The following is a 57671-nucleotide window of genomic DNA, read 5'->3' on the forward strand; positions in this document are numbered from 1 at the left end:
TCATTTATAACTTTACTGAGTGGATGGATCTTGCCAATTTTTTCTGGTCTAACGGGCAACGTAATATCAACTGCCTCGTTCTGCAATTTAAAGTTAACTTCTTCTGTTTTTAGTACATTTCCCCTATTCATGATAAGATGATCTATCTTATCACGTAAAGCGTTAATAACTGCGCCTAAATCACGCTTTTTCTCTGCATTTTCTATCTTTTTTAAGTTATCAAAATAAGCTCTAACTACACCCTTTTTTCCCAAATATAATAGCCTAACTTTTTCTAAATCTTGCAAAGAAGAAGCATTCTCAATTTCAGAAACTGCTTTATCTTCAAGTGAAAGTATGTCATCTAATAACTCTTTATTCATCTTAAAATGCTGGCTTAAACTTTCATTATAGTGAAATTTTAAATATCATCAACAATCCGAAAAATTGCCCTATTCTGATTATTAATTTATTGACCGATTAATCTTTTTTATTTACCTTTGTGTTGATGAATTTGCTGTATCAACTATGCACAACAGTAACACTGAAACTAAGAATAAGTATAAAATAGAGGATTTACCTAAGCTCTTTAAGGAAAAATCCAAAAACATAAGTAAAGCATTTTCTAGCGAAACAATTAAGATCAGTACTATTCGCTCGAGAAGTATTGAAAGCAATATACAAAAATTTTCATTTGAGCTAACAGCAACAGATAAAGACACCTTTAATATAAGATTATTTAGAATAAACCCTTTAATTGATTTTTTCAAAATCTGCCTTCCTCAGGAAAAAAATTTTACAGTCAACATGAAAGTGCCGAAAGAAAGCAGTGAATTATATAATAACTACCGTAAAACTAACAGTTATAAAACTGTAGAAGAATTCATAAATAATGCTCCATCTAAAATTCTCTTACAAGGAGTAACAATAACACTACAAACAGATGCTAAAGACATTAACCTGGATAATTTGCACCAAATTGGGTCATTTTTAAACGAAAAGTCAAAACATGCAGAAAAAACTGAAAATGAAGACAAAAAAGAACAGAGTGAAACTAACCAAAAAAATGCACAAAATAGACAAATCGTACCAGTTACAGGCTCATTTGGCTTCGATGTAACAAATAATGGAAAACAAGTTACACGCGCTTCGATAGCAGTTGCTGCAATGCATGAAAACATTTTCTGGTTTAGATCTTTTTTCTGTCTACCCAATCTTTTTAATACGTCACAATTCTTTTCTCAACAATTGCCAAAATTTTCTATACAGAGCAACAATATACTATTTGGTGTCATTCCAGCGCTTGACGCTGGAATCCAGGAAAAAAGAAACATGGATCCAAGTAGTCAAGCTACTCGGATGACAGGGGGTAGTATAGAAAATCCAATACCTCAAGAAGCAGAACAGAATGTAGGTAAAACTACTTCGCACACAGAGTATTTTAAAGCTAATAGAAAAAAATCGAAAAAGCAATCTCAAGAACTACCAGAAGAAGAAAAACAATCTACCATAAAACAAGCACGAAATGATGCTAGAGTAGCTATGATAGATAACCAAATTGAGCACAGGGGGAAAAAACTCGATGAAATATTTATTGAAGTGATGAGTGGATACAAAAATCAAGATCCAGAAACATTTTGCAATATTTTCAGCTCAGTATTCAATATTGTTTACTTTCAAGATAAACAATTACATGAAATATTAGAGTCAGGTGAGATATCAGAAGTATTAGAAATACCACAACCAGCTGGCAAGTCTTTTTTTCCAAAAGAATATTTACAAAAGCAAGTATATAGAAAAAAAGAGCAATTGCTCAAATTAGTTTCAGGTGTTTATATACAACAACCTTCTCCACAACATGAAAATACTCCTCATAAATCTACAAACCCTTTACCAATTAAAGATCTTTCACCAGCAACAAATGAAGCTAAAACTCTACCACCTACTAACATTACACTCAAATCATCATTAAAAACTGTATTTTCCTCAAAAAAGGCTTATTTTTGTCTATTTATAATAGTAGCATCTGCATCAACACTTTGCTTATGGCATTTTCCGTTAGGAAAAGTGTCAATGTTAAAAGGATTAGTGCCACCAGAAAAAAGAGAAAGTATTGGGTTAGCATTGAACATAGGACTACCAATATTAATCGCGCTGTGTATTTTGAATTTAGCTCGCTTTATATATTCTGAATATTCTATAGAATCTGTTAAGCAAGTAAGTGAAAACGATCCCCTTTCTCACGCCTATAGCTAGTGCAGGCTCAGTTTTTCTACGTCATACCGCCGCGGTATCTCTAGATCCCGCTAACAAGCAGCGGGATGACGATTGTCGTTTAGCTACAAACGTTAAGAAATTTACCAAACGGAAAAAAAGGCAAAAGAAGCCCCGTGGTTGGCTAGTTACTTACATTATACTTTCAAGTATGGCGTTTTTTTATTCTAAACACTTAATAACCGCGATTCAGCTGCTTTTAAATGCAACTAATCTAAATTATAAACATTAAGAAATTTACTAAACAGAAAAAAAGGCAAAAGAAACCCTAGGGTAGCTAGTTATTCACTATCCATTTTTTAAGTTGGCGTTTTTTGATGTTTTAAATGCTTTATAAGCGTATTTCAGCTTGTGTAGGTAAAAACCTAGAAATTTGATAAAGACATAAGGTGCACATAGTGCAAAAAATTAAACATGAGACGCCAAATACGTTGAGTTTTTTTGTCATTTAATCTGTACAGAGAAGATAAATAAATAGCTTCAGTTTCATGATAAGGGGGCTGGCGAAGGGTGTCAAGTAAGTTTTTTCGTTTCTCAACGCGCTGCCAAAAACTATGCAAGAAGTCTATTGAAATCGCGTATATCGATCGTTGTAAAATCACACAATTGCTCTGTAGAGCTATGTCCTGTAATAATTACTATACCATTTTGCTCAGAGCGTATTGAGATTAGGTTCAGCACTAATTCACACGTCGCACTATCAAGATTACAAAATGGTTCATCTATCAGCCAAACGTTTGCATTAGAAATCAAGAGGCGGGCAAGCGCAACTCTTCTTCTCCAGCCTGCAGAAAGTTCGCCATATCTAATATTAAGTACAGGCTGTAACTGCAAGCAACAAACAGCTGCCACAATCAATTCCCTAGTATTTCGTATTCCTGCCCAGAATTCTATGTTTTGAGTAACAGTTAAGCTATCCTTGCAGGCATTTTTATGCCCTACGTAGACCATAGAAGGTATATAGGATTTTGGATCATCATATATGTCTTTTCCGCAGTGCCTTATATTGCCTGATACCGGCGGCAAAAGTCCAGATAAACTTCTAATTAAGCTGGTTTTACCACTACCATTTGGACCAGTGATTAGAATCTTTGATTTTGGCTCAGCTTTAAAGCTAAGATGTTTAAATAATACTTTGTTATTACGAGCGCAGGATAAATTTTCACATTCAAGCATGGATTATCTGCCCTTCCCCTTATGTTTACCTTGAGTTGAAGCCTGAGCTTTTACAAACAGCTCCCAAAATCCTTTCTGGCCGCCTTCTCTATGTATCAATTGTGCAAAACGCTGCATTAAACCATTACCCATCATAACCATCTTTGTCCATTTACCTACCGGTTTTGCTATGTCAACTATTTCTGGATCTTCTTTATAAACTTGCACATCTTTTTGTTTCTCGCGTAGCGTTTCTTGTTGTTTCAGCAACTCTTTTTGCTTATTTTTTTGATATAATTCATTGAATTTTCTGTCTTCTTCCCACTCCTCTTTAAAAACTTTTCTAGGAAATATGATTTTTCTAATGCGATTTTTGTATATTTTTCTCAAAAAGAGAAATACTGTAGCTACAGCAAGTAACGTTATGCTATATATTATGATCTGTGCAAGTGGCATTTCCTGTATCTAATTCATTAAAAATACCCTTATTATTATACCATAATTATAGAAATTGTGCAATTTTTTTGCGGGTAAAGACAGTATAAAAGTAATACTGCTCTATTTCGTAAATTGGACAAATACAGCTACAGATCAGGTCTTCCTACGTCATACCGCCGCGGCGCTAACACGTAGCGGAATGACGAGTTTTACGCTTATCAAATTATAGGTAAACCTGAATTACTTTAGCTATACCCGAATGAATGGGCTTGTATGTAGTAAGGTTTATTTCTATACTTTTTAAAGAATTTTGAAGTGAAACAAATATGAACTGCTACAAGACTCACACGTGTGAAGAATTAAGGAAGAACGACGTAGAAAAGGAAGTTACCCTCTCTGGATGGTTATACCGTAAGCGCGACCATGGTAACCTAATCTTTGTTGATTTAAGAGACTTCTATGGAATCACTCAACTAGTATTTAATAATGACAAAGACTTTTTTGATGAGATCTCAAATTTAAAATCAGAAAGTGTAATCACTGTTACAGGGATAGTCAAAGCTAGAACTGAAGATACGATAAACACCTCTATCGCAACCGGGGAAATTGAGGTTGTAGTTAGCAATTTGCACGTTGAATCGGAAGTCGAGTTCCACCGTGATGAAGAAATAGCGAAAGAAGAGAGAAGTATATTAGCGAGCATTGCTGGCGAACAAGAATACCCAGAAAATATGAGATTTAAATATCGGTTTCTTGATTTAAGGCGTGAAAAAGCCCGCAACAATATTATTCTGCGCTCACAAATTATTGCAGAACTCCGCAAGCTCATGATAGAGCAAGGGTTTTTGGAAATTCAGACTCCAATACTTACTGCTTCATCTCCTGAAGGTGCACGTGATTATTTGGTGCCAAGCAGACTAAATCTTGGTAAATTTTATGCATTGCCACAAGCTCCACAGATTTTTAAGCAATTGCTTATGGTTTCAGGGTTTGATAAATATTTTCAAATTGCACCGTGTTTCCGTGACGAAGACGCAAGGGCTGACCGTTCTCCGGGAGAGTTTTATCAGCTAGATCTTGAAATGTCTTTTGTGACTCAAGAAGACATCTTTCAGATTATTGAGTCTACCTTATATAAAGTGTTCGCTAAATTTTCTCGTAAGTCTGTTGATAAAGATTTTCCACGTATTACATATAAAGAGGCAATGCTCAAATATGGTTCTGATAAGCCAGATCTGCGCAATCCACTATTAATCAGCGATGTTACAGAAATTTTCCGTGATTCAGGGTTCAATATTTTCAAAAGCAATATTGAGCGTGGTATGGTAGTGAGAGCCATCCCTGCACCTAAAACAGCAGAGGAACCACGCAGCTTCTTTGATAAAAAAATAGAACATGCGCAAAAAGAATTCGGTGCTAAGGGTCTTGGATATATAACGTTTTATAAAGATGGTACTGCGAAAGGCCCAATTGCTAAATTTCTTGATGACAATAGGCTAAACCACATAAGAGAAATAACGAATGTAAAGCCTGGAGATAGTGTGTTTTTTGCTTCTGACAAAGAGAATGAGGCAGCAACAATTGCAGGAAAAGTGCGCACTCTTTTAGGGTCAGAATTAGGTCTTATAGATGATAATATCTTCAAGTTTTGTTGGATCATTGATTTTCCATATTTTGTGTATGACGATAAAAGCAAAAAAATTGATTTCTTTCATAATCCGTTTTCTATGCCACACGGCGGCTTGAAGGATTTAGAGGAAAAGAATCCACTCGATATCCTTGCTTACCAATATGATCTTGTTTGCAATGGAATAGAGTTGTCAAGTGGAGCAATTCGCAATAACAAACTGGACATCATGTATAAGGCCTTTGCCATTGCAGGTTATAGCCGGAGAGAAGTTGATACAAAATTCGGTGCACTTGTGCGTGCATTCAGATTTGGAGTACCACCTCACGGCGGAATAGCACCAGGGGTTGACAGAATGGTTATGCTGCTTGCTGATGAGCCAAATATTCGTGAAGTAATCTGTTTTCCTATGAACCAGCAAGGTGAAGATGTTCTAATGGGCGCCCCTTCCAAAGTGGACAATAAACATTTACGTGAACTGTTTTTGCAGGTCATTGAATGAAAAATTTTATAGCGAAGCAAATAGCATATTACATTATGGCAAATTGAAAATCATGAATAATATCCAAAAGGCAATACTATCAAGCATAATCTGCAATATGATTATATGGTATGAAGTAACTCTGTTTGGAGTTTTAACGCATATAATAAGCAACGTTTTTTTTCCTTCAGAAAGTAATTATTTAAGCACAATCAAATTTCTCGGTACCTTTGCAGTTGGCTTTGGATTTAGGCCACTTGGTGCATTTATTTTTGGCTACATTGGAGATAAATCTGGTAGAAGGAAAGTTTTACTTACTTCAGTGATATTAGTTTCAATACCATCTACTGTAATTGGAGTTATACCTGGGTATAAAGAAATAGGAATATTTTCTTCTATACTACTTCTATTGTGTAGAATCATGCAAGGAATGGCAGCGGGTGGAGAAACAAGTATCAACTCAGCCTTTTTAATAGAGCATTCAAGCGATAAAAAAAATCTAGGATTTCTAGGAAGCATGAAACCTTTTAGCGGCGCTCTTGGTTCTCTTACATGCTTTGTAATGATAGCTGTTTGCAAAAAGTTTACAGGTGAAAATTATGAAATTTGGGGCTGGAGATTGCCTTTCTATTTCTGTTTCATTATGGGCATAATAGGTTTTTTAACAAGATATATAATGGAAGAGAGCTTAGCATATAAAGTGCACGATCAAAATAAAAGCTTATCTAATTCTCCATTTTTAGAGTTAATCAGGGACTATAAAAAAGCATTTGTGATAGCAATTGGACTTGGTATTGCTCAAAATGCAATCGTTTATTCAGCAATCATGTTTTACAACATATCTGTAAAAGAACTTATTCTCTCAGGCATCAATATTAAAAATGTAGTAAGGATTATAGTTGAAATTACATTTGGAGCGTCTGCAGTGCTGTTTGCAATACTGTCTGATAAAGTTGGAAGAAAAAATGTAATGATTCCTACATTAGTAGCTCTAGCTTGCGCCGGTTTGCCGGCACTTTCGCTATTATCATATGATAACCACTATATTGTAACGCTCACTTTTCTATTGATAAGCGTACCGATAGGTGCATCTTTTGGAATATATAATTCTCTTGTCTGCGAGTTATTTCCAACGAAAGTTAGGTGCACGGGCTTTAGCCTCGCAAATAACATATCTGCAGGAATTTTTGGCGGCCTTTCTCCATCTGTATGCATATGGCTTATAGAAAAAACCGAAACAAAACTTGCAGCAGGCATTTATCTTACTGCCTGCGCATTAATTAGCCTAATATCTGTGCTTCAAATCAAAGCCAAAGACAGAAAAGTTGATTGGTGAAATCGTTTCAGTCGAAAAATAGCGCTTCAATAGACTTTTCAATGTGCTTAGGAATAGGAGCGGTAATAGTGATTTCTTTATTATTTGGTAATTTTAAAGATAAAGAATGTGAATGAAGGTGAATTTTACTTGCTACTCCATCAATAAAAGCTTTTTTACCACCGTATTTACCGTCACCAAGAATAGGGCAATTTATATGAGCTAAATGTGCACGTAACTGATGGGTTCTGCCGGTAATTGGTTGTAATTTTAAATAAGCAACATTGTGTTTGGATTTTGCTATAATTGAAAAATGCGTAATGGCATTTTGAGGTGAATTTTCATCAACAACTACCTTTTCTTGACCAGAAATATATTTTTTCGCCAATGGATAGTCTATTGTTCCACTATCCTTGCTCGGTATGCCAGAAGTCAATGCTAAATAAGTTTTTTTTACTCTTCGTCCTTTAAATTCCTCCATAAGGTATCTTGCAACATTAGCATTGCGTGCGAATATTATCACTCCACTCGTATCTCTATCTAGCCTATGGACAATTTTAAATGTTTCTCCCTCTCTTATTTGGTCAAGCAAATCACTAATACTAATCTTTACTTTTACGCCACCTTGAACGATGACCCCTGCGGGTTTGTTTATAGCTAATATATATTCGTCTTCATATAATATGTTCTCTCTTAGCAGATTCACTAACTTTTCATTATATTTGCGATCAGAATTAGCGTTTTCAATATAATTCAAGTGCTTCAGCGTTATAGTTTGCCCAGAGTTTACTCTGTCACTAGACTTTGCTTTGCAATCATCAACTTTGATTAATCCTTTCCTTAAAGATTTTTCAATTACAGATTGCTTTAGATCAGGAAAGATTCTTCTGATGTACCTATCCAGCCTAACGTTATCGTCTTCTACTGATATGGTTTTTATATTCTCCATTACTTTATTTGGATGTATGCTAATATCAGCTGTTTGCATGACATAAAATAAAGTATAGCACAAGATATAAACTCTTCGGCTACATGTGCTATTTATTTAGTAGATTAAATATGAAGTTTAAAACTCTGCTATTAACTTCCTGTAGAACTAGTGAAAACCAAACTTGCTTAAGACCACTTAATTAGTTATAGTTGTAAGTTTGAGGTACAGTGAAATGACAGCTTTTGTCCCTTTGATCATTTTTTTAATCTTATACCTTGGAAGTGGTGCTTATTTTTCTTTTATCGGAACTGATAATCCACTTCATCAGGTTTCACCAGTAATATGCTTGTTACCAGCACTATTTTTTGCTGTCTCACGTGGTACAAATAAAATTCAACATAACATAGATACTGTTATCAAGGGCATGGGTGACAAAAATACCCTTACTATGTGCTTGATTTTTCTATTTTCCGGAGCATTTTCTGCGGTTACTCAATCAATTGGTAGCGCAGACACTGTTGCTAATTTAATTCTTAATTTCCTTCCAGCACGATTACTACTTCCTGGAGTATTTTTGGCTTCTGCTTTTATTTCAACTGCGATTGGTACATCTATGGGAGTTGTTGCGCTGATGGTACCTATAGCTGTTAATCTGGCAAAAAGTGGAGCTTTTGGTCTTGAAATAGGAACTGCAACTGTAGTAGGTGGTGCTGTATTTGGCGATAACCTTTCGATGATATCTGATACCACCATTGCATCTGTTTCTTCACAGGGAGCTTCAGCAAAAGATAAACTTAAAATGAACTCTAAAGTTGCAATTATTGCCAGCATTATAACACTCACCTATCTGGCAGTAATTTCAAGTAGTACAAAAATTATTTCTATATCAAATTTAGATTATTATTCTATAATAAAAATTATTCCTTACATTTCTTTAATAATCATGGGGCTGCTTGAAGTCACCACTTTAGTAACAATAACTGTAAACATAATTATTGCTGGTGTGCTAGGAATAACTTTTTTTGACTATGCTATCATTCAATTTCCTCATGACGTGTATGACGGTTTCAAAAAAGTAAACGAGATAATGATATTTGCTCTATTTATCGGTGGGTTGAGCCATATAATGTACAAACAAGGTCAAAAAGCGTTGCATAAACTCATCGATGAAAGCAATATCACAAAAACTAAAGCTGAATTTGTGATAGCAGGAATTGCGTCTATGTTTACTACCTTGGTTGCCAATAATACCATTGCTATTTTACTAAGTGGTGGCATTGCAAAAAGACTCGCACAGAAACACGATATTGCACCATACCGCAGTGCATACTTATTAGATGTTTTTGCTTGTGCTACAAAAGGTATCTTACCTTATGGTTCTCAACTATTGCTGGCAGGTAGCATCGCCTTTGTATCACCTGTTTCTTTATTAACACAGGTATATTACTGCTTTATTTTAGCAGCAGTTACAATAGGCGAAATAATCATCAACAGCAGAAAAGAGAAACATCGTGCGGCTGCAACTTAGAGTTTCTCTTTTTTTACCCATAAGGAACGGAATTACTTGACACCCTCCGCCAGCCCCCTTATCATGAAACTGAAGGTATTCAGTTATCTTCATCTGTGCAGATTAAACAGCAAGAAAACAACGTAGTTGGCGTCTTATTTTTAATTTTTTGCACTATGTGCACCTTATGTCTTCACAATATTTCTAGGTTTTTACCTATATAAGCTGAAACGCGCTTATAAGTCGTTTAAGACAGTATAGTACGCCAATTTGCAGGATTAGAGAGTGACAACTAGCTAACACGGGGTTTCTTTTGCCTTTTTTTCTGCTTAGTAAATTTCTTAAACATTTAAACAAAGGTGAGTTGCATTTAAAAGCAGCTAAATTGCAGTGTTTAAGACTTAAAAAAACGCCAATACTGAAAATAGACAATTACTAGGGCTTCTTTTGCCTTTTTTTTCGTTTGGTAAATTTCTTAATGTTTATAGCTAAAAGAGCCCAAGAGAGGTGTCATTCCAGTGCCCCTGTGATGTCATTCCAGTGCTTGACACTGGAATGGCTTTGTTGCATAGCACCTTAAGCAGTGATGGTTTACGACAAATTTATGTAATGATTTCAAATTTAGCCATACCAATATCAGTGAATTTGTTGAGCAAATAGCACTTAATTAGTAATTCTTTTTCACGATTTACTTCAGATTTATTCCTAAAGCTAAATCCAAATACTTGCTTCAACCTTGAGAAAAATCCTTCTATGTAAGATCTCTTTCCATAAATTGCTTCCTTTTTCCACTCTTTTACACCATCTTGTCCATATAATTTTATTAACCTAATAGCAGCATTTCTGTCAGACATATAATCTATTTTTGAATGTTCTGCTGCATCCTTTTTTGGTAGAACTTTTGTCTTTATATCGTATTTCTTACACAATTTATAAAGTTTGTGCCTATCGTATGCCCTATCTGCATATAATGCTTTTATTTTGTGCTGAAAATTAACTTCTTCAAGCAAATCGCAAGCTCCATAGTGGTCAGAGTAGACGCCATTACTGTATCTTGCAGCTATAGCTTTTTTACTATTCACACTTAACATAACATGTAACTTTCTTACTTGCTCGTAGCTTCGGTACTTTCTATCTGCACTGTTTTCCTTACTGTGGCCAGGAGTGTTACTGTAAATGCTGATACTTGTGCTATCTATGATAATTTCAATATTTTCCATGTTGCTTTTATCAACCCTGCAATCATTTATCTTAATATTAAGTTTTTTAAACCTTCTTGATGCTTGTGAATAGCTGATAACTGCCAAATTTTTTCCTATTTGTTGCAGATATCCTTTTATAAACCCCACCGTTTGTCTTAAACCAATTCTAAAAAGATTGACAATTATATGCACCAAAATTACGACTTTATCACTGTAAATATAGTTGCCGCCCTGCATTTTTGGACTATTTTCATACCAATTTTCGATAGCTTCATCGATGTAACGAAAAATATTTCCCCTTTTTTCAAGGAATTTGTTATATTCGTTTTGGTTACTGACTTTCATTTTCTGTGGCATATTTTTTCTTCAACAGTTAAATGGTTATTTATAATGAATTTTGTCAGTAGCCACCAGATTTTTTCGGTTGCTATGCAACAAAGCCCACTGGAATCCAGTTTTCCATATAATCTCATCGAAAACGTTGTAACCACTTTCTATGCTAGTTTGCTTGTAAACAAGCAAACTTTCCTGGATCCCAGTGTCTGGGCACTGGGATGACAGCTAGCCTGACAATCGTCATCCCGCTGCTTGTTAGCTGATGAGATACCGCGGCGGTATGACGGTTCGCGGTGGCATCCTCGTCATCCCGCTACGTGTTAGCGGCTAAGAGATACCGTGACGGTATGACGGTTCGTGACAGTATGACGGTTCACGGCAGTATGACGATAAGCTCGTCATCCCGCTGCTTGTTAGCGGCTAAAAGATACTGCGGCGGTATGACGTAGGACCGCTGTCATCCTGCTTTGTTAGCGGATGAGATACCGCGGCGGTATGACGGTTCGTGGCGGTATGACGTTAGCTATTGTGCTACACCTTTCCCCTTTCCCCTGAAACTAAAATCTATATACTTAACTTTAGGAACTTCAAAATACGATGCGATCTAATATTAGGCAGTTATTTTACTATATAAAGCCTAATCTATCTTATTTCATCATAGCTTTTATTGCAGTTTTATTTTCAGCCTTAACGATCCTCCTCTTTGGCAGAGGCTTAAGCAATATAATTGATTCTGGTACAGAGCACGATTTTACTACCAAACTATTAGTTGCAATACTTATAGTTTTAGCCATTTCTCTCACTGCATTTACTCGGTTATATTTCATTGGCATTGGCAGCGAGAAAGTTATCGCAAGAATCAGATATGACTTATATAGCAGTATCACTGACTTGCAACCAAGTTTCTTTGAGAACACAGGCGTACAAGATGTTATCTCAGCGTTGATTACTGATACCTCTATGCTGCAATCAATAATAAACAGCAGCTTACTAACCATATTACGAAATTTTGTGATTCTGATTGGTAGTGTTGCCATGTTATTATATACAAATATACAACTAACTGCGTATGCAGTCGCAATAATACCTATACTACTCATTATCATGACCTCACTTGGAAAAAAAGTGCGTAGCTATGCACGCTTTGCCCAGGATAAATTAAGTGAGCTTGCGTCATTTAGTGAGGAAAATTTTCGATCTATAGTGACTATCAAATCGTTTGTACTCGAAGAAAATGAAAAAACCCGTTTTAAGGAGTATTTAAACTCAGTATCAAAATCATACGTAAAATTAGTACTCTTGCGTGCTATTCTAGTAACTCTAGTTATCACGTGTGTGATAGGTTCACTAGTTGTTTTGCTCTTTTTTGGTATTAAAGAAGTCTTAAGCAATAATATAACTATTGGAAAACTCTCCTCATTTGTGTTTTATTCAGCGCTCGCAGCAGGAGCTATAAATAATTTGAGCGATAATATCAGTGATTTACAACGAGGTCTTGGAATAGTAGAGCGTTTATTTGAATTTAAAAATATGAAAAGCTCTATAGCAGATCCCGACGATCCTATAAAAATTTGTAGTGTTCAAAAAGGAATTTCGTTTAATGGCGTAACATTTTTTTATGCTGATAAGCCAGCATTAGATAACGTATCATTTTCTATAGAGGCAGGTCAAGCAGTATCAATTGTTGGACCATCTGGCAGTGGTAAAAGCACCATTTTAAAGCTTCTGCTCCGTTTTCATGATCCAAATAAAGGTAGCATTACTATCGATGGGCACAATATTAAGTCAATTGCGCTAAATGACCTCAGATCGTTGTTTGGCTTAGTGCCACAAGATCACATGATATTTTCTTGCTCAATAATGGAAAATATACTATATGGCAAACCGGGTGCTGAATATGAGGAAGTAAGGCAAGCAGCTATCGGTGCTTATGCGATGGAATTTATTGATAAGCTGCCTGATAAATTTGATACATTTGTAGGAAAAAGAGGGTTAAAACTTTCTGAAGGACAAAAACAACGTATTGTAATAGCAAGAGCCATACTCAAAAACCCTCAGGTTTTAATACTGGATGAAGCAACCTCCGCACTTGATTATGAAAGTGAAAACCTCGTGCAAAAAGCATTGAGCAAGTTAATGCAAAACAGAACAACAATCGTAATTACACACAGATTATCAACCGCACTTAAAACTGACAAGATTATAGTAATTAATCATGGAAAAGTAGAAGAAGTAGGAACTCATGACTCTCTAATGAGTAAAGACGGGCTATATGCAAAACTGGCGAAGATACAGTGGAATTGAAAGAAAATTTAAATCATACCGTTAGTTGATATGCTAGATTTATAATCACAATTATTAAATCTTTAATTATTGTGATTTATAATAACATCATAGTATTTTTTTAAGGATTATTATGTTTTCTCATTGCAGTAATTTACCAAAACTACCATTTACGGGTTATAATTTGCCAGCTTTACCAGCACCAGTATCGAACTGTGCACAAGCTTGTGCACCTGCATACGCACCTTGTGCTACTAATTCGTGCCACAATCATTTTAACTCATATCATAACTATTATGACACATGTCATAATCCTTGTGATGAATTTGGGTTTTTTTGCTAGAGGATTGTTTTTAAACAACTCATAAACGCATGTCTAGCTATACATGCTTCCAAGAGCACATGGTTTCCCATGTGCTTCACATTTTGCTTGAAAATATAATAAACAGGTGCTTACTTATTATTCACAGTAACCATATATTACAATTTATTTCAGCAACACGACTAATTTGACTACTGACAGCTTCTTCTTGGAATCTTATCATTATTCTACCATAGTAAAACTTTTAACTCTAATATCTGCTACATTAAAGTCGTATTTTGAAATGTACTGTAAGTTAAGGACTTTGTGTATGCTAATTTTAGTCTTTAAATTATTATTATTTTAACTATTATATACTATAATTATAGTAATTTTTAATTACTAAGGAAACTATTATGAACTACAATCTTTTTTCACAATCATACGCTTCTCCATACACGGCTTACACCTCTGAACCACGAAATTGTGCACACGTGCATCCGTGTATTCCTACACATACAACTTGCACTCCCAAACTATGGAACCACCATCCTTGCTTTGAACCATGCAACCCTACCACCATTAACATACGTATACCACCTTGTCCACAGCCTGAACCTAAACCTGAACCTAAAGAACCAATTGACTTTTCAAAGCTTGCAATACTAATCAACCCAGTTACTGGCGAGATTCTTGATGCCACTACTAAGGAATCTACTGGTAAAAATTTTAAAGAATGTCAAAAAATTATAGAAGAAACTAAAAACGATCTTGAAATTGGCCCAAACAATAAACTCATAGGAGGATGTGATAGCGATGCTTCATGTAAAGCTTGTGTGGATGCAATAAATTCTTCCATATCAGATTCACGTAAAGTAACAGCATTTTTTTCTGAAGAGATGTCAGTACCAGAAGATACTTTTGAAGTTATTTAGGAGCACTACAGAGGTGGGTATTCACTGCACCTCTACTTATTAATTAATTTTTAATAATCATGACTTACCAATGGAGGTATACTATGTTAAAAAATAACCTTTTTTATCCATGTCAACAGGGTAAAAGCTATATACATCACCGACCACTTAGAATATGTGATACTAATAATATGCCGCTGGTAATCAACAAGGATAAGACCGGTGGATGTGATAAGAATGCAATACAGAAGGAGATAGAAGGTAAAATAAAGGAAAATGTTAAGAATGAACTGAAGAAAGATCTTAAGTGTGAAATTGATGATAAGACTAAGGGTGAAATAAAGGAAAACGTTAAGAATGAACTGAAGAAAGACCTTAAGTGTGAAATTGATGATAAGACTAAGGGTGAAATAAAGGAAAATATTAAGAATGAACTGAAGAAAGACCTTAAATGTGAAATTGATGATAAGACTAAGGGTGAAATGAAGGAAAATATTAAGAATGAACTGAAGAAAGACCTTAAATGTGAAATTGATGATAAGACTAAGGGTGAAATGAAGGAAAATATTAAGAATGAACTGAAGAAAGACCTTAAATGTGAAATTGATGATAAGACTAAGGAGGAAATGAAAAATAAAATAAAAGACGAAATAAAGGATGAGATAGATTGTAAATGTGATAAGGATGCAATACAGAAGGAGATAGAGGATAAAATAAAGGACAAGTTGAAAGAATTTATTAAAGATACTGTAATTGAGGAAGTCAAAGGTAATATTGATAAAGAACGTCCTCCTGAAGATGGTATTATTATTATGCCTAAAGTAATCACTCCAGAACACGCTATAATTAACAAATGCGGAGCTTACTCTGGCTATTATAAATACTCTCCTGAGAATCAGGTAGGTCATTATGCTTTTAATACATCAGATATACTAAAGAAACTGTATCCTGAGATGTTTGATAACCCTAAAATTATGGAACACATAAAATCAGATGCAAATGCTCCATATTCAGCACATAATTTTAAGCTTGCTTTTTCAGATGATATTAACTATGCGTGGGGTAGCCCTAGCAACATGTGGTGTAAAAAGTGTACAGAACTTCCCAATGACTCCGTTTGCAAGAGTGACACAGAGACTAAAAGTCTTTGTTATTCTGCAAAGAGCAGTTACGACACTAAAGAATATAGCAAAAACTTCTTTAATGAAGAATGTCCTAACCTTGTTAGTAAACCTATTCAAATGGGATCGGAAGAACAAAATATAATTACGAAGCAGGGTATGCCGCTGTTGCTTGTTAATTACAAAACAGGAAAGATAATAAATAAAGATGGTGAAGAAACTGATCAGCATTATGCTGTATGTCAGCGTTACCTTAAAGATGATGGTAGACCTAAATCGATAGAGGATTGTGGTAATGGTGAAGCCTGCAAGAAGTGCATTAAAACACTGAACGAATCCATTTGGGATGCTGGAGATAAAACGATTATATTAAAAATTCCTGCGTTTAATGACCAGATGCTCAAGTCCGATATGGCAACAAGTGCAACAAGTATATATGAAAATGAGAACAATAACGCTTCTTATTATACTAGCAATAACGACTTAATATAAACCATAACTTTTCTGGGTCTTTCGACCCAGAAAAGGTCGCCTTACACCAAACAAAGAATAGAGATAAGATAAACCTTCAACTAGCCCCACTTATTCGCTATATTGTTGGAGGTTTTCATAGTTTTTCTAGTTGATGAACATTTTTAAACAGGTTTCCTCTCTAATTTCCAGCAAATTAAATGAGTTGAAGCAAAGGGGTGTTATAAGCACGAATGCAACAAACTTTATCGTAGAGCCTCCAAGCAATAGAGCGCATGGAGATATTTACACAAACGTTGCCATGGTGCTTGCAAAGCATGAAAAGAAGAATCCCATTGAAATTGCAGAGGTTTTAGCCAAAGAATTTGAACTTTTTGATGAAGTTGCAAAAGTGGAAATAGCAGGCCCTGGTTTCATCAACATGCACTTAAAAATAGAAGTGTGGCATGGAATTTTAAAACAAATAAATGAGCTAAAAACAGAGTTTGGTACCCTAGATATAGGGAACAATCAGGCCATCAATGTTGAGTTTGTATCTGCAAATCCAACTGGTCCACTGCATATTGGTCATGCAAGAGGGGCAGTATTTGGTGACGTTCTGGCAAATTTATTGAAAAAAGTTGGTTATAAAGTTACTAAGGAATACTATATTAACGATGCTGGAGCGCAGATAGATACACTAATAAAGTCAGTATATTTGCGGTATAAGGAAGCTCTGGGAGAAAAAATCAGTATAGAAAAAGGTTTATACCCAGGTGAATATTTAAAACCGATAGGGGAGGAGCTGGCTAAAAAATATGGCAAAGAGCTTCTAAAAAAGCAAGATAATCAGATAATTAGAGACTATACTTTAAGTTCTATCTTAGAACTCATAAAGGAAGACATGAACTTACTTGGAGTAAGTCATGATGTTTTTACTTCAGAGTATGAGCTACAAAAAAGTGGCAAAATTGAAGAGAGTATAAAGATATTGTCTGACAAGGGTCTAGTGTATGAAGGGTACTTGGAGAAACCAAAAGGCAAAGAAAGCGAAAATTGGACTTCCAGAAAAGAAATGTTATTTCGCTCTACAAAATTTGGTGATGATGTTGACCGCGCACTGAAAAAAGAGGACGGCAGTTGGACTTATTTTGCCTCGGATATCGCTTACCATTTTGATAAGATATCACGTGGTTTTAACAATATGATCTTAGAGGTTGGTAGTGACCACGGCGGTTATGTCAAAAGGCTCAAAGCAGTCGTCTCTGCGCTGAGTGATAATCAAGCAAAAATAGAGGTAAAACTGCATAATATTGTGAATTTTTTTGAGAATGGCAAACCTGTTAAAATGTCCAAAAGATCAGGAAACTTCCTCACAGCAAGAGATGTAGTGGAAGAAGTTGGCAGGGACATAACTCATTTTATAATGCTAACACGCAAGAATGATATGGTCTTGGACTTTGATTTTGCTAAAGTTAAAGAACAGTCAAAAGACAATCCTATTTTTTACGTGCAATATGCGCATGCTCGTGCTCATTCGTTAATGCGTAATGCTCCAAAAGAGCTCCCAACAGCAGATCCTTCACTTTTAAAGACCGATGGGGAGCTCTTCCTCATAAAAACCTTAGCAAAGTGGCCAGATGTGGTAAAAATTGCAGCAAGGCTTTATGAGCCACACAGAATTACTTTCTACTTACTTGAAGTTGCAGAAGCGTTTCACGTCCTATGGGGGTATGGCAAGAGTGATTTAAACATGCGGTTCATACTGGAAGACAACTTAAACCTCACCGCTGCAAGAATGTTTCTCGTACAAGCCTTAGCGCACGTCATCGCTTCTGGACTTTCCATCTTTAATATAGAACCTTTGGAAGAGATGAGTTGACTTTTTTTGTGCAAGATTGTTTTTTCAACGAATAAAGGAGTTGACAAAATTAAGTAAAAATGTTATAGTTTATAGTAGTATTTTTTGGTTAATATATGGCTCACAGTCAAAAAAAGCTCAATGTTAATGTAAGTTTTGACAGTAAATTGGCTCAGTATCTTACAGAAATGGCAGAGATTCAAAATAAAACTATCCCTGAAGTTTTAGTAGATTTAGTGGAAGAAGAGTTCGAAGAAGATGTAGAGCTATCCGAAATAGCTGACGATCGCCTCTCTGAAGGTGAAGAAGAAGTAGAGGATGATGAAAACATCTGGAAATAAAACTTACACTATAAAATTCTTAAAAAATGTTATTGAAAAAGAAATTCCAGCTCTTCCGGCAAAGATTAAATTAATGGTTCAGGAGGCCATAAAGAAACGCCTTACAGTTGATCCTTTTAATCTAGGAAAGCCTTTATGTCATAGCTTTAGAGGGCAATATAGGATAAGGGTTAGCAACTACCGTATAATTTACATCATAAATCATTCAGAACGTAAAGTACTTATTACTGCAGTGGGGCATAGAAAAAACATTTACAAACACAGAAGATTACACAATTAAAAATATAAGAAAGACCTCACCGCTGCAACTCGTACAAGCCTTAGCGCACGTCATTGCTTCTGGACTTTCCATCTTTAATATAGAGCCTTTGGAAGAGATGAGTTGACTTTTTTACTTTATGTGTAATAGTTAAAGTATTATTGAATTTGTAGGTAGAGCTATGGCAATAAAACATGAAGAGTGGAAAAAAATATTAAGTGCCGTTAATGACGACAAGGGTTTAAATAAAGATAATATAGTTGAAAAAATAAAAGGGAAATTAAAGGCAGAAGGTAAAGGTGAATATGAAAATTGGGAAAGGGCCAGTTTTGATGTAGATTACCTATTTGAAATTAAAGATGATACACTAATAGCATATGATCGATTTACGTTATTGCATTTAGCTGCTGAAAATGGTCATGCAGATGTAGTAAATGCTCTAATACAAAACGGAGCAAATGTTAATGCAATAAGCAAATCGGGAATAGTTCTCTTATGTTACGCTATTCAGCATGGTCATATAGATATAGTAAATGCTCTAATACAAAATAGAGCAAATGTTAATGCAAAAGATCATTTTAAACATACTCCCCTACATGATGCTGCTGACAAAGGTTATATAGAGATAGTAAGTGCTCTAATAGATAGAGGAGCAGATGTTAATGCAGAAGATGGTTATTTAAAAAGTACTCCTCTACATAATGCTGCTGAATATGGTCATATAGATACAGTAAAAGTTCTAATAGCAAAAAGAGCAAAGGTTGATGCAAAAGATATAGATGGATACACTCCTTTACATTGGGCTTTTAGAAATGGTCATACAGAGATAGTTAAAGTTCTATTACAAAGCAATGCAGAAGTTGATACAGTAGATGAAAATAAAAAAACTCCTTTGCATTGGGCTGCTGAAAAAGGTTGTAAAGAAATAGTAAGTGCTCTAATAGAAAAAGAGGCAAATGTTAATGCAAAAGATCAAGATGGATGGACTCCTTTACATTGGGCTACTAGAAATGATCATATAGATACAGTAAAAGTTCTAATAGCAAAAAGAGCAGATGTTAATGCAATAGGGGAATGTGGTGATACTCCTTTACATTTAGCTGCTGAAGAAGGCTGTACAGAGATAGTAAAGGTTCTATTACAAGCAAAAGGGATTGATATTAATGCAGCAAATGAATTTGGACAGACTCCTTTACATTTAGCTGCTGAAGAAGGCCATACAGAGATAGTAAAAATTCTAATAGAAAATGGAGCAGATGTTAATGCAATAGGGGAATGTGGTGATACTCCTTTACATTTAGCTGCTGAAGAAGGCTGTACAGAGATAGTAAAGGTTCTATTACAAGCAAAAGGGATTGATATTAATGCAGCAAATGAATTTGGACAGACTCCTTTATATTTAGCTGCTGAAGAAGGCCATACAGAGATAGTAAAAATTCTAATAGAAAATGGAGCAGATCCTTTAATAAAGGATGAACATGGTAAAACTCCAAGAGACTTAGCTCAAGATGATGTTATAAAGAAACTTCTAGAGGAAGCAGAAGAAACACAACTGGGAAAACGAGCATTTAAAAAAAGCGTTTTTTATGGTGGTTTGACAGCATTATTAGGTGCTGCAATAGCAGTAGCACTTTTTGCAACCGGAACAATTGCAGTTGAGTTAATACCTATAGTAATAGCAGTTGTTGCAGTTACGGTGGCGGCACTAGCAGTTGGTGGTATCACATATATGATGTTAAAGCCTAGTACTAAAATAGATGAAGTGGAAGAAGAACAAGGCATAACTGGGGATGAGCGGAAAGCTTGATCTGCTGGATTCCAGTGTCAGCTACTTTCATGACATCATAGAGGCACTGGGATGACATCATTCTTGACCCCTATATCGCAACGTTCGTACAGTTGTGAGCGGTACAAGTTTAGTCCATATACCTTCCAAGCATAACACGCTCACGAAACTTTAATGCAATAGCTTGATTTCTACTGAAAGACAGCATTATGCCAAGTGCAATGCTCGAAGATAAAAGAGAAGAGCCACCATAACTAAGTAGTGGCAGGGTTATGCCGGTGGTGGGAAAAACACTCAATGTTACCCCTATGTTTATTATGAATTGTGTGATGAATTGAATTGAGATACCAAGAATCACCAACAGATTAAGTAGTTCATTTTCCCTATATGCAACGTAAAGCAAGCGGGCGGAAATGATGCCAAATAACATCAATGTGGCTAAGCACGTAATCAAACCAAATTCTTCTGCTAAAACAGAAAACACAAAATCTGTATGACAATCAGGAAGAGAGGTTTTTACGCTACCTTCACCAGGTCCAACTCCAGTTAATTGACCTCTTTTGAATGCTTCTAATGATTTTGTGACTTGAAAGTTATCGCGCTGCGTAAAAAAGACAAAATTGTAAATCCTTTGCTTTATATGTGGGAGGCATAAGTAAGCTATTGTAGTTCCAGTTGTGGCCATTCCTATTATGCATAGAAAGTATAAAAATGGTATACATGCAATAAACATTTGACCAATAAAAGAATATGTTAAAAGCATGGACATACTGAAATCAGGTTGCAAAAGTAACAACACAAAAACTAACAGAAATATTATGATTGATATGTGCATTTTAAACTTCATTCCGCTGGCCAAGATACTAGCTATAACAACAGAAAAAAATGGCCTTACGAACTCAGATGGTTGAACTGAAATTTTGACAATATGTAACCATCGTTTCGCACCTTTTACCTCTATACCAAGTATTATCGCAGCTGCCACTAGAATAGTAAATAAAATGAAACCTGCGAATGAGAGGTTAAGTATAGTTCTTGTGTTGAGAAAAGAAAATGTTACTAAGGTAATCAGTGATAGAACTATATAAATTGTATGGCGCCGTATAAAATAATCCTGTGGTAGAGAAAGACGCTGCGCAATTACAGGGCTTGCTGAATAAACAAGAATGAAGCTTATAGTGAGCAAAAAAAACACTGGAAGGATAAGATAATAATCTAGGGTTCTATACCAGAGTTTAATATTCATTTTGTTCCAATGTGTAATGCCACTATTCCATAGCTCATATTATGAAACTCAACATTCTTAAAGCCTACCTCTTCAATTTCCATTTTAAAATCAGCCTGAGTTGGAAATTCTCTGATGCTCTTCACTAAATATTCATAAGAACTCTCGTCTTGAGCAACTATGCTGCCAATTTTAGGAATTACTTTAAATGAATATAAGTCATAAAGTTTGGTAAATATCTCATTTTGATAGTGCATAGGGGCAAATTCTAAGCAGATAAATTTTCCATGTGGTTTTAATACCCTGTGCGCCTCATTTAAAGCCTTCTTGCGGTCAGAAACATTTCGAATGCCAAAAGCTATTGTGCAATAATCAAATTCGGAGTCTTCAAATGGTAAACTTTCTGCGTTCGCACATACCCAATCAAAATTAATTTGGTTTGAATTTATAGCTTTATCACGTCCTCTGCTTAGCATATTCTGATTTATATCGCATACTGTAACCTTAGCACTTGGCTCTTTTCTTACTATTCTTATTGCTATATCTCCAGTTCCTCCAGCAACATCTAAAACCTTAGAGTTTTTTGTAAAATGCACACTATTTACCATTTTATCTTTCCATAATCTGTGCATTCCAAGGCTCATTATATCATTCATGGTGTCGTAGCGACTTGCCACGGAATCGAATACCTCTTTAACTAATTGTGATTTCTTCTCGATTTTTATAGTAGACATTACGTAAAGTCGCTCAACTCCTTTATAATTAGTAAAAATTAATTTGAATTAACATAAATATTAACGACAGGCCTTGAGCCTGTTAAAATCTTCTTCAGCGTGGTATGATGACCGAGTTAGTGGGCTTGATGCAACCACTAAGAAACCTTTGGAGTAAGCAATGTATTTATAATGCTCAAACTCTTCTGGGGTAACATACCTATCAAGTTTTGCATGTTTTGGAGTTGGTTGTAGATATTGACCAATTGTAATAAAATCAACTTCAGCACTGCGCAAATCGTCCATAACCTGAAGTATTTCCTCTTTTTTTTCTCCAAGACCAACCATAAGCCCTGACTTTGTGAAAACTTTAGGATTAATCTGCTTTACCATCTTCAGTAAATATAGTGAATGAAAATAGCGAGCTCGTGGTCTTATTTTTGCATACAATCTCGGCACTGTTTCAATATTGTGGTTATAGACATCAGGTGATGCAACAGCAATTGCTTCAAATGCTCCTTTCTTATTTAAAAAATCAGGAGTTAAAATCTCTATTGTTGTTTCTGAAGTTATCTTTCTAATTTCTTCTATGCACTTTATAAACTGATTTGCGCCACCATCTGGCAAATCATCACGATCAACAGAGGTAATGACAACATGTTTTAAGTTTAACTTTTTTATCGCTTTTGCTAAATTTTCTGGTTCATGAGGGTCTAGTTTATCAGGAATGCCAGTTGCAACGTTGCAAAATGCACAAGCACGAGTGCAAACAGAACCAAGAATCATCACAGTAGCATGACGTTTATTCCAACATTCACCAATATTTGGACATGCAGCTTCTTCACATACCGTATGTAAGTTATGCAGTTTAACGATGTTTAAAGTTTCATTGAATACTTCACCGGTCGGAGCTTTTGCTCTGAGCCATTGAGGTTTGCTATGCATCTGAAACGGCTAACTCTACCTCTTGCTTTACTAAAACTTTTTTCAACCTTCTTTTTATCTTCTGTGCTTTTTCACTTAGTTTGATCGTTCTTGTGTTGAGCAAAAAAGCATCTAAATCACCTTTGTAATCTATAGTTCTCAAAGTTCTTGTTGCCACACGAAATCTAAACTTTTTATTCAATAGATCACTTGTTAACGTAACCTTATGTAAATTTAAAAGAAAGGTACGCTTTGTTTTACGATTCGAATGTGATACCTTATTACCAAAAGATTTTTTTCTATTTGTTAATTCACAAACTCTACTCACTTCAATATACCAAATTATTCTATGTACTTAGATTACCTTATATAGTCAAATAGTCAATACTCTCTTGCTTAATTTTTATACCATATACTGCTTTATAGCCAAAAAATATCGTAATTTTTTCTATTATAAGAGAAATCATATGCTGAATTTCTAATGCTTTACTGCCATTTGTTACTACCAGATGCAATACACCCGAATTTATATTCTGTGCATATGAGATCTTTTTCGGTTTTGTACACTCTGCTATTTCTTTCCCTACTATATTTCGCCAGTTTAAAATCAGACGTATTTCATTTTTGCTAATCTTATTTTTCATGCATTTTAATGCGTAATTTTCAATTATAGACTTTAATTTTTTTGGACCGCTACGTTTGAGCATTTTTCTGTTTTGTTTCTAGTATAACTAAATAAGTAAGGTTTACTACTACATTGGATTTCCTCAGTGCCAAATCCAAGTAGCTAACACTGGGATGACAACCTTCTAACTACTTTACAAACCTCTAGCCTCACACCATAAAAGCAGTATTTTTATGTAACAATCTACCTTAACGTAGCACTTGTTAAGTAAGTCGTTCCATTCAAAAATTTTTGTTTTGCCTCATAATTAACCTTCTAGCTGTTTTAATTGTAATTAGTTAAATTATTATTAACCTGAGTGAATTTTAAATTAGATTTAAAAAGTACAGTATTGTCTAAAATGAATGATGTACGGTGTCCGAATTTTAGACTCCTTCTTTTTTGTTGTCATCCCAGCTGGGATCCATTTTTCTTTTTTTTCTGGATTCCAGCGGGCTTTGTTGCATCGCTAGCTATGATGGATTAAAGATAAAAAAGATGGAGAATATCAGTAGCTTATTATTCTGGTATTTATAACAAGAACGGTCAGTGAATACCTAAATTTGAGTAAAAGAAATTTCACTACCACTCACTAATCCGGCTAAAATTCAAGAATTTCAATGCTTTAGCTATTTTCAATAGAATTAAGTTTATTAATATAAATAATAAATTACTATTCTTAAATTTGATCAGATTGATTGCAAAAAAACAAGATTTTCAATAGGTTGCTTATAATCCTAACTATAGTTAGCCTTTCATAAGTAGCGATGCAACAAAGCCATTCCAGCGTCACGCGCTAACTTTTAATAGCGATAGTTATTTCTTATTTGTTAAGATCTTTCCTCAATCCAAGCTGCTTGAATGGCTTCGAGTATTTTCTCGTTACAGCGTTTTTCATCATCATCAAATTCCTCTAAACTCAAGACCTTTTTTTTAAGCTCAGTGAATCTGATACTAATTATATTCTCATCTGAAAATTTTTCCTCCAGAGCTTCTACAATATCTTCTATATCAAGCCATTTCATACTTTTTTGTATTTATCTGCTAAGTTAAATTGGTGCCCATGGGGAGACTTGAACTCCCAAGGTCGCAAAACCCACGGATTTTAAGTCCGCTGCGTCTACCGATTCCGCCACACGGGCTTTTTTTACCTATCTAGAGTAAAACTCTACTACTAAATTGACTTCCATGTCCGCTGAATAAGGAACCTCAGAATATTGAGGCGACCTCAAATATTTCACTGAATGCTCTTTACTATCTGTCTCCAAATAATCCGGAGCCTTGCGCTCTTGTTTTTGTTCAGCCTCTACTACTACAGGGATTTTTGCTGCCCTTTCTCTTATTTTTATTATATCACCTGGTTTCACTCGATAACTTGATATGTTAACCACCTTATCATTAACTGTAACGTGCTTATGAGATATGAGCTGCTTCGCTGCATAAATTGTTGGCACAAGACTAGAGTGGTATAAAACAGAACTTAATCTCGATTCTAAGATACCGATAAAATTATCAGCCGTATAACCCTTTCTGTTATAAGCATCTAAAAATGTACGTCTGAGCTGCTTACTTGAAATCGCATAGTAAAACTTAAATTTCTTATGCGCAGCAAACTGCTTACCAAAGTCGGATAACTTCTTGAATCCAAGAATACCATGTTGACCAGGAGGGTATTTCCTTTTGTTTACTGGGTCTTTAGCTCTACCCCATAAATTTACACCAAGTCTACGGCTAATCCTATACTTTCTAGTGATAACAGTTGTCATATAAAAACTCTCACGATTCAACTCTAGATTATTAAGGATTTTAGCACTCAGTGTCAACTTGTTTTTGCTGGTATAATCTTTTATACTTCATTTTTAAGTTTTTCTATGAATCATCTACCTTTGGAATCTATGGCAAACGCCATCCGTTTTTTATCAATTGATGCAGTACAAAAAGCAAACTCTGGACACCCAGGTATGCCACTTGGCATGGCAGATGTTGCAACTGTCTTGTTTGCTAAATATCTGAATCATAATCCTGATGATTCTAAATGGTTCAATAGAGATCGCTTTGTTTTATCAAACGGTCATGGGTCAATGTTACTATATTCAATATTATATTTGACAGGTTATATTAGCATAGATGAGCTAAAAAACTTCAGGCAAATGGGATCCAAGACCCCAGGTCATCCAGAGTTTGGCTTGACTTCCGGGGTAGAGGCAACGACAGGCCCGCTCGGTAAGGGGTTTGCCGCTGCTGTTGGCATGGCACTTGCTGAATCGATTCTTAAAGAACAATTTGGAGATAGCTTAATTAATCACTACACTTACGTGATGCTAGGGGATGGCTGTCTTATGGAAGGAATAAGCCATGAAGCAGCATCACTTGCTGGACATCTTAAATTGAATAAATTAATAGCCCTTTTTGATGATAATGATATCTCTATAGATGGCGCTACTTGCCTTTCCTGTTCTGATGATGTAGAGAAACGCTTCTTAGCGTATGGATGGAATGTTGACAAAATTGATGGCCATGATTTTGATGCCATATCCCTTACAATAGAGCAAGCAAAAAAGTCTGATAAACCTACGATGATCTGCTGCAAAACCATTATCGGAAAATTTTCAAGCCGTGCTGGCACATCCTCTGCTCACAGTGGTGCTTTTTCGGAGGAAGACATCAAACAGATGAGAGAAAAATTGGATTGGAACTACGAGCCATTTCATGTGCCAGAAGATGTGAAAAACGCCTGGAAGAAAACTGTTGAGAGAGCAAAACAAAATTACACGATGTCATTCCAGCGCGTGACGCTGGAATCCAGAAAAGAAGAAAAAGAATGGATCCCAGTGTCAAGCACTGGGATGACAGAAGAGAATGCTGGGATGACAGGGTATCATGCAGAACTTCAAAGACGGTTAGATAAACGTCTACCAGATAATATCGATAGTGTTTTGGCTAACTTGAAGAAACAAATACACGAGACAATGCCAAACGAAGCTACTCGATCTTCTTTCGGCATGGTAATGGAACTTTTAACTGAGTCTATGCCGGAATTAATCGGCGGTTCTGCTGATCTTACTGGGTCAAATTGCACTAAATATAAGCACATGCAGGTAATAGATAGTAATAATTATACTGGTTCTTATATCCACTATGGAGTGAGAGAACACGCTATGGCAGCTTGTATGAATGGTATGGCTCTTCACGGCGCGATTCTTCCTTATGGTGGCACTTTTTTGGTATTTTCCGACTATTGTCGTCCTGCTATACGTCTTTCAGCTCTGATGAAACAGCAGGTTATGTATGTCATGACTCACGACTCAATTGGAGTGGGAGAAGATGGCCCAACTCACCAACCAATAGAGCATTTAGCTTCTTTGCGTGCTATACCAAATCTATATGTTTTTAGACCAGCCGATGCAGTTGAAACTCTGGAGTGTGTTAGCATTGCACTCGAAAAGAAAGAATCTCCAGCACTGTTTGCGCTCTCAAGGCAAAACGTAAGTTACATGCATTCTGATATCGATCAATCTGCTAATCTATCGAAGTTTGGTGCATATATTTTGTGTGAATGTTCAAAAGAATTAAAAGTGACAATATTTGCTACCGGATCTGAAGTTGAAATTGCAGTTAAAGCAAGGGAGAAATTGCAGGAAAAAGGTATAGGTACAAGGGTTGTTTCTATGCCATGCTGGAGGCTTTTTGACGAGCAAAGCGATGAATATAAAGCGGCGATATTAAATAATGACAGCATTAAAGTTGCAATTGAAGCTGGAAGTGAAATGGGTTGGCATAAGTATATAGGTTCAAACGGTATATTTATTGGCATGAAAAGCTTCGGAGAATCAGCACCTTATAAAACACTCTATGAGCATTTTTATATCAGCGCTGATTACGTAGTAAAATGTGTGTGTGAGAAGTTAGGTTGCATTCAGTAAACCTCTTGCATAACCATATGAAAGCCCACTCTTCTTTGTCATTCCAGCACGTGATGTTATCCAAGATGATGTCATGCCAGTGCTTGACACTGGCATCTAGTTTTCTTTACAAATTCACCAAAAGTGCTTCATTCTATAACGCAAAACCCATACTCACCAAACCCAATGCATTACTTGCAATTAAGTTTCCTGGATCCCAGTGTCTGGGCACTGGGATGACACCTCTGGGCACTGCCGTCATAAAGGAACCAGTGTCAGCTACTTGAATACATACCACCATGTCATTCCAGCGCGTGACGCTGGAATCTAGTAAACCTCTGGCTATATTATGTCATTGTCTTCTGAACTACTTGGTGATTCTAATACAACTGGTTGTTCAGATTCGGATGATGATTGTGTTGGCTCATCAGACCCAAACAACCATGAAAAAAAACTACCAAAAAATGATGCAACTAATGAAAAAGGCTTCATAAGTATACTAAACAAACTACCAAAAAAAGAGCTCGCCTGTTCTTCTGTTTGTGTAGAAGCAACAGGATTTACAACGTTGTCTTGTACATCAGTTCCTTGTCCTGCACTGGTGGTGGGTTGTCCCCCCTGTTGTGTTTGTGGTGTTCCACTCCCCGAATTTACAGTTTTATCAGCTTCTTGCTTTGTAATGTCTGATCCTGATTGAGCATCACCTTCTTGTTTTTCTTTCTCTCGTGTACCAGCATCTTCCTCTGAATTTTCTTCATTGTCCGTCGATGGCTTATCCACTGAACCGTCGCCAGGGTTTTCTGCTGCTTTTAATAGAGTTTTTATTTCTTCGTTAGTAGTTAAATCGAAAGGAGTTTTTTCATCTTTATCTTTTACATTAATATTTGCTCCTGCTTTTATTAGAGCGTCTACTATTTCTTTGTTGTTATTTTGAGCAGCGAAGTGTAAAGGAGTCTTTTTTCCATATTTACCTTCTATATTAACATTGATTCCTTCTGCTCCCAGTAGCGCTTTCACTATGTCTATCTTGTTCTTTAAAACAGCCCAATGTAAAGGAGTCCATTCTGCAAGTTTATCTTTTATATTAACATCGATTCCTTCTGCTTTCAGTAGAGCGTTCAACACATTTATATCTATGTTGTCCTTGTCCTTTTCCTTTTTAGCAGCCAAATGCAAAGGAGTGTTGTTAAGTTCATCTTGTGCATTAACATCGATTTCTTTTGCGCCCAGTAGAGCGTTCAATACGTTTATATCTATCTTATTCTTTTTAGCAGCCAAATGCAAAGGAGTACTGTTACCTCCATCTTGTGCATTAACATCGATTCCTTCTGCTCCCAGTAGAGCGTTCAATACATTTATATCTATGTTGTCCTTTTTAAGAACAGAATGTAAAGGAGTATCTTTATTCTTATCTGCTAAATTAACATCGATTCCATCTTTTCCCAATAGGACTTCTACTACCTCTTTATGGCCCCTTACAACGGCCCAATGTAAAGGAGTCATGTTATCTCTATCTTGTGCATTAACATTGATCCCATTTACTTGCAGTAGGGCTTCTACTACCTCTTTGTTGTTATTTCGAGCAGCCAAATGTAAAGGAGTCTTTCCATTTTGATCTGTTGCATTAACATTTGCCCCTTTCTCCAATAGAGCTTGTACCTCCTCCTCATGACCCTTTTCAGCAGCAGCCTCAAGTAATTCAGCTGTGTTTTGTAATAGAGTTTTTATTTCTTCGTTAGTAGTTAAATCGAAAGGAGTCTCTCCTTTATTATCTGTTGCATTAACATTTGCCCCTTTGTCCAATAGAGCTTGCACCACCTGCTTATGGCCCTTTTCAGCAGCGAAGTGTAAAGGAGTCTCTCTTGTGTCATTTTCTGCATTAACGTCTGCTTTTTGCTCTAATAGATCTTTTACTGCTTCCAACTTGCCAAGCCTAGCAGCCAGATGTAGAGAAACCTTGCAATGTTTATCTTCTATGCTTAGGAATCTATCCCACACGTCACGTTCTCGAGAAAGGTCATAAGTAATAAAATCTGCTCCATTATCTAATAGAACTTCTGCTGTAGTAGAGTGATTATTTTTAACAGCCCAATATAAAGGAGTATGCAAATCTTCAACTGCGTTAACGTTTGCTCCTTCACTTATTAGATGCTTTACTTCATTAATATCACCACTTTTAGCAGCCTCAAGTAATTTAGCTGTGTTTTCTAATAGAGTTTGTATTTCTTCGTTAGCAGCTAATTTGAAAGGAGTCTTTCCATTTCGATCTGTTATATTAACACTTGCCCCTTTGTCCAATAGATCTTTTACTATCTCTGCATAGCCCATTTCAGCAGCGAAATGTAGAGAAGTGCTGTCATATTTATTTTGTGCATTAACATCGATCCCTTCTACTTGCAGTAGGGCTTCTACTACTTCTTTATGGCCATTTTCAGCAGCCCGATGTAAAGGAGTGCTGTGATGTTCATCTACTGCATTAACATTTGCCCCATTATTTAGTAAAACTTCTACTACCTCTTTATGGCCCTTTTCAGCAGCCCAATGTAGAGGAGTCTTTTCATTTCCATCTACTGCATTAACATTTGCTCCTTTACTTATTAGAGAGTTTACTTCCTCAATATTACCTTCTCTAGCAGCCTCAAGTAATTTAGCTGTGTTTTCTAATAGAGTTTGTATTTCTTCGTTAGCAGCTAATTTGAAAGGAGTCTTTCCATTTCGATCTGTTATATTAACACTTGCCCCTTTGTCCAATAGATCTTTTACTATCTCTGCATGGCCCATTTTAGCAGCAAAATGTAGAGGAGTGCTGTCATATTTATTTTGTGCATTAACATCGATCCCTTCTACTTGCAGTAGGGCTTCTACTACTTCTTTATGGCCATTTTCAGCAGCCCGATGTAAAGGAGTGCTGTGATGTTCATCTACTGCATTAACATTTGCCCCATTATTTAGTAAAACTTCTACTACCTCTTTATGGCCCTTTTCAGCAGCCCAATGTAGAGGAGTCTTTTCATTTCCATCTACTGCATTAACATTTGCTCCTTTACTTATTAGAGAGTTTACTTCCTCAATATTACCTTCTCTAGCAGCCTCAAGTAATTTAGCTGTGTTTTCTAATAGAGTTTGTATTTCTTCGTTAGCAGCTAATTTGAAAGGAGTCTTTCCATTTCGATCTGTTATATTAACACTTGCCCCTTTGTCCAATAGATCTTTTACTATCTCTGCATGGCCCATTTTAGCAGCAAAATGTAGAGGAGTGCTGTCATATTTATTTTGTGCATTAACATCGATCCCTTCTACTTGCAGTAGGGCTTCTACTACTTCTTTATGGCCATTTTCAGCAGCCCGATGTAAAGGAGTGCTGTGATGTTCATCTACTGCATTAACATTTGCCCCATTATTTAGTAAAACTTCTACTACCTCTTTATGGCCCTTTTCAGCAGCCCAATGTAGAGGAGTCTTTTCATTTCCATCTACTGCATTAACATTTGCTCCTTTACTTATTAGAGAGTTTACTTCCTCAATATTACCTTCTCTAGCAGCCTCAAGTAATTTAGCTGTGTTTTCTAATAGAGTTTGTATTTCTTCGTTAGCAGCTAATTTGAAAGGAGTCTTTCCATTTCGATCTGTTATATTAACACTTGCCCCTTTGTCCAATAGATCTTTTACTATCTCTGCATGGCCCATTTTAGCAGCAAAATGTAGAGGAGTGCTGTCATATTTATTTTGTGCATTAACATCGATCCCTTCTACTTGCAGTAGGGCTTCTACTACTTCTTTATGGCCATTTTCAGCAGCCCGATGTAAAGGAGTGCTGTGATGTTCATCTACTGCATTAACATTTGCCCCATTATTTAGTAAAACTTCTACTACCTTTTGATTGCCCCTTCTAGCAGCCCAATGTAGAGGAGTCTCTTTCAACTCACTTGTTGCATTAACATCTGCTCCTTCACTTATTAGACTTTTTACTTTCTCAATATTACCTTCTAGAGCAGTCTTACGTAATCCAGCATTTATATCTCTGTTTGAATTGCTCATCCCATACCTCCTGTAAAACTATATTGTTATGATAAAGTCGTTAATAATCTATGAGCTCTCACCCCCTGTAAAATTATATTATCATGATAAAGTCATTAATAACCCATGAGCTCTGGATCACGCAAATAATGGTTATTCCCTGTGTTTTTCAGTACATTTGAGCCGGCTGTACATAAGAACCGCAATTGTAGAACATGCTATTGTTAATAGTAAATTTGGTAAAATACCATAGCGAAAAAATTTTCCTACTATATATATTCCAATAGCCCCAAACATCATATTGCAGAATGAGAGGACTGCACTACCAAGCCCTATACCTTTGATCGTTTCTAAAGCAGAAGTTACGTTATTGCTTATTATTAATGCAAGTCCGATATTGGCTGGAATCCAGACGACTTGAAGAATTAATATATTCAACTTGTCCGCGAAATAAAAATATACCAATAAACTATCGGATATTATCGGTAACACCAAACCTATTATTAGCATTTTGCTAACCCCTATTTTTGGTACATACCTTCTATTAATTAAAGTTCCAATTATGTAAAATATGACTATGATCGATATGAGGTAGCCAAAATACTGTACTTCAATGCCCATCGATTCAAATATGAACGGGTAGTTAGCAACGTATGCCCAAAGCCACATGAAAGTTAATCCATGAATAATTGAAAACCCAAGGAAACGATAATTTCTAAATATTGATATATATTGCTTGAAGATATTAGTAGTTATGTTAGTTATACTGGTTTCATTTTTATTTACAGTGAGTGTTTCTTGTAATTTAAAGTAAATAAAAATAAGCATAGCAATTGCCGCAAGTGATATAATAAAAAACAAAAATTTCCAACTATACCCATGCGAAATTATATAACTGCCCACCACTGGAGCTATTCCAGGTGAGAGTGCCACTACCATATTTAACTTTGAAATTACTCTCGAGTATTCACTACCCGAATACATATCCCTTATTGCTGCATACCCAACAACACCTGCAACACCAGCCCCTGTTCCTTGTATGAAGCGAATTAGTATCAAGAGCGCAATACTGTCGGCTGTATAACACATGACACTTGCCAAAGTAAAAATTGTCATACCAATCAGCATCATTGGACGCCTACCATAATAGTCCGATAGTGGACCATAAATTAATCCAGATACCGCAAATCCAACTAGATTCAAGCTAATTGTAAGCTGCACTACACTGCCTTCTACTTTAAAATAATTGGCAATGCTTGGTAGTGCAACTGAGTATAGGTCAGTTGCCATATCGACAATTGCTACAGACAATATCATAATAAGAGAGATGATATTTTGCGAAAGAGCTGTTTTCACTTAATGATTTACTGGATTAAATATACTTAATTATAATATATTTTTTTCATTAGTATATTAATTTAACTACTGAAATTAAGGGTAGCTATTCGAGAAAAGGAGTTTACTCAGTATTGGGCTTCAAAACCATATATGTAGCTCCACCAATTGCTAACGCAGATGTTGTAATTGCAGCAACTGCTCCCACTATAGGCAGAAATCCAACTGTAAATACTGTTGCAAAGAGCGTTGCCGCTACAGTTGCACCAAGTGCTGCTGTTGATCCACCACTAACAATACCCCACTTGGTCGCATCATATTCTTGTTGTTTTATTTCTGCAACCCTAAAAATCTGTACCAAATTTTCGTCTGTAGCTAACTCTCTTGGAGTTTTACTATCAATATCCTTCGATAAAGGATTTTTCCCTTTTTCCAGTAAAGATTCTACTATTTCTGTACAGTCGTAAATAGCAGCTAGGTGTAAGGAAGTACTACCTTTTAGTAACTTGTGCGTCTTGCTTTCTACTACACATCTCACTAAATGCTCTACGACTTCTTTCATTCTTGGCTCTTCTTCCATTAGGCACTTAACTATTTTTGTGTGATTGTTATAGAAAGCAATATTTAAAGGAGTATCTCCGTTCTTATTTACTGCACTCAGATCTGATCCTTTTTCCACCAGAAGTTTTACTATGTCTGTATGACCATTGGAAGCAGCCAAATGTAGGAGAGTATCTCCGTTCTTATTTACCGCACTCAGATCTGATCCTTTTTCCACCAGAAGTTTTACTATGTCTGTATGACCATTGGAAGCAGCTAAGTGCAGGGAAGTATTTCCTTCTTTATCTACTACACTAAGGTCTGATCCTTTTTCCATTAGAAGTTTTACTGTGTCTGTATGACCATTGGAAGCAGCCAAATGTAGGGAAGTATTTTTGTTTTGATCTTTTATATCAATATCTGCTCCTTCTTCTAACAGTAATTTTGTAACATTTATATCTCCAAAATTTACAGCGAAATGTAGTAATGTAAATTCTTTTGGGCTATCTTTAAAAACATAATTTATATCGAACCCGCATTTTTTCCACTGATCATATTCATGCATCATGTGTTTTATACTATGACGTTCCTGCTCTAATTTTTTGAGCTCATTCTCATATTTCTTGAATTCTATATCAAATTTTGCTTCACTATATTTTAGACTATCACTATATTGCCTATATTCCCAATCGTAATCGGGTGTATTATATTCCAGTTTACCGTTATTAACATTATTACACAGTTCCTGTAATAACTCATTATCGGACTTGTGTTTTAGCAAATTTATCTTTCTGTTATAATCTTTATTCAATGACTGTATCTCTCTATTGTGATCGTAATTCAGCAGCTGCATTTTGTGGCAAATAGATTGACGGCATTCATTGATTTCATTTGACCTTCTTGTGTTATATTCTTGTAATTCATCTGCTATCGTTATAGCTACATCTTTACTATATACACTTGAATTACGCTCTATCTCCTGTAATATCGTTTCAAATTCGTTTTCTATAAAGCTTACCACACTATACCTCAAAATAAAAAAATATATTAAAATTGTACACATATTTAACGAAAATGCAATAATTTTAATATCGAACAATAAAGTCAGTGGATTATGAATCTCTCTAAAAAAATCTTTTTGCTTTATTTTCTTAGAAAATGAGTGAAGATATCAGCTACATGTTTTTAGTAAAGCTATAAAAGCAGGAGTTTCAATATCTTATCTTCAATTATTCAAGTTTAAGTTTAAATACTGAGCATCAGTTGTTCAGGACCTTTGCTTCCGTGTTATCCAATGAATCACCGTAAGTCACTGCTTTTAGGTAAAACTTTTTTCCCCTTTGCACTTCGAAAGATATTATTGAATCATCAAGTAGAACAAATTTTTCACCTGCGGTGTCTTTAGTACCTTCTTGCCCTCTAATTAGGTTGCTAAGCTTATATTTATTTTTATCTATGAGTTCAGCATTCTGGAATTTTATTACCTCTTTTCCAACTAGTGCTAAATTTGAGTTTGCAATTGGGCTCGTGCTTGGCAGCTTACCAAAACGTAATACTACTATAAGCCCCTCGTCGGTAGATTCCATTACATATCCATAAGTAGACTGCTTATTTGTGCTTGCGATAGGTTTATAATCCTTATCGTCGCCCGAAATAAAGAGTGTTGCTCCTTTCCAATTCTTTTCCTCATTAATTAAAGTAAAGCTTGCGCTATTACCTTTAACATACGGTAAATCTATCATTTCTATGATGGTTTTGCTGATGTGAGAAGGAGGGTATTCCTTCAGCATAAGTGACCTTGTTGAAGGAAAAGAGAGCTTATATATAGAGCGATCATAACCAACACCGCTTACTTGAATAGACATGCTTTCAAATTTCGTTTTTATAATTCTCACCGTATGCTTTTTCTCACCGTCTAAAATCGTTATTACATCACTTGGCGCAAGCCATGCATATTTTATCGGTAGCTTGAAATTGTATATATTTCTCTCTTGCCACGAAGAATAAAGTAAAACCTCAGCTATATTTTGTGCCTCCCCCTCCTCCATAATGAGCGGTATTTCAACTGTTATAGCAGTGCCTTGCTTTGGCAACTCAGCATATTTAACATCAATTGGATAGCCAAAATTGCGATTAAAATAAACGACGTTAACTTTATTGTTTAAATCCAGCTGACTAATATTAACAAGTTGCATCGACTTTGAACTGTTATTGAAAACCATTTCACCAATTGGTATTCCAGTCGTAACTGCCCTGCCCTTTTGGATAAATTTCAGTTTAGAGTCCTGTTCAACCACATCAAAAAAATAGCAACTTTGCAGCATTTTAATAATAGAACGTACGGGTTGCTGGTCGTTTATCACATATCCAGACAATAACCCTTTGACGCCACCTGTATCAAACTGATCGCTTTTTAAACCTGCTTTTTGTAATAGATCCGATAAAACATCGGAAATATTAAGCTGTGAAAGCTTTCCCTGAATCCAATGTCCTGTCTGCCAGTTATGGCAGTCAGCCCACACATCACACAAATTGGGAAAGTAAGGAAATGGCCTTGCATCCCATGCCCAGAGGAACATTTTTTCCACCATTTCTGAGCTTTGCCACTTCTTTAGTGTTCCTTCAATTGCAATTTTCTGTGAAAGAAAGCTCACCTCTCCGTTTGAATATCGTGGATATTTGCTCTCTATGCTGCCTTTGTCAACAAACACATTTGGCTCATTAGTGCAGCCGTTTATACTGGGAAATCCATACTCAGTAAACCATATTTTTTTCATTTTTGGTTGCCATTTTGTTTTACTACCACCGGGGTTTATGTGAGTTTCACTCCACCATTTCTCTATATTTTTCCACGCATACCTGCTGTCGTTATACTTTACTTTTTCAGGCTCAATCTTTGAGTAATCATAGAAATAATCATACCCCACTCCACTGCTCCAACCACCCATTACATCTTCCGCGGAATAACCAAAAGGAGGCTCTGGACCATCAGTCAGTGGAAAATAAGCATCTATGCCAACAACGTCGATGAACTGTGAAGACCACAGTTCATCCATATTATACCAACCATCATATGAATGGTATTCGCTCCAATCTGCGGCGTAGGTAACTGTTACTTCTTTTCCAAGATCAAGTTTTATTCGCTTTGCAAGCTTAACTAGCTCTATAACGGCAGGGTAATTCCCTTGTTCATCTCTAATTTTGGTAAGCTGCGCAAATTCAGAACCAATGATAAACCCTTCCACTTTAGTTTGTTTGGCAATGCTTGCATAATGCTCTATAAATTTGTTATATTGATTCTCAAAAAAATCACTTATATCCCCAGGGGTCCCGCTCAATCTTCCTCGCCACTCTTTGTTCTTTGTATCAAGTAAGGGCATCGGATAGAGTATTACCTTATAACCTCTGCTGTGTAGCTCTTCTATATATCTAGTCAACGCTGCATCACTAACTGTGCCACCATACCTTGGGTTTCCATTATCATCTTTTGAAATTAGCTGAGCATCATCTCTGGTACTACTTCCTACTTGCCAATCATCAGGTAATATTGCGGAATCATCTTGAAATTCAACCGCAGGATATATTTTACAATCTTTAATGTTCAGATCATTCACAAACCAATTGACTACTACCGATACCCACTCAATATTTGGTAAATCTTCTTTTAATTGATCCAAAGAAAGCATTGCATCGCTCTTTTTAGTGTGATTGTTATGATTTACCCTTTGTGCCAGCCCATATGGGATATATTGGTTGCTGCTTATTTTCTCTTGCGCGATTTTCTTCTGTATTTTTGTATCATATACAAACTCTCCTGAGCCTGGTATTATATTGATATTCCGAATATTTTTCGCTACTGAAAATTCATTTGACTTTAATGCAGTCCGCACTTCAAATGTAAATACCGGAACACGATTATTATAGTCTGCTAAAGGAAAATTCTTGATGACTATGTAAGATATTCCCCTATAAGCCGGCATACCTTCGATTGACGACATAAATGGATCAGGATTTTGGTCTTCTCTGCCGCTGTAAAAAGTATAATCTATTTCATCAAAGCTAAGTGATGTTGTATCTGCCCAGATTCTGTTTAATTTTTCTACTTTCCCCTTGCAGATCGCAATTGCAAGCGTTGCATAGTAATTATACTCAACATTCATACCTCTTCCAATTTTGCTTTTGGTGGTTATCGCCTCTTCTTTGATTGGCTGCGCCCAAATAATGTTCCCTGCAACACGAGCAGTACCATAGATAATTGGGATCGTTCTGCCGTAGGTTGAGGTTTGCACTTGCAGATTTTTTAGCCTTGCCCCATGCGTTACTTTTTGCTCGGCATCCAAACCAAACATTGCGCTATCTAGCTGTGCACCAAGAAGAGCACCGAGCTCTGAACCGATAATTTGACCAATTGGACCAAAAATGCTGCCTGCTTGACCAAAAATTGATGATAAAATTATTGTAGACATGATAATCCTCCTTTTTGTTTCTATAGTTAATGTAGGCTAGATTTTTCTACGTCATGCCGCCACGAACCGTCATACCGTCACGGTATCTCTAGATCCTGCTAACACGTAGCAGGATACTTAACCGTCATACCGCGATTCATTCGCGGTATCTCTTAGCATAGATCCCGCTAACAAGCAGCGGGATGACGAATTTGTCGTTTTACAGCCACTTGGATGACAATTTGCCGCTAAATAGCACGAAATTCAATAACTTATAATGAATAGTTGAGGTTTTTAATCAAGAAAAGCACATGAGTAAATCGTGTAGCTATAATTATTGTAAGCAACAATGAAAAAGTGCGGAAGTAAAAAATTTATGTTGATTTTACAATATTAATTATTAGTATAATTAGCATGATTATAAGTATGGTAAAACCAATGAAAGTTAACTTATCTAAAGAAAATAGTGAGAGAGTCTTATCCGGTGCAAAATGGATTGCTAATCTTGGTCAAGGTTATTTTGCATCACTGAATAATAATAGCACTAAACCAACTAGCTCTGGAAAGAGGTTAATTGATGCCTTTTTACTTGTTCCAATTATTGTACCCACTGCTATAACAGTATCATTAATTGGTCTTACCTACCTATTTTTGAATGCCGTTAATGCTCAAAAAGATGATTCTAAATTATCTAAAGTAATAAAGTTTATAGTTAGATCTCTAATCTATATAGCTGCTGCTGTGATTTTAATTCCGTGCATTATATTAAATATAATGACTTCACTGATACCTGCACTTATTTTTTATTGCATTAATATAGATTTCCTTCATCAAAAAAATACAAGTATAGAAAACCAAGCAATAAATGAAGTTAATGATGAAGAGTACAAGAAACGTATTGAAGAAGAAGTTGGTAAATTGGAACAGCAAAATGGTGCAGATCATGATCAACCAAATATAGAAGTAATATCTCGAGCAATGGGAGATGAACAAGCTATAGATCGGACCATTATAGCAGGGATTGTAAATGATGATATTAAAGACGGTAAAGGAGTGATAAGAACAGTTGAAGATGACCACAATGTAGCTATAAAGGGGATAATTGCTGCTGGTGAAACAGAAGGTTATGCTGTCGGTTTTGGTTTACAATGTAGCCTTATTGAAGAGGGTGGCGTAGACCTTCAATGTGGTCTTAGCACACGCATTGGAAGTAACAAAAAGCAGGCAATTGAGCGTCTTAGACAAAGTGAATCAGTACGCACTTTGCTATCTGGTGATAGTGGAATATTGTCTATAGAGCAGCCTGGTAGCTCACAACGAAAGCAGTAATTATTTCACCAGCGGCAGAGTGATACCATGCTGATTCATATATTTTCCTTTCATATCATCATATGATTTCTCACACTCACTTTCGCCGCTTAAAAATACGAATTGGCATGCGCCTTCATTAGCATAAATTTTTGCAGGAAGTGGAGTGGTGTTTGAGAATTCGAGTGTGACATGACCTTCCCATCCAGGTTCTAAGGGAGTAACGTTTACTATAATTCCACATCTTGCGTAAGTTGATTTACCAACACAAATGACCAGTACATTCCTTGGTATACGAAAATATTCCACTGTACTTGCAAGCACAAAGCTATTTGGTGGAATTATGCATACATCTGTTTCCCTATCTATAAAACTATTCTCAGAAAAATTTTTAGGGTCCACAACAGCTGAATTAACGTTAGTAAAAATTTTAAATTTATTATCCACTCTTGCATCGTAACCATAAGATGATAGTCCAAAAGATATGACACCTTTGCTGCTTTTGTGATTCACAAAAGGCTCTATCATTCCAAAGTTTTCAGCTTTTTCTCTTATCCATTTATCTGGCATAACTGCCATAACTGTTCCTTAAAGTTGTGTAATACTTACAATAATATAAAATAAAATTTAAATGTAAACTGTAGCTTTTGTCATGCAATTAAAGCTTTTCAGTTTGATTTTTTATTACAATAATTAGATTTATGTTCTTAACTAAAAATAATGCTTAGAAACTTTCTCCTGATTTTTGTATTCGTATTATTCACGCCGCTGTCAAATGCTGATGCCAGGAAATACATCAGAATTGTTGGGTCTTCAACTGTTTTTCCTTTTATCTCATTTGTAGCCGAGGAGTTCAATCGTGTATTCTCCTTTAAGACTCCAGTTGTAGAATCAATAGGAAGTGGATCAGGGTTCAAAATGTTTTGCTCAGGAATAGGGGAAGACACGCCAGACATCACCACTTCATCTCGCCCTATAAAGGAAGTAGAAAGAGAACTATGTAAAAGGAATAAAATTAATGAAGTGATAGAGATCATCATTGGCTACGATGGAATTGTCATTGCAAATTCAAATCAAAGCCATAGATTTGATTTCACAAAGAAGGACTTATTTGAAACTTTATCTGCATATTCTCAAGAAAATGATAAATTAGTAAAAAATAATAAGAAGTTTTGGTCTGATGTAAATCAAGCCTTACCAAAAACAGAAATTGAAATTTATGGTCCACATCAAAATACAGGTACATACGAAACTTTGGTTAATTCTATTATGCTTGATCAATATTCATGCATGAATTCAAGAATTTTTAAAGAGAATTATAAAGATCAGGAAGAAAGAAAGAAAGCATGTGGTAATATAAGGGATGATGGAAGGTATATAGAAGTTGGAATTAATGAAAACATAATAATACAAAAATTGAAAAGTAACAAGAACGCCTTAGGGATATTTAGTTTCAGCTTTTTAATGAGGAATCAAGATAAAATACAAGGAAGCACAATTGCAGGAATTGAGCCAACTTACGAAAATATATCATCGGGAAAATATATATTATCAAGACCTCTATACCTTTACATAAAGAAAGAACACCTGGATACTGTTGATGGATTCAGAGAATTCATTAAAGAAATTATAGATTCGATCGGCATTGAAGATGGGTATCTATCTAGGCTTGGTCTAATCCCACTTTCAAGTGAAGACATGAAAAAAGCTTCAGCAAAGGTTTATGATATAAAGTGACGGCAACGCTTCTTGTATCCGTTCAGGATAGCGGCAAGGTAGTATAACCATAGAGTAAAAGTGAGTTTACAACAAATGGTGTCATGCAAGTAGCTGACACTGGAATCTAATTTCACTTTATGATGGTGTCATTCCAGTGCTTGACACTGGAATCCAGGAAACTTAACTTTACACCAGGTAATAAAAACTGGATCCCAGTGTCTGGGCACTGGGATGACACCCTCCTGGTAGCACAACGTTCGTACAGTTGTGTGTCAGCTACTCGGATGACAGTAGATAATGTAAGAAGTCTATTGATTCAATAACTGCTCGTTTTTGTCAAATACCTTGTCTACACTTGGATTTTTCACTTTCTCACAAACCTTAGCAATACCAGCACCTATTAATATAACTGCTGCCAAAACTGTTAAAGCTAATGCAACTGCAGGATACGCTAGCACATAGGCTGCAACAGCACCAGCTACGCATAGTCCAACGCTTAGAGCGATCTTCCCTTTGTGTTCACTCCAGAAGGTTGTATCGTTATTTTCTGGGGTTTTGTTGCCAGTAGTTGGTGCAGTAGTGTTAGTTACTATAGGAGCGTTGGAATCAAGACCCATTACCCTCTTGTGCTCTTCCACTTCTTCAATAACTGTTTTAAGAGCAGGATATATATCTGTGTTATTAAGGTCAATTTTTCCTTGAAAACGTTTAAGATTATCTATTGTATCCGTAAAATATGGTTGATCTTCAAAAATTTTTGTTACCTTGTGACCACACAAAAAATCACGAGTGTTTTGATCAGCTCTCTTCCAAATTAGTTCAATGATCCCTACTTTAGTGTTAACGCTAGCTTCAGGACAGTCAATAACACAATCTAAAATGGTACCTTTGTCACTAGTCAAAGTCCCCTTGTGGCTCAAAACTGCTTGTATATCATTATGTTCATTATTGTCGAGTACGTTCTGGACTTCTTGAAAATTGCCATTCCAGACTGCCTGTCTTAATGAACCTAGAATTTCTTCTTGTGCATTAGTTAATCCAATCATATCTTACCTCTATTTTCTATAGCTTAATTATCACACATATTTACAAGTAAGTCAAGTGCGCTGTTACAACAAAGTGCTTGACGTTAGAGTAGCTTTTATGGCTTTGTATAGCGAGGAAGTAACTCTATGAAAAATCATCAACGTTTACAAACTTTACGCTCAATTGTATTTATTGTGGGAATATTCCTATTGTTATTTAGCTTAGCAATGCTTATTTCTGCTATTACTAATAAGTATCTCAGCTACGAATGGAAAAATTTCCTCGCTGGATTCATAATTACCTGCACATCTGGCGTAACTTTTATTTTGCTCGGTAAATTAAGTAGATTGCATGGCATGCCAGCAATTTTTGCGGTTACTAGTTGCACCTGGATTGCCTTGTCTTTGTTTGCAGCTATTCCTTTCTATTTTGATAATCTGAGCTATGTTGATGCATTATTTGAAACGATATCTGGCATCACAACCACAGGGGCAACTATATTTGATGATATTGAAAAGCAATCTTCGGGAATACTGCTGTGGAGAGCAATGCTGCATGGCATAGGTGGTTTTGGTGTAATCACTTTAGGAATTGCAGTTTTTCCTATGCTCAAGATTCTCAGCCTAAATAATTTACTTTATTCTGAATATTCAGATGCTACCAAAAGGAAGTTGCCGAACACGCGAAGCGTAGTGGTTCATGTTACGGCAATATATTATGGCCTAATTTTGTTATGTATATTTTCCTATTATCTAGCTGGTATGCCACTGTTTGATGCAATATGTCACGGAATGTCCGCTGTATCAACTGGTGGATTTGCTAACTATAATGATTCTATAGGGCACTATAATAACCCTATGTTAGAAGTCATAACGATCATTTTTATGATTTTGGGTTCTCTGCCTTTTCTTAGCTATTTAAAAATTATAAGACGGTTAGACATTTGCTATGACGAACAGGTCTCTTACTTTGTTAAGATAGTTATTGTTTCATCTTTATTTGCTTGTTTTTGGTTGTATAAAAATGTTGATTTAGGAGTGTCATTATCATTTAGATGCAGCACATTTACCATCACCTCCTTGATTACGTCAACTGGTTATGCAATCTGTAATCATATAGATTGGAGCTTCATTTCAGTCTTAGCTTTTTTTCTAACCTTTGTTGGTGGATGTAGTGGTTCTTCAAGTGGTGGCATCAAAATCTTTCGTTTGATCATTTTTCTAAGGTCTATAGAAAATCACTTTCGCCTTTTATTAAACCCAGGCGCAGGCAATAGGGTAAAATTCAATGGAAAAATTCTGGAGAATGATGAAGTTCACTCTGTCTTTATATTTTTTGCAATTTTCATGTTAACGTTTACCATTTCATCAGTAGTGATGTCTTACTTAAGCAATGCAGACTTTATAACTAGCATCAGCTCAGTCTCTGCAACGCTTACAAACTCTGGCCCGGGATTTAGTAATTTAATAGGCCCTTCAGGTAACTATTCTTCTTTCAGTAATGAAGTAAAATTATTTCTATCGTTTTTAATGCTGCTTGGCAGACTTGAAATATTGCCAATCTATTTTTGTATAGGCAATTTATTCTTATTTAATAGAAAGAAATAGTTGGTGAAGTTGTGAAACTTGATATTATAGCTAAACTGACTTACGACAATTTGAAAAACCGTCATTCCGCTACTAGTTAGCGGAATCTATGCCGAGATACCGCGAATAAATCCACAGCTGTACGAACATTGTCTATCAGGAGGGTGTCATCCCAGTGCCCAGACACTGGGATGGCTTTGTTGCATAGCAACCGAAAAAATCTGGTGGCTACTGACAAAATTCATTATAAATAACCATTTAACTGTTGAAGAAAAAATATGCCACAGAAAATGAAAGTCAGTAACCAAAACGAATATAACAAATTCCTTGAAAAAAGGGGAAATATTTTTCGTTACATCGATGAAGCTATCGAAAATTGGTATGAAAATAGTCCAAAAATGCAGGGCGGCAACTATATTTACAGTGATAAAGTCGTAATTTTGGTGCATATAATTGTCAATCTTTTTAGAATTGGTTTAAGACAAACGGTGGGGTTTATAAAAGGATATCTGCAACAAATAGGAAAAAATTTGGCAGTTATCAGCTATTCACAAGCATCAAGAAGGTTTAAAAAACTTAATATTAAGATAAATGATTGCAGGGTTGATAAAAGCAACATGGAAAATATTGAAATTATCATAGATAGCACAAGTATCAGCATTTACAGTAACACTCCTGGCCACAGTAAGGAAAACAGTGCAGATAGAAAGTACCGAAGCTACGAGCAAGTAAGAAAGTTACATGTTATGTTAAGTGTGAATAGTAAAAAAGCTATAGCTGCAAGATACAGTAATGGCGTCTACTCTGACCACTATGGAGCTTGCGATTTGCTTGAAGAAGTTAATTTTCAGCACAAAATAAAAGCATTATATGCAGATAGGGCATACGATAGGCACAAACTTTATAAATTGTGTAAGAAATACGATATAAAGACAAAAGTTCTACCAAAAAAGGATGCAGCAGAACATTCAAAAATAGATTATATGTCTGACAGAAATGCTGCTATTAGGTTAATAAAATTATATGGACAAGATGGTGTAAAAGAGTGGAAAAAGGAAGCAATTTATGGAAAGAGATCTTACATAGAAGGATTTTTCTCAAGGTTGAAGCAAGTATTTGGATTTAGCTTTAGGAATAAATCTGAAGTAAATCGTGAAAAAGAATTACTAATTAAGTGCTATTTGCTCAACAAATTCACTGATATTGGTATGGCTAAATTTGAAATCATTACATAAATTTGTCGTAAACCATCACTGCTTAAGGTGCTATGCAACAAAGCCCACTGGGATCCAGGAATTTTATTAAGTTGGTAAGCATAAAAGTAGCCGTTTTATGTTACAATACAACGTTTTGATGATTATGAAAAGGCTGGATTCCAGTGTCAAGCACTGGAATGACACCATTCGCTGTACAGTTTACCTTTAAAAATGAATGTTCGTACAGCTATGGAATAAATCGCGGTATGACGTGTTAGCTATAGATAGTGTCAACTGTTTAATAAAAAGATCGTAGCTAAACCAAGAAATATAAGAGCTGAGAGAATATCAGTTGTTGCCGATGTTAGGATTGAAGAAGAAACGGCAGGGTCAGACTTTAAACGATGAAGCATTATAGGAATGAAAGTTCCGATGAACGTTGCAATAATTGACATCATAATCATGGAGACCACAAAAATCATCTCCACTTTGAAGCTGTGAAACCTTATTGCTAACACTACTAATGAAATAGTAGATAAGATCACCCCGTTTATAAGACCTATTAAAAACTCTTTTACAAGTATTCTTTTTGCATTCTGCTCAGTTAGATATTTTGTTGCGATTGCCCGGATGGTTAGTGTTACCGTTTGCGATCCTGCATTTCCACTCATTGATGCAATTATCGGCATGATTATTGGCAGTACTATAAAACTTTTTATTACATCATCGAAAAAGCCAACTACTATGGAACACATTGTTGCAGCTAAGAGGTTAAACAGTAACCAAGGTAGCCTTTTAATTATAGTTTTGTATATAGGGGCATTTATATCGGCTTTAGAAGATACACCGCTTATTTTGAGTACATCCTCTTCTGTTTCTTGTTGAACAACTTTTATCACATCTTCAATTAAGATCACACCTATAATTTTACCATTCTTATTTACTACCGGAGCTGATAATAGAGAGTAATCTTTAAATATTCTTGCTACTTCCTCTTGGTCTACTCCAGTTTTAATGATTTTTATGTCATGATCCATTATCTCTTTTATTATTGTGTCTCCTGAGTGAGATATTACCTTATTTAAATTAACACTGCCTATAGGCTCTAATTTTGAGTTGATAATGAATATCTGGTAAAATTTTTCTGGTATTTTTTTATAGTTGCACACAAATTCTGTCAGTTGATTTATTGTCCAATAATATGGAGCTATAACCATATCTTTATGTATTAACCTCCCTGCACTTTCTTCTGGGTATGATAGCAACTCCTCTACTGATTTCTGAGTCTTGCTGGGCAAATAGTAAAGTATATTTTCTACAGACTTTCTATCTAAATCTTTCACTATGGTTACTATATCTTCTACATCAAGGAGCATTAGTAACTTTGCTGTATTTTCTATTCCCAATGTTTCTATGATCTCTATTTGTAAATCTGGCACTACATGCACTAGGGCATCACTTAACAAATGTTGATCGAGGATATTAACTAGTTTCTCCCTGTGATCACTGATTGAAGTAGATAAAAAATAAGCTAACTGAACGCTATCTATCGTTTTTACAATATTACGAACATTTTCTAGCTCATCGTTATCAAGTGACTCTATTAAGTCATCAATAGCCTTTTTGTCTAAACCATAATGAGAACTTATTTTAATATTCATTATTTTACCTTTAAATATACGTGCTTGATTCCGTTGAGCATTAAAGTATAATAAAATTATTTCAAATTAACTACTATATGGTTAAATTTCTATTTTGTTTGCTGTTATTGTTAGTAATAGTAAATATATTAAAATCTAAAGTATAATGAAAACTTATTCAGAAATTCTTGAACACTTTCAAAGCTTAAATAAAAGTATTTCTCTTATCAGGAGGTGTCTTTGACATAGAAAAATTAAAGTTGCGTCTTGAAGAGCTTGACTCCCAAGCTGCAGATGATGATCTGTGGCAAGATAACCAAAAAGCACAAGAAATTTTAAAAGAACGTTCTAAAATTAAGAATGACGTAGAGTCGTTTTTAAAGCTGGAAAGCGACTACAGTAACGCTATCGATTTAATGAAATCCGCTATTGATGAAAATGATGAAGAATTTTTCTCCGAAGTTGAAAATGAACTGGTAAAGTTAGAAAAATTAATCAAGTGTAAAGAAACAGAATCCTTATTTACTGGTGAAGCAGATAACAATGACTGCTTTTTAGAAATCCACTCAGGAGCTGGCGGAACCGAGAGCAATGATTGGGCTGAAATGCTGATGCGCATGTATGTAAGGTGGGCAGAAATTTATCACAACTTTAAAGTTGAAGTTGTAGAAAAATTAGAAGGAGAGTCGGTTGGTATAAAGTCCGCAATGATAAAAATCGTTGGAGAAAAAGCTTATGGGTGGGCAAAAAGTGAAAGTGGAATTCACAGGCTGGTTAGAATATCGCCGTTTGATGCAAATGGTAAACGTCATACCAGTTTTGCAAGTGTAGGAGTAACTCCAGTGATAGAAGATTCAATTGATATTGCTGTGGATGAAAAGGATCTGAAAATCGACACCTACCGTGCTTCCGGAGCAGGCGGTCAGCATGTGAACAAGACTGAAAGTGCGGTACGCATTACGCATATTCCAACTGGTGTTGTAGTTCAATGCCAAAATGGTCGTTCTCAACACAGAAATAAGGATGAGGCGTTAAAATTACTTAAAGGACGTTTATACCAAATTGAACTGGAAAAAAAAGAACAAAAGATGGCTGAAGAGTATGGTAAAAAATGCGATATAGGCTGGGGCAATCAGATCAGATCGTACGTTATGCATCCATATCAAATGGTGAAAGATTTAAGAACTGGACATGAAGTAGGCAATATAAATTCTGTTTTTGATGGTAATATAGACTGTTTCATAGTTAGTGTGCTTACTAAGCAAAATTAGACTTTTATAGCTAAAGTAATTTAGGCTTACCGACAACCGTCATCCCGCTGCTTGTTAGCGGCTAAGAGATACCACGGCGGTATGACGTAGGGCTGCTGTCATTCCGCTACTTGTTAGCGCCTCGGCGGTATGACATGGGGCTGTCTAGCTATAAGAATTCATTTGGTGGTATTACATATAGCATATTAAAACCTAGTACTAAAATGGACGAAACGAAAGAAGCGCAAAACGTAAATGAAAAGAAGGAGCTGTGTAGAGAAGGTTGACACAGTTGTTATAAATTTCCACTAGGCAGCCAGTGCCCAGACTACTTGGATCCAGAAAACTTAACTTTATACCAGGTAATAAGAACTGGATCCCAGACGGCTTTGTTGCATCGCTAGCTATGATGGATTAAAGATAAAAAAGATGGAGAATATCAGTAGCTTATTATTCTGGTATTTATAACAAGAACGGTCAGTGAATACCTAAATTTGAGTAAAAGAAATTTCACTACCACTCACTAATCCGGCTAAAATTCAAGAATTTCAATGCTTTAGCTATTTTCAATAGAATTAAGTTTATTAATATAAATAATAAATTACTATTCTTAAATTTGATCAGATTGATTGCAAAAAAACAAGATTTTCAATAGGTTGCTTATAATCCTAGCTATAGTTAGCCTTTCATAAGTAGCGATGCAACAAAGCCATCCCAGACTGGGATGACAAAAAAAGGAGCACTGGAATGACACCATTCGTTGTGTTTAACAAAGTTCGTACTTAGCTTCATGTTAGCCATAAACATTAAGAAATTTACCAAGCGAAAAAAAAGGCAAAAGAAGCCCCGTTGGTGACTAGTTATTTATATGTACTTCAAAATATTGGCGTTTTTTATTCTAAATGCTGCAATTTAGCTGCTTTTAAATGCAACTAACCTAAATTATAAACGTTAAGAAATTTACTAAGTGGAAAAAAAGGCAAAGAAACCCCAGGGTAGCTAGTATTCAAGTTCTCCCTTGTCTATTTGACGTCTTTTACTGTCTTAAACGCTTTATAAGCGCGTTTCAGCTTATATAGGTAGAAACCTAGAAGTTTTATAAAGACATGAGGTGCACATAGTGCAAAAATTAAGCATGATTTACGCCAAATACATTAAGTTTTTTGTCATTAATCCACTGCAGAGATTGCGAAGATAAATAAATAGCTTCAGTTTCATGGTAAGAGGGCTGACGGAGTTTGTCAAGCTATTTTTTGTAGCTCTCATAAGCTGGATTCCAGTTGCATGACAAGATGGAGTGCCTTTAGTGTCATCCCAGTTTGGGATCTCTTATTCCATTTTATCAACAGTTTGTTTTGCAGTATCAAACAATTTTAATCCTATAATCCCGAATGTAACTAAAATAAAGCATATTACTTCGAATAAATTAACTGGTTCATTAAATAGGTAAACTCCAAGTATCGAAGCTCCTATAGCGCCCACTCCAGTCCAAATTGCATAGCATACTCCGATAGGTATAGAACGTGTAGCGAGCGAAAGTAAATACGTACTAAGAGCCATGGAGAATATGCTAATTATTGATGGTACAAGATGAGTAAATCCATAACTATGCTTAAGTGTTCTGGGTCATAACACTTCAATTAGTGACGATAAGAGTAAATATATCCAATTCATGCATAAATTTTTAGGTTTAAATAGAGAGCTTTAGCCCTATGGTTCCTATTACAATTAAAACGATACATAAAACTTGAGATAAATTAATATTCTCTGTGAAAGTGGTTGCACCAATTATAGTTATTCCAATTGTGCATATTCCAGAGGAAACTGCATAGCATACTCTAATAGGTAGAAAGCATGCTGCAAGAGATAAAAAGTAAATGCTAATGATCATAATTACCAATGTTGCAATCGAAGGCACAACTTTAGTAAAACTGTTACTAAACTTTAGCGTTACAGCCCACAGTATCTCTAGGATACTGGACAGCAACAAATATAACCAGCACATTTTCGTAACATTTCAATCTTGTATTGTAACAGAAATTGTTAGTTAAAACTACACTAAAGTGCAATAGATCTCTCTTTCGAAATTACTTTAATATCAAACTTAAAACAACATTCTAAAAAACTTTTCTACGAAATTCAATTCCTGTACGTCATTTGCTGCATAAAGTGGTGTAGTTTGTTGTTCAATGCCTGGTATTTCTACAAAAACTTTGCCCACTTCTTGACCTTTTTTAATTGGTGCAGGTATCATATCTTTATATTCAATACGCACCTTAATTTGGTCATGCAATTTGCGGTTGTAAGTTATGGTAACATCGTTTGCAACTGTGACAGGTACTTTTCTATCTTTCCCATAAAGAACATTTACTTCCTCAACTACACTGTCTTTAACGAATATTTTCTTAGTATTAAAATGATTTAAGGAGTATTGTATCAGTCTTTTTGCTTCTTCTATTCGCTCTTTCTCAGTGTTTAAACCATTTACGACAGCAAAAATTCTCCTATCATTTCGTTTTGCAGATGCTACAATGCCGTAACCACCAGCATTTGTATAACCGGTTTTTAAACCGTCAACCCCAATGTCGTGAAAAAGTAGAAAATTTTTATTCTTTTGTGCAATTTCATTATATGTCAAATATTGTTCAGAAAATAAATCATAATATTCAGGAAAATCGGTGAAAATCCTTTTTGCCAGTATTACCAAGTCTTTTGCGCTCATGAAATGATCTCCATCTGGCCACCCGCTTGAGTTGACAAAATGACTGTCATTCAGATTCAAATTTTGTGCAACCTCATTCATTTCAGCCACAAAATTCTCTTCTGATCCTGCAATGCCCTCAGCTAGTGTTATGCAGGCATCATTACCTGAGACTATTGTAATTCCTTCAAGTAATTCCCTCACCGTAACAAATTGACCTTCTTTCAAAAACATAGAAGAGCCTTTTCTTTCCCACGCTTTTCTGCTTACTCGAAATTTATCCTCCATATTTATTATTCCAGCTTTTAGATAATCGAAGGCTATATATAAAGTCATTAGCTTGCTCATTGAAGATGGGGCCATTTTTTCATCGGAATTATGGTCAAAAATGAGCGAGTCTGAAGCTAAATCTAAAACTACTGCTTGCTTTGCTTTGGTTCTAAACTGGTATGAGTATGAAGAAAAAGGAAGTATGGAAACTAATAGCAAAATTACCAATCTGCTTAACATATTTATAATTTTAAATTTACAGTGTGCTAATTAATAGTATAATTTTACAGGGGCATTTCAATAGATCTCTTACATAAAAATTCCTTGACACATTTCGCCAGCCCCCTTATCATGGTACTGGAGGTATTCATTTATCTTCAATCTGTGCAGATTAAACGACAACAGTATTACGTGATTGGCGTCTTATTTTTAATTTTTTGCACTATGAGCACCTTATGTCTTCACAACATTTCTAGGTTTTTACCTATATAAGCTGAAACGCGCTTATAAAGCGTTTAAGACAGTATAGAACGCCAATTTGCAGGATTAGAGAGTGACAACTAGCTAACACGGGATATCTTTTGCCTTTTTTTCTGCTTAGTAAATTTCTTAAATATTTATGACTAAAGGTTAGTTGCATTAAAAAGCAGCTGAGTCGCGGTTATTAGACGTTTAAAATATAAAAAAACGCCAATGTTTTTAAATAGATATTAATCGGGGCTTCTTTTGCCTTTTTTTTCATTTGGTAAATTTCTTAATGTTTATAGCTAAAAGAGCCCAAGAGAGGTGTCATTCCAGTGCCCCTGTGATGTCATTCCAGTGCTTGACACTGGAATCCAGTTTTCCATATAATCTCATCGAAAACGTTGTAACCACTTTCTATGCTAGTTTGCTTGTAAACAAGCAAACTTTCCTGGATCCCAGTGTCTGGGCACTGGGATGACACCATTCTTTTTCCTGGATTCCAAACTGGGATGACAGCTAGCCTGACAACCGTCATCCCGCTACGTGTTAGCGGATGAGATACCGCGGCGGTATGACGGTTCGCGGCGGTATGACGATAAGCTCGTCCAAAAAAATCATAGCTGGGTTGACTTATATTACTTAGCTTTAAGATAGCTATGCTGAGATCCCGCTAACACGTAGCGGGATGACGAGAAAGGAGTGGCGGTATGACGTAGTAGCTATTTCTTGCAATCAAGTTTCATCAAAAGTCAGATTGCAGAGTTAAATCTTCTACCCAAATAACCACACACTCTACTTGCTTGTTTGGATATATCTCTTGTACTAAGGTTTTATAGATCAACATCTGTTTTTTTATTTCATTTAATGAGGAAACAGAAACGTTACGGTGTGATTTATAATCAATTATGATTGCTTTATCTTGCGTTATGCATAGCCTATCTAGTCGTACTAATACTGACTTGCCATCAATTGTTCCACTCAGTGTAATCTCTGATTTGCCTTCCAAGTCAAACAAATAGCCATATTTTTCATTAAAGGCTAATATTTTACTATAAATTTCATCCTTATCTTCGCTGGTGTTTATGTTATCAAGGTATTTTCTGACCCAATTTTTTCTCCTTTCTTTTTCTATCTTGGGCATATACTGTAATATGCTGTGGATTATTAAGCCTCTTGCATAACCATCTTTCATTTCAATGGTATCTTTTGTCATTCCAGTGCTCCTTTTTTTGTCATCCCAGTGCTCCAACACTGGGATCCAGGCCTTTTTTTCTCCAGGTTCCAGCGTCACGTGCTGAAATGGCACCGGAGAGTGAGCTGACACTTGTTCTCCTTCTTTTTTACTGGATCCCAGTGTCAAGCACTGGGATGACAGGGGAAGATGCTGGGATGACACCGAAGGGTGGGCTAAAGCTGGCGGAAGCGAAATCACTGGAACGTCAAAATAATCACGTTTTTTATAAATGTAAGGGTAGTTTGCATTCACACATAGCACTTCAACTTTTTCTTTAAATATTGGCTGTAAGTATGCTTGTTTCTTTTTATATGGTTCTCCATGCTGAGTGATTAGATCATACCAAGAGCCCTTTTGCACTGGCTCTTTACTTAAGATGTATAACTCATCTTCAGCACGCGTGAGTGCTACGTATAATAAACGCAAATATTCATTATAATCCTCTAGTTTTTTCTCTCTTTTTACTTGATCGCAATAAGCGTTGTTGTTTTTTCCACACCAAAATGGCACTTCTGTTCCATCAAAGATAATGCTTTCACTGTTTCTTGGCACTGTGTTTGTATCAACCAAAAATACTATGGGAGCTTGCAGACCTTTTGATTTGTGAATTGTCATTATTCGCACAGCATTGCGTTCTGATTGCATATCATTCTTAATCTCCGGGTTATTCTCCTTGATCCACTGAACAAACGCTTGAAGAGATGGGTTTTTAAATTGCAACACAAGGTTCATAAATTCGTCTAGAACCTCGAAGCACTCAAGACCTAGCCTTGCAGCAAATTTCTTCTTACCTGTACGCAATATATGTGTAAATAGTGCAAGAGGAGACTCTATGCGAGATAAGTTAATGAGATAGTTTAATTCACTATAGATAACCACAGAATAATCCTGAATTCTTTCCCATAGTGAATGCTCTTTACGATCATATGCAATGTTAAATAAATCATCCTCGGTAAAATTAAATAGTGGTGATTTTAAAGCATTTGCAAGAGCTAGATCATTTGCCTGGAGGAGTAAAAACTCGGCCAAAGCTATTAAGTCCTGCACGGCTATATAGTCCATAATTCTAAAATAATCTCGGCCTACAACTGGCACGTTTGCTTTTTTAAGTTCGCTTATTATGTAATCAACTAACACGTTTCGTTGTCGTACCAAAATCATAATGTCTCTTGGTTCTATATGGCGATCTTTAGCGACTAAAATCCGCCCTTCATTTAACCAATTGTGAATTCTGTTGGCTATTGTTTGAGCAAGTAATCGATCTGCTATTGTATAACCTTCCCTGCATGTCAGAGGAATTTGTAAAGCTTGCTGTTCTTTCTCTTTGCGCCTTGGTAACGCTGGCCAAATTTCAATATATCCTTGGTCATTTTCTCTATGTGGAACATGTTTTATTTCATTATCATTAAAAGATATTTCTGCGCGGAAGTTGTTAAATAATCTGTCTACAAGTGTTAAAATTTCTGGAGTTGAGCGAAATGACTTTTCAAGTTGGCATGATATCCAACCAGTTTTCGTATGAAAGTATTGTTGCATATAGTTAAATAGATGGGGATTTGCTCCTTGAAATCTGTATATGGACTGTTTTACGTCACCAACAACAAACAAGGTTCGCTTTTCATCATTGCCGGCAAAAAATTCATCGCAGAGATTTGTTATAATTTTCCACTGGCTGATGCTATTGTCTTGCGCCTCATCAACAAGAATGTGATCTATTTTTTGATCCAAGTTAAACAATATCCAATCTTTGTAGTTTGGATTGCTGAGAAGATTTGTTGCTAAGTCAATTATATCATTGTAGTCAAGCAGTGCATTTTTTGATTTTTCGCTACTATATAGATCAACATATACTTTAAATATACCAAGTAAGCTACTGGTTCTCTTGAATATTTGATAAGAGTCCATGTCTCTTATATGAGTAAACACTACATTCTGAACGCTCTCTATTATTTGCTCTGCATCTCTGAATTTCTCCAAAATACTTTTTGTTGCAATGGATGATATGCTCTTTTTTTCGTGCGATTCTGATTTGAGAAATACCTTGGCTAAATCTTCTATTCTGGTGTCTTTCCGCTCCATTCCGGTGTCATCCCAGTGCTTGACACTGGGATCCATATTTCTTTTTTTCTGGATTCCAGCGTCACGCGCTGGAATGACAGAGAGTGGTGGAATGATAGGAGATTTTACAAGGAATCTATTACACCAATCATAAAGTATTTCACTGTAACTCTGATCTCTTTTACTGCCTTCACTTAATATCTCGGCTAATTTTTTTATGTGCTCAGTCGTTCCACTCTGTAAATCATGAATCTCATCCGGAGCGTTGAGTTTATCTTTGATATATTCCGAATCATTTGCTGACGCAAATCTTTTTACACATAAAGTATAAAGCAAATCGCGTAATTTATTTTCATCAATTTCAGTTGCAATGAAGTTTATACTATCTTGCACAGCCTCATTATGAAGCACTTTATTGAATATGATGGAATGTAATTCTTTACATTCACTCAGCGTACAATTTGGGGCGATGCCAGCTTCTATGGGAAAGTTGGAAATTAATTTGTAACAGAAAGCGTGTATGGTTTGTATAGTTAAACCAAGATTTTCCAGTTCGGAGAAAAGCCTTCTCGCTCTTGCTAAATAACGATCAAGTGCTTCATTTTTTCTGGATCCCAGTGTCACGCACTGGGATGACAAATAAGGGTGCTGGGATGACAAGTAGGGGTGCTGGGATGACATCGAAGGGTGGGCTACTGGATTTTCACTTAAATCGTGGTTATGTGGTGCTATCACCTCAGCATCATTCTCCGTTATTTCTGCGTCATCCCCTGTCATCCCAGTGCTTGACACTGGGATCCATTCTTTTTTTTTACTGGATTCCAGCGTCACGCGCTGGAATGACATTGGAAAGAAATCTAGTTGTTCTAGATCTGCCACCAACACACTCTCTGAGCATACCGCCCACTTGCTGAGTATGCTGTGAATGCGATTCTCCATCTCGTTTGCTGCAGCATTGGTGAACGTTAAGCAAAGAATATTTCTTTTGTTTTCTAATAAAAGTCTCAATACTCTGTCTATTAAGATTTTTGTTTTGCCTGTACCAGCGGACGCATTTACCCATACAGAGAAATTAGGATTTATGGCATTTGATCTCATCAGAAGTGCGAAAACCTTATAGAAGTTGACTAAAATAGCATTATACATATAATGTAAAAATAGTGTTAGTGAAGATATATAATGAAAAGTTTTTGTGTAAAGGCGCCTGCAAAAATCAATCTTTTTTTGCATGTTGTAAATAAGAAGGAAACAGGATATCACTTGATTGAGGGTTTGTTTGTCTTTGCTAATCTCTCTAATTTTTTGGAAATAAAAGTAGGTGAGAAGGATTCTAGATACGATAACTCTACAGTTGAATTTATAAACTCCGAGTCTAGAATAAATAACCAGTATAACACTGTAATGAAAGCGGTTAATCTGCTGCTTAGACATGCTCCAGTGCGTACTAGAGTTTCTATCAGAGTTGTAAAGAACATACCAATTGCTGCAGGACTCGGTAGCGGGTCCTCAGATGCTGGAGCTGTGGTACGTACGCTAGGGAAGCTGTGGGAGATTGATAGGACGATTTTAAATGAAATAGCCTTAAACGTTGGTGCTGATGTTCCAGCAAGTGTAGATAGCAAGCCTGTTTTTGTTAGAGGTATTGGCGAAGAATTGTGCTATGTCCAAAAATTTTCCTTACCCACAAATGTGGTGCTTGTGAAACCGAAAAAAAAGTTTTTGAGTACACCAGAGGTATTTTCCAAACATGAAGGAGAATTTTCTGAGCCAATTAAATGGAGCGATGACGCTGAAAAGGATTTGTTGAAGCTTCTTAAAGAGACGAGAAACGATCTTCAAGAAATAGCAATAAGCCTTGTACCTGAAATTAAGGATGTGATATCAACACTTAAGTCACAAGAAGGCTCTATACTTTCTCGCATGTCAGGCAGTGGTGTATCATGCTTTGGAATATTCGATAGTGAGGAAAATGCAAAAGCTGCTGCAGCTAATATCAGAAAAAAGCAACCAGAATGGTGGGTATGTGACACTCAATTAATAGTTTGACTTTATGGATATAACTCCCTTAATTTCCGAGAATAAAAATCTTATAAATGGTTACAGGGAAGGAAAATTTTTGGTGAATAATAGAGAGTATTGCGGCTCAATTATAATTTTTCCTGAAAAGGTGATTGAATTGAAAGAAAGTGATATAAATAGCAAGGAACATTTTAAATCTTTTTTAACAGAGGAAATAGAAATTTTGATAATAGGTACTGGTAAAACACGCAATATACTAAGTTCTTCAGTGAAGTCCTATCTTATGGAACAAAAAGGTTTAAATTTTGAATTTATGACAACCGGTGCAGCATGCAGAACCCATAACATTTTGATATCCGAAGATAGATTTGTTGTCAGTTATCTAATAGCCATATAGCATGCTTGAAATGTTTACCCAGGACTTTTTCATCAACAGTCTAGTTGCAGTAGTCGTAATTAGCCTAGTAACAGGCGCTTTAGGATCGTTTATGATATGGCAAAGGTTATCTTATCTTGGTGATAGTTTGTCCCATTCTTCATTGCTCGGTGTTGCACTTGCTTTGATTTTTAAGATTAGCCCATCGCTTAGCATAATGCTCATTGCAATTACATTTGCTATACTACTTTCTCTTAATTTTAACAGATTATATTCTGCTGATACGATATTGAACATTGTTACCAATGTAGTTTTATCATCGAGTTTAATACTTATGTCTTTTCTTCCATCGGGCAATAATAGTATTATTAGCTCACTGTTTGGTGATATATTAACGCTCGATCAAAGTGATATAGTATTGATTTTTTTAACCTCTGTAATAGTTACTTTGATATTAATATTTAGATGGCGTTATTGGTTAATGATTTCAATTAATC

50 protein-coding genes and 1 tRNA gene (2 of these 51 running past the window's edge) are annotated in these 57671 nt (G+C 35.7%); 24 read left to right on the top strand and 27 right to left on the bottom strand.

Annotated features, from left to right (window positions below; all coding sequences use genetic code 11):
- Nucleotides 1-362: the 5' portion of a phenylalanine--tRNA ligase subunit alpha gene (pheS, locus tag ACJZL1_RS01150; RefSeq protein WP_419247320.1), read on the bottom strand. It extends 682 nt beyond the left edge of the window; only the first 362 of its 1044 coding nucleotides appear in the window; the start codon lies at nt 360-362; its stop codon lies beyond the left edge, outside the window.
- Nucleotides 363-507: 145 nt separating this feature from the next.
- Between pheS and ACJZL1_RS01155 the strand changes: the two genes are divergently transcribed.
- Nucleotides 508-2235 carry a hypothetical protein gene (locus tag ACJZL1_RS01155; RefSeq protein WP_419247321.1) on the top strand — a complete coding sequence of 576 codons (1728 nt, stop codon included), beginning with the start codon at nt 508-510 and terminating at the stop codon, nt 2233-2235.
- Nucleotides 2236-2805: 570 nt separating this feature from the next.
- Here the strand turns inward: ACJZL1_RS01155 and ccmA are convergent.
- Together ccmA and ACJZL1_RS01165 are read right to left on the bottom strand one after the other, a co-directional pair.
- Nucleotides 2806-3429 carry a heme ABC exporter ATP-binding protein CcmA gene (gene ccmA, locus ACJZL1_RS01160; protein WP_265025494.1) on the bottom strand — a complete coding sequence of 208 codons (624 nt, stop codon included), beginning with the start codon at nt 3427-3429 and terminating at the stop codon, nt 2806-2808.
- 3 nt (nt 3430-3432) lie between these two features.
- The gene (locus ACJZL1_RS01165; protein WP_265025495.1) at nt 3433-3864 is read right to left on the bottom strand and encodes a hypothetical protein; all 432 of its coding nucleotides are present in this window, start codon (nt 3862-3864) and stop codon (nt 3433-3435) included.
- Nucleotides 3865-4172: 308 nt separating this feature from the next.
- Between ACJZL1_RS01165 and aspS the strand changes: the two genes are divergently transcribed.
- Together aspS and ACJZL1_RS01175 are read left to right on the top strand one after the other, a co-directional pair.
- Nucleotides 4173-5975, top strand: a complete 1803-nt coding sequence (gene aspS / locus ACJZL1_RS01170) for an aspartate--tRNA ligase (RefSeq protein WP_419247322.1) — start codon at nt 4173-4175, stop codon at nt 5973-5975.
- Nucleotides 5976-6027: 52 nt separating this feature from the next.
- Nucleotides 6028-7290 (top strand): MFS transporter, encoded by a 1263-nt coding sequence (locus ACJZL1_RS01175; protein ID WP_265035654.1) that lies wholly within the window; start codon nt 6028-6030, stop codon nt 7288-7290.
- A 7-nt stretch (nt 7291-7297) separates the two neighbouring features.
- Here ACJZL1_RS01175 and ACJZL1_RS01180 read toward each other — a convergent pair whose 3' ends face one another.
- Complete coding sequence (locus ACJZL1_RS01180; RefSeq protein ID WP_265034314.1) at nt 7298-8257, bottom strand: RluA family pseudouridine synthase; 960 nt, start codon at nt 8255-8257, stop codon at nt 7298-7300.
- A 175-nt stretch (nt 8258-8432) separates the two neighbouring features.
- On the opposite strand from ACJZL1_RS01180, the gene ACJZL1_RS01185 reads away from it, so the two are divergent.
- Complete coding sequence (locus tag ACJZL1_RS01185; protein WP_353284978.1) at nt 8433-9728, top strand: Na+/H+ antiporter NhaC family protein; 1296 nt, start codon at nt 8433-8435, stop codon at nt 9726-9728.
- A gap of 581 nt (nt 9729-10309) precedes the next feature.
- Here the strand turns inward: ACJZL1_RS01185 and ACJZL1_RS01190 are convergent.
- Together ACJZL1_RS01190 and ACJZL1_RS01195 are read right to left on the bottom strand one after the other, a co-directional pair.
- The gene (locus ACJZL1_RS01190) at nt 10310-11266 is read right to left on the bottom strand and encodes an IS5 family transposase (protein WP_264735368.1); all 957 of its coding nucleotides are present in this window, start codon (nt 11264-11266) and stop codon (nt 10310-10312) included.
- The gene (locus ACJZL1_RS01195) at nt 11251-11382 is read right to left on the bottom strand and encodes a hypothetical protein (RefSeq protein WP_419247323.1); all 132 of its coding nucleotides are present in this window, start codon (nt 11380-11382) and stop codon (nt 11251-11253) included. The genes ACJZL1_RS01190 and ACJZL1_RS01195 overlap by 16 nt, the downstream gene beginning before the upstream one ends.
- Before the next feature lie 156 nt (nt 11383-11538).
- Between ACJZL1_RS01195 and ACJZL1_RS01200 the strand changes: the two genes are divergently transcribed.
- The 9 genes from ACJZL1_RS01200 (at nt 11539) to ACJZL1_RS01240 (ending at nt 20582) form a co-directional block, all read left to right on the top strand.
- Nucleotides 11539-11694: a hypothetical protein gene (locus tag ACJZL1_RS01200; RefSeq protein ID WP_419247324.1), complete on the top strand. Its 156-nt coding sequence runs from the start codon at nt 11539-11541 to the stop codon at nt 11692-11694.
- An 18-nt stretch (nt 11695-11712) separates the two neighbouring features.
- Nucleotides 11713-11853, top strand: a complete 141-nt coding sequence (locus ACJZL1_RS01205) for a hypothetical protein (RefSeq protein ID WP_353284972.1) — start codon at nt 11713-11715, stop codon at nt 11851-11853.
- Nucleotides 11843-13549, top strand: a complete 1707-nt coding sequence (locus ACJZL1_RS01210; protein WP_419247325.1) for an ABC transporter ATP-binding protein — start codon at nt 11843-11845, stop codon at nt 13547-13549. The genes ACJZL1_RS01205 and ACJZL1_RS01210 overlap by 11 nt, the downstream gene beginning before the upstream one ends.
- 696 nt (nt 13550-14245) lie before the next feature.
- Nucleotides 14246-14764, top strand: a complete 519-nt coding sequence (locus tag ACJZL1_RS01215) for a hypothetical protein (RefSeq protein WP_353284970.1) — start codon at nt 14246-14248, stop codon at nt 14762-14764.
- Nucleotides 14765-14847: 83 nt separating this feature from the next.
- Complete coding sequence (locus ACJZL1_RS01220; RefSeq protein ID WP_419247326.1) at nt 14848-16356, top strand: hypothetical protein; 1509 nt, start codon at nt 14848-14850, stop codon at nt 16354-16356.
- Nucleotides 16357-16489: 133 nt separating this feature from the next.
- On the top strand, nt 16490-18196 hold the full coding sequence (gene argS, locus ACJZL1_RS01225) for an arginine--tRNA ligase (protein ID WP_419247327.1): 1707 nt from the start codon (nt 16490-16492) through the stop codon (nt 18194-18196).
- Nucleotides 18197-18291: 95 nt separating this feature from the next.
- Nucleotides 18292-18516 carry a hypothetical protein gene (locus tag ACJZL1_RS01230; protein ID WP_174132978.1) on the top strand — a complete coding sequence of 75 codons (225 nt, stop codon included), beginning with the start codon at nt 18292-18294 and terminating at the stop codon, nt 18514-18516.
- On the top strand, nt 18497-18796 hold the full coding sequence (locus ACJZL1_RS01235) for a type II toxin-antitoxin system RelE family toxin (protein WP_250295924.1): 300 nt from the start codon (nt 18497-18499) through the stop codon (nt 18794-18796). Before ACJZL1_RS01230 ends, ACJZL1_RS01235 begins: the two co-directional genes overlap by 20 nt.
- 160 nt (nt 18797-18956) lie before the next feature.
- Entirely contained in the window at nt 18957-20582 is a 1626-nt protein-coding gene (locus ACJZL1_RS01240) for an ankyrin repeat domain-containing protein (RefSeq protein WP_419247328.1), read from the top strand.
- A gap of 109 nt (nt 20583-20691) precedes the next feature.
- On the opposite strand, the gene ACJZL1_RS01245 is transcribed toward ACJZL1_RS01240, so the two are convergent.
- Genes ACJZL1_RS01245 through ACJZL1_RS01265 form a run of 5 tightly spaced genes read right to left on the bottom strand, consistent with a single transcriptional unit; the run spans nt 20692 to nt 24130 of the window.
- Nucleotides 20692-21807, bottom strand: a complete 1116-nt coding sequence (locus ACJZL1_RS01245) for an FtsW/RodA/SpoVE family cell cycle protein (RefSeq protein ID WP_419247329.1) — start codon at nt 21805-21807, stop codon at nt 20692-20694.
- Nucleotides 21804-22520: a bifunctional demethylmenaquinone methyltransferase/2-methoxy-6-polyprenyl-1,4-benzoquinol methylase UbiE gene (ubiE, locus tag ACJZL1_RS01250; protein ID WP_265025511.1), complete on the bottom strand. Its 717-nt coding sequence runs from the start codon at nt 22518-22520 to the stop codon at nt 21804-21806. The genes ACJZL1_RS01245 and ubiE overlap by 4 nt, the downstream gene beginning before the upstream one ends.
- Nucleotides 22521-22580: 60 nt before the next feature.
- Complete coding sequence (gene lipA, locus ACJZL1_RS01255) at nt 22581-23444, bottom strand: lipoyl synthase (RefSeq protein ID WP_265025512.1); 864 nt, start codon at nt 23442-23444, stop codon at nt 22581-22583.
- The gene (rpmB, locus tag ACJZL1_RS01260; RefSeq protein WP_265025513.1) at nt 23437-23751 is read right to left on the bottom strand and encodes a 50S ribosomal protein L28; all 315 of its coding nucleotides are present in this window, start codon (nt 23749-23751) and stop codon (nt 23437-23439) included. The genes lipA and rpmB overlap by 8 nt, the downstream gene beginning before the upstream one ends.
- Before the next feature lie 37 nt (nt 23752-23788).
- On the bottom strand, nt 23789-24130 hold the full coding sequence (locus ACJZL1_RS01265) for a DUF721 domain-containing protein (protein WP_010082513.1): 342 nt from the start codon (nt 24128-24130) through the stop codon (nt 23789-23791).
- 362 nt (nt 24131-24492) lie between these two features.
- Between ACJZL1_RS01265 and ACJZL1_RS01270 the strand changes: the two genes are divergently transcribed.
- Nucleotides 24493-24624 carry a hypothetical protein gene (locus ACJZL1_RS01270; protein WP_419247330.1) on the top strand — a complete coding sequence of 44 codons (132 nt, stop codon included), beginning with the start codon at nt 24493-24495 and terminating at the stop codon, nt 24622-24624.
- A 293-nt stretch (nt 24625-24917) separates the two neighbouring features.
- Here ACJZL1_RS01270 and iscX read toward each other — a convergent pair whose 3' ends face one another.
- From iscX to rpsD, 3 genes are all read right to left on the bottom strand, one after another.
- A complete protein-coding gene (iscX, locus tag ACJZL1_RS01275; protein WP_265025516.1) occupies nt 24918-25112 on the bottom strand; it encodes a Fe-S cluster assembly protein IscX in 195 nt (64 codons plus the stop codon).
- Nucleotides 25113-25142: 30 nt separating this feature from the next.
- Nucleotides 25143-25229, bottom strand: a tRNA-Leu gene (locus tag ACJZL1_RS01280).
- A 9-nt stretch (nt 25230-25238) separates the two neighbouring features.
- A complete protein-coding gene (gene rpsD, locus ACJZL1_RS01285) occupies nt 25239-25853 on the bottom strand; it encodes a 30S ribosomal protein S4 (protein ID WP_353282675.1) in 615 nt (204 codons plus the stop codon).
- A 105-nt stretch (nt 25854-25958) separates the two neighbouring features.
- Between rpsD and tkt the strand changes: the two genes are divergently transcribed.
- On the top strand, nt 25959-28010 hold the full coding sequence (gene tkt / locus ACJZL1_RS01290) for a transketolase (RefSeq protein WP_419247331.1): 2052 nt from the start codon (nt 25959-25961) through the stop codon (nt 28008-28010).
- 17 nt (nt 28011-28027) lie between these two features.
- Nucleotides 28028-28276 (top strand): hypothetical protein, encoded by a 249-nt coding sequence (locus tag ACJZL1_RS01295; RefSeq protein WP_419247332.1) that lies wholly within the window; start codon nt 28028-28030, stop codon nt 28274-28276.
- Nucleotides 28277-28331: 55 nt separating this feature from the next.
- Here the strand turns inward: ACJZL1_RS01295 and ACJZL1_RS01300 are convergent, their stop codons facing one another.
- From ACJZL1_RS01300 to ACJZL1_RS01315, 4 genes are all read right to left on the bottom strand, one after another.
- The gene (locus tag ACJZL1_RS01300) at nt 28332-32027 is read right to left on the bottom strand and encodes an ankyrin repeat domain-containing protein (RefSeq protein WP_419247333.1); all 3696 of its coding nucleotides are present in this window, start codon (nt 32025-32027) and stop codon (nt 28332-28334) included.
- A gap of 132 nt (nt 32028-32159) precedes the next feature.
- The gene (locus ACJZL1_RS01305) at nt 32160-33323 is read right to left on the bottom strand and encodes a multidrug effflux MFS transporter (protein ID WP_419247505.1); all 1164 of its coding nucleotides are present in this window, start codon (nt 33321-33323) and stop codon (nt 32160-32162) included.
- Nucleotides 33324-33465: 142 nt separating this feature from the next.
- Complete coding sequence (locus ACJZL1_RS01310) at nt 33466-34902, bottom strand: ankyrin repeat domain-containing protein (RefSeq protein WP_419247334.1); 1437 nt, start codon at nt 34900-34902, stop codon at nt 33466-33468.
- 238 nt (nt 34903-35140) lie between these two features.
- The gene (locus ACJZL1_RS01315) at nt 35141-38347 is read right to left on the bottom strand and encodes a baseplate megatron protein TIM-barrel domain-containing protein (protein WP_419247335.1); all 3207 of its coding nucleotides are present in this window, start codon (nt 38345-38347) and stop codon (nt 35141-35143) included.
- 405 nt (nt 38348-38752) lie between these two features.
- Between ACJZL1_RS01315 and ACJZL1_RS01320 the strand changes: the two genes are divergently transcribed.
- A complete protein-coding gene (locus tag ACJZL1_RS01320; protein WP_419247336.1) occupies nt 38753-39655 on the top strand; it encodes a hypothetical protein in 903 nt (300 codons plus the stop codon).
- Here ACJZL1_RS01320 and dcd read toward each other — a convergent pair whose 3' ends face one another.
- Complete coding sequence (gene dcd, locus ACJZL1_RS01325) at nt 39656-40213, bottom strand: dCTP deaminase (protein WP_265025527.1); 558 nt, start codon at nt 40211-40213, stop codon at nt 39656-39658.
- Between the two features lie 141 nt (nt 40214-40354).
- On the opposite strand from dcd, the gene ACJZL1_RS01330 reads away from it, so the two are divergent.
- On the top strand, nt 40355-41371 hold the full coding sequence (locus ACJZL1_RS01330) for a substrate-binding domain-containing protein (RefSeq protein WP_419247337.1): 1017 nt from the start codon (nt 40355-40357) through the stop codon (nt 41369-41371).
- Between the two features lie 290 nt (nt 41372-41661).
- On the opposite strand, the gene ACJZL1_RS01335 is transcribed toward ACJZL1_RS01330, so the two are convergent.
- Complete coding sequence (locus ACJZL1_RS01335; RefSeq protein WP_419247338.1) at nt 41662-42399, bottom strand: hypothetical protein; 738 nt, start codon at nt 42397-42399, stop codon at nt 41662-41664.
- Between the two features lie 126 nt (nt 42400-42525).
- On the opposite strand from ACJZL1_RS01335, the gene ACJZL1_RS01340 reads away from it, so the two are divergent.
- Nucleotides 42526-43986: a TrkH family potassium uptake protein gene (locus tag ACJZL1_RS01340; RefSeq protein ID WP_419247339.1), complete on the top strand. Its 1461-nt coding sequence runs from the start codon at nt 42526-42528 to the stop codon at nt 43984-43986.
- Nucleotides 43987-44243: 257 nt separating this feature from the next.
- The gene (locus ACJZL1_RS01345) at nt 44244-45200 is read left to right on the top strand and encodes an IS5 family transposase (RefSeq protein WP_264735368.1); all 957 of its coding nucleotides are present in this window, start codon (nt 44244-44246) and stop codon (nt 45198-45200) included.
- Nucleotides 45201-45451: 251 nt separating this feature from the next.
- On the opposite strand, the gene mgtE is transcribed toward ACJZL1_RS01345, so the two are convergent.
- Nucleotides 45452-46822 (bottom strand): magnesium transporter, encoded by a 1371-nt coding sequence (gene mgtE / locus ACJZL1_RS01350; RefSeq protein ID WP_419247340.1) that lies wholly within the window; start codon nt 46820-46822, stop codon nt 45452-45454.
- Between the two features lie 145 nt (nt 46823-46967).
- Between mgtE and prfB the strand changes: the two genes are divergently transcribed.
- A protein-coding gene (gene prfB / locus ACJZL1_RS01355; protein ID WP_353285410.1) for a peptide chain release factor 2 occupies nt 46968-48072 on the top strand; the annotation gives its coding sequence in 2 pieces (ribosomal slippage) (nt 46968-47042 and nt 47044-48072; 1104 coding nt in all).
- Between the two features lie 589 nt (nt 48073-48661).
- On the opposite strand, the gene ACJZL1_RS01360 is transcribed toward prfB, so the two are convergent.
- From ACJZL1_RS01360 to ACJZL1_RS01385, 6 genes are all read right to left on the bottom strand, one after another.
- A complete protein-coding gene (locus tag ACJZL1_RS01360; RefSeq protein ID WP_419247341.1) occupies nt 48662-48805 on the bottom strand; it encodes a hypothetical protein in 144 nt (47 codons plus the stop codon).
- Nucleotides 48806-49380: 575 nt separating this feature from the next.
- On the bottom strand, nt 49381-49611 hold the full coding sequence (locus ACJZL1_RS01365) for a DMT family transporter (protein ID WP_419247342.1): 231 nt from the start codon (nt 49609-49611) through the stop codon (nt 49381-49383).
- Between the two features lie 130 nt (nt 49612-49741).
- Nucleotides 49742-50041 (bottom strand): DMT family transporter, encoded by a 300-nt coding sequence (locus ACJZL1_RS01370; RefSeq protein WP_244262397.1) that lies wholly within the window; start codon nt 50039-50041, stop codon nt 49742-49744.
- A 114-nt stretch (nt 50042-50155) separates the two neighbouring features.
- Nucleotides 50156-51262 carry a D-alanyl-D-alanine carboxypeptidase family protein gene (locus tag ACJZL1_RS01375; RefSeq protein ID WP_419247343.1) on the bottom strand — a complete coding sequence of 369 codons (1107 nt, stop codon included), beginning with the start codon at nt 51260-51262 and terminating at the stop codon, nt 50156-50158.
- A 571-nt stretch (nt 51263-51833) separates the two neighbouring features.
- On the bottom strand, nt 51834-52022 hold the full coding sequence (locus tag ACJZL1_RS01380; RefSeq protein WP_419247344.1) for a hypothetical protein: 189 nt from the start codon (nt 52020-52022) through the stop codon (nt 51834-51836).
- 207 nt (nt 52023-52229) lie between these two features.
- A complete protein-coding gene (locus ACJZL1_RS01385) occupies nt 52230-55877 on the bottom strand; it encodes a UvrD-helicase domain-containing protein (protein ID WP_419247345.1) in 3648 nt (1215 codons plus the stop codon).
- 81 nt (nt 55878-55958) lie between these two features.
- Between ACJZL1_RS01385 and ACJZL1_RS01390 the strand changes: the two genes are divergently transcribed.
- The 3 genes in view from ACJZL1_RS01390 to ACJZL1_RS01400 are tightly spaced (at most 4 nt apart) and all read left to right on the top strand, a layout consistent with a single transcriptional unit that may run on beyond the window.
- Nucleotides 55959-56825: a 4-(cytidine 5'-diphospho)-2-C-methyl-D-erythritol kinase gene (locus ACJZL1_RS01390; RefSeq protein WP_265035611.1), complete on the top strand. Its 867-nt coding sequence runs from the start codon at nt 55959-55961 to the stop codon at nt 56823-56825.
- 4 nt (nt 56826-56829) lie between these two features.
- A complete protein-coding gene (locus tag ACJZL1_RS01395; protein ID WP_419247346.1) occupies nt 56830-57195 on the top strand; it encodes an Mth938-like domain-containing protein in 366 nt (121 codons plus the stop codon).
- A 1-nt stretch (nt 57196) separates the two neighbouring features.
- Nucleotides 57197-57671 carry the 5' portion of a metal ABC transporter permease gene (locus ACJZL1_RS01400; RefSeq protein ID WP_265025544.1) on the top strand. 335 nt of this gene lie beyond the right edge of the window, so 475 of the gene's 810 nt are visible here — the first part of the coding sequence; the start codon lies at nt 57197-57199; the stop codon falls past the right edge of the window.

Source organism: Wolbachia endosymbiont of Rhagoletis indifferens, from assembly GCF_048537595.1.
GTDB lineage: Bacteria > Pseudomonadota > Alphaproteobacteria > Rickettsiales > Anaplasmataceae > Wolbachia.

What these genes read in the sequence shown, in the direction of transcription:
- ACJZL1_RS01390 (WP_265035611.1), top strand. Translation starts at nt 55,959, where the DNA reads ATGAAAAGTTTTTGTGTAAAGGCGCCTGCAAAAATCAATCTTTTTTTG.
- ACJZL1_RS01220 (WP_419247326.1), top strand. Translation starts at nt 14,848, where the DNA reads ATGTTAAAAAATAACCTTTTTTATCCATGTCAACAGGGTAAAAGCTAT.
- ccmA (WP_265025494.1), bottom strand. Translation starts at nt 3,429, where the DNA reads ATGCTTGAATGTGAAAATTTATCCTGCGCTCGTAATAACAAAGTATTA.
- ACJZL1_RS01165 (WP_265025495.1), bottom strand. Translation starts at nt 3,864, where the DNA reads ATGCCACTTGCACAGATCATAATATATAGCATAACGTTACTTGCTGTA.
- ACJZL1_RS01305 (WP_419247505.1), bottom strand. Translation starts at nt 33,323, where the DNA reads ATGATATTGTCTGTAGCAATTGTCGATATGGCAACTGACCTATACTCA.
- dcd (WP_265025527.1), bottom strand. Translation starts at nt 40,213, where the DNA reads ATGGCAGTTATGCCAGATAAATGGATAAGAGAAAAAGCTGAAAACTTT.
- lipA (WP_265025512.1), bottom strand. Translation starts at nt 23,444, where the DNA reads ATGCATAGCAAACCTCAATGGCTCAGAGCAAAAGCTCCGACCGGTGAA.
- ACJZL1_RS01195 (WP_419247323.1), bottom strand. Translation starts at nt 11,382, where the DNA reads ATGAGATTATATGGAAAACTGGATTCCAGTGGGCTTTGTTGCATAGCA.
- ACJZL1_RS01340 (WP_419247339.1), top strand. Translation starts at nt 42,526, where the DNA reads ATGAAAAATCATCAACGTTTACAAACTTTACGCTCAATTGTATTTATT.
- tkt (WP_419247331.1), top strand. Translation starts at nt 25,959, where the DNA reads ATGAATCATCTACCTTTGGAATCTATGGCAAACGCCATCCGTTTTTTA.
- ACJZL1_RS01345 (WP_264735368.1), top strand. Translation starts at nt 44,244, where the DNA reads ATGCCACAGAAAATGAAAGTCAGTAACCAAAACGAATATAACAAATTC.
- argS (WP_419247327.1), top strand. Translation starts at nt 16,490, where the DNA reads ATGAACATTTTTAAACAGGTTTCCTCTCTAATTTCCAGCAAATTAAAT.
- ACJZL1_RS01315 (WP_419247335.1), bottom strand. Translation starts at nt 38,347, where the DNA reads ATGTCTACAATAATTTTATCATCAATTTTTGGTCAAGCAGGCAGCATT.
- ACJZL1_RS01210 (WP_419247325.1), top strand. Translation starts at nt 11,843, where the DNA reads ATGCGATCTAATATTAGGCAGTTATTTTACTATATAAAGCCTAATCTA.
- ACJZL1_RS01295 (WP_419247332.1), top strand. Translation starts at nt 28,028, where the DNA reads ATGAAAGCCCACTCTTCTTTGTCATTCCAGCACGTGATGTTATCCAAG.
- ubiE (WP_265025511.1), bottom strand. Translation starts at nt 22,520, where the DNA reads ATGTCTACTATAAAAATCGAGAAGAAATCACAATTAGTTAAAGAGGTA.
- ACJZL1_RS01375 (WP_419247343.1), bottom strand. Translation starts at nt 51,262, where the DNA reads ATGTTAAGCAGATTGGTAATTTTGCTATTAGTTTCCATACTTCCTTTT.
- ACJZL1_RS01155 (WP_419247321.1), top strand. Translation starts at nt 508, where the DNA reads ATGCACAACAGTAACACTGAAACTAAGAATAAGTATAAAATAGAGGAT.
- mgtE (WP_419247340.1), bottom strand. Translation starts at nt 46,822, where the DNA reads ATGAATATTAAAATAAGTTCTCATTATGGTTTAGACAAAAAGGCTATT.
- ACJZL1_RS01190 (WP_264735368.1), bottom strand. Translation starts at nt 11,266, where the DNA reads ATGCCACAGAAAATGAAAGTCAGTAACCAAAACGAATATAACAAATTC.
- ACJZL1_RS01265 (WP_010082513.1), bottom strand. Translation starts at nt 24,130, where the DNA reads ATGCTCAAACGTAGCGGTCCAAAAAAATTAAAGTCTATAATTGAAAAT.
- rpsD (WP_353282675.1), bottom strand. Translation starts at nt 25,853, where the DNA reads ATGACAACTGTTATCACTAGAAAGTATAGGATTAGCCGTAGACTTGGT.
- ACJZL1_RS01330 (WP_419247337.1), top strand. Translation starts at nt 40,355, where the DNA reads ATGCTTAGAAACTTTCTCCTGATTTTTGTATTCGTATTATTCACGCCG.
- ACJZL1_RS01180 (WP_265034314.1), bottom strand. Translation starts at nt 8,257, where the DNA reads ATGCAAACAGCTGATATTAGCATACATCCAAATAAAGTAATGGAGAAT.
- ACJZL1_RS01380 (WP_419247344.1), bottom strand. Translation starts at nt 52,022, where the DNA reads ATGACGGTTGTCAGGCTAGCTGTCATCCCAGTTTGGAATCCAGGAAAA.
- ACJZL1_RS01320 (WP_419247336.1), top strand. Translation starts at nt 38,753, where the DNA reads ATGGTAAAACCAATGAAAGTTAACTTATCTAAAGAAAATAGTGAGAGA.
- ACJZL1_RS01385 (WP_419247345.1), bottom strand. Translation starts at nt 55,877, where the DNA reads ATGAGATCAAATGCCATAAATCCTAATTTCTCTGTATGGGTAAATGCG.
- ACJZL1_RS01230 (WP_174132978.1), top strand. Translation starts at nt 18,292, where the DNA reads ATGGCTCACAGTCAAAAAAAGCTCAATGTTAATGTAAGTTTTGACAGT.
- ACJZL1_RS01365 (WP_419247342.1), bottom strand. Translation starts at nt 49,611, where the DNA reads ATGGCTCTTAGTACGTATTTACTTTCGCTCGCTACACGTTCTATACCT.
- ACJZL1_RS01335 (WP_419247338.1), bottom strand. Translation starts at nt 42,399, where the DNA reads ATGATTGGATTAACTAATGCACAAGAAGAAATTCTAGGTTCATTAAGA.
- aspS (WP_419247322.1), top strand. Translation starts at nt 4,173, where the DNA reads ATGAACTGCTACAAGACTCACACGTGTGAAGAATTAAGGAAGAACGAC.
- ACJZL1_RS01240 (WP_419247328.1), top strand. Translation starts at nt 18,957, where the DNA reads ATGGCAATAAAACATGAAGAGTGGAAAAAAATATTAAGTGCCGTTAAT.
- ACJZL1_RS01175 (WP_265035654.1), top strand. Translation starts at nt 6,028, where the DNA reads ATGAATAATATCCAAAAGGCAATACTATCAAGCATAATCTGCAATATG.
- ACJZL1_RS01300 (WP_419247333.1), bottom strand. Translation starts at nt 32,027, where the DNA reads ATGAGCAATTCAAACAGAGATATAAATGCTGGATTACGTAAGACTGCT.
- iscX (WP_265025516.1), bottom strand. Translation starts at nt 25,112, where the DNA reads ATGAAATGGCTTGATATAGAAGATATTGTAGAAGCTCTGGAGGAAAAA.
- ACJZL1_RS01235 (WP_250295924.1), top strand. Translation starts at nt 18,497, where the DNA reads ATGAAAACATCTGGAAATAAAACTTACACTATAAAATTCTTAAAAAAT.
- ACJZL1_RS01245 (WP_419247329.1), bottom strand. Translation starts at nt 21,807, where the DNA reads ATGAATATTAAACTCTGGTATAGAACCCTAGATTATTATCTTATCCTT.
- ACJZL1_RS01395 (WP_419247346.1), top strand. Translation starts at nt 56,830, where the DNA reads ATGGATATAACTCCCTTAATTTCCGAGAATAAAAATCTTATAAATGGT.
- ACJZL1_RS01215 (WP_353284970.1), top strand. Translation starts at nt 14,246, where the DNA reads ATGAACTACAATCTTTTTTCACAATCATACGCTTCTCCATACACGGCT.
- ACJZL1_RS01185 (WP_353284978.1), top strand. Translation starts at nt 8,433, where the DNA reads ATGACAGCTTTTGTCCCTTTGATCATTTTTTTAATCTTATACCTTGGA.